51 protein-coding genes, 2 tRNA genes and 1 riboswitch (2 of these 54 only partly in view) are annotated in these 55,571 nt (G+C 72.3%); of the genes, 30 read left to right on the plus strand and 23 right to left on the minus strand.

Going from position 1 to position 55,571, the window contains the following annotated elements; translation table 11 throughout:
* The 4 genes from ACSU6Z_RS19560 to ACSU6Z_RS19575 all read left to right on the plus strand — a co-directional run.
* Positions 1 to 535, plus strand: partial view of an SDR family oxidoreductase gene (locus ACSU6Z_RS19560; protein WP_437047360.1) — the end only. The gene continues 587 nt to the left of window position 1, outside the view; the window shows 535 of its 1,122 coding nt (coding positions 588-1,122); its start codon lies off the left edge, out of view; it ends in the stop codon at positions 533 to 535.
* Positions 536 to 734: 199 nt separating this feature from the next.
* Complete coding sequence (locus ACSU6Z_RS19565) at positions 735 to 1,196, plus strand: molybdenum cofactor biosynthesis protein MoaE (protein WP_437047362.1); 462 nt, start codon at positions 735 to 737, stop codon at positions 1,194 to 1,196.
* A 216-nt stretch (positions 1,197 to 1,412) separates the two neighbouring features.
* Positions 1,413 to 1,544 carry a hypothetical protein gene (locus ACSU6Z_RS19570; protein ID WP_437050535.1) on the plus strand — a complete coding sequence of 44 codons (132 nt, stop codon included), beginning with the start codon at positions 1,413 to 1,415 and terminating at the stop codon, positions 1,542 to 1,544.
* Positions 1,545 to 1,594: 50 nt separating this feature from the next.
* Complete coding sequence (locus tag ACSU6Z_RS19575) at positions 1,595 to 2,689, plus strand: YlbL family protein (RefSeq protein ID WP_437047364.1); 1,095 nt, start codon at positions 1,595 to 1,597, stop codon at positions 2,687 to 2,689.
* 9 nt (positions 2,690 to 2,698) lie between these two features.
* Here the strand turns inward: ACSU6Z_RS19575 and ACSU6Z_RS19580 are convergent, their stop codons facing one another.
* Positions 2,699 to 3,259, minus strand: coding sequence for a PPA1309 family protein (locus ACSU6Z_RS19580; RefSeq protein WP_437047366.1), 561 nt, complete (start codon positions 3,257 to 3,259; stop codon positions 2,699 to 2,701).
* 164 nt (positions 3,260 to 3,423) lie between these two features.
* On the opposite strand from ACSU6Z_RS19580, the gene ACSU6Z_RS19585 reads away from it, so the two are divergent.
* The 4 genes from ACSU6Z_RS19585 to ACSU6Z_RS19600 all read left to right on the plus strand — a co-directional run bounded on the left by ACSU6Z_RS19585 (position 3,424) and on the right by ACSU6Z_RS19600 (position 8,707).
* A complete protein-coding gene (locus tag ACSU6Z_RS19585; protein ID WP_437050393.1) occupies positions 3,424 to 6,384 on the plus strand; it encodes a UPF0182 family membrane protein in 2,961 nt (986 codons plus the stop codon).
* A gap of 50 nt (positions 6,385 to 6,434) precedes the next feature.
* Positions 6,435 to 6,508: transfer RNA gene (locus ACSU6Z_RS19590), tRNA-Met, on the plus strand.
* A gap of 240 nt (positions 6,509 to 6,748) precedes the next feature.
* A complete protein-coding gene (locus ACSU6Z_RS19595; RefSeq protein WP_437047368.1) occupies positions 6,749 to 8,557 on the plus strand; it encodes a tetratricopeptide repeat protein in 1,809 nt (602 codons plus the stop codon).
* Between the two features lie 76 nt (positions 8,558 to 8,633).
* Positions 8,634 to 8,707: transfer RNA gene (locus tag ACSU6Z_RS19600), tRNA-Met, on the plus strand.
* Positions 8,708 to 8,863: 156 nt separating this feature from the next.
* Here the strand turns inward: ACSU6Z_RS19600 and ACSU6Z_RS19605 are convergent.
* Positions 8,864 to 9,280, minus strand: coding sequence for a Fur family transcriptional regulator (locus ACSU6Z_RS19605; protein WP_437047369.1), 417 nt, complete (start codon positions 9,278 to 9,280; stop codon positions 8,864 to 8,866).
* 143 nt (positions 9,281 to 9,423) lie between these two features.
* Here ACSU6Z_RS19605 and ACSU6Z_RS19610 point away from each other — a divergent pair, with 143 nt between their 5' ends.
* Positions 9,424 to 10,875, plus strand: a complete 1,452-nt coding sequence (locus ACSU6Z_RS19610; protein WP_437047370.1) for a catalase — start codon at positions 9,424 to 9,426, stop codon at positions 10,873 to 10,875.
* Positions 10,876 to 11,225: 350 nt separating this feature from the next.
* Here ACSU6Z_RS19610 and hisN read toward each other — a convergent pair whose 3' ends face one another.
* From hisN to ACSU6Z_RS19635, 5 genes are all read right to left on the minus strand, one after another.
* Positions 11,226 to 12,026, minus strand: coding sequence for a histidinol-phosphatase (gene hisN, locus ACSU6Z_RS19615; RefSeq protein ID WP_437047372.1), 801 nt, complete (start codon positions 12,024 to 12,026; stop codon positions 11,226 to 11,228).
* Positions 12,027 to 12,371: 345 nt separating this feature from the next.
* Positions 12,372 to 12,695: a DMT family transporter gene (locus tag ACSU6Z_RS19620; RefSeq protein ID WP_437047374.1), complete on the minus strand. Its 324-nt coding sequence runs from the start codon at positions 12,693 to 12,695 to the stop codon at positions 12,372 to 12,374.
* A gap of 157 nt (positions 12,696 to 12,852) precedes the next feature.
* Positions 12,853 to 13,863: a ribosome small subunit-dependent GTPase A gene (gene rsgA / locus ACSU6Z_RS19625; RefSeq protein ID WP_437047376.1), complete on the minus strand. Its 1,011-nt coding sequence runs from the start codon at positions 13,861 to 13,863 to the stop codon at positions 12,853 to 12,855.
* 11 nt (positions 13,864 to 13,874) lie between these two features.
* A complete protein-coding gene (gene aroA / locus ACSU6Z_RS19630; protein ID WP_437047378.1) occupies positions 13,875 to 15,200 on the minus strand; it encodes a 3-phosphoshikimate 1-carboxyvinyltransferase in 1,326 nt (441 codons plus the stop codon).
* A 147-nt stretch (positions 15,201 to 15,347) separates the two neighbouring features.
* Positions 15,348 to 16,070 carry a M50 family metallopeptidase gene (locus ACSU6Z_RS19635; protein WP_437047380.1) on the minus strand — a complete coding sequence of 241 codons (723 nt, stop codon included), beginning with the start codon at positions 16,068 to 16,070 and terminating at the stop codon, positions 15,348 to 15,350.
* 688 nt (positions 16,071 to 16,758) lie between these two features.
* Here ACSU6Z_RS19635 and ACSU6Z_RS19640 point away from each other — a divergent pair.
* From ACSU6Z_RS19640 to ACSU6Z_RS19685, 10 genes are all read left to right on the plus strand, one after another.
* Positions 16,759 to 17,625, plus strand: a complete 867-nt coding sequence (locus ACSU6Z_RS19640) for an SOS response-associated peptidase (RefSeq protein WP_437047382.1) — start codon at positions 16,759 to 16,761, stop codon at positions 17,623 to 17,625.
* Between the two features lies 1 nt (position 17,626).
* A complete protein-coding gene (locus ACSU6Z_RS19645; RefSeq protein ID WP_437047384.1) occupies positions 17,627 to 18,274 on the plus strand; it encodes an alpha/beta hydrolase family protein in 648 nt (215 codons plus the stop codon).
* Between the two features lie 278 nt (positions 18,275 to 18,552).
* On the plus strand, positions 18,553 to 19,239 hold the full coding sequence (gene sigR / locus ACSU6Z_RS19650) for an RNA polymerase sigma factor SigR (protein WP_437047385.1): 687 nt from the start codon (positions 18,553 to 18,555) through the stop codon (positions 19,237 to 19,239).
* On the plus strand, positions 19,236 to 19,547 hold the full coding sequence (gene rsrA / locus ACSU6Z_RS19655) for a mycothiol system anti-sigma-R factor (RefSeq protein ID WP_437047387.1): 312 nt from the start codon (positions 19,236 to 19,238) through the stop codon (positions 19,545 to 19,547). Before sigR ends, rsrA begins: the two co-directional genes overlap by 4 nt.
* Before the next feature lie 142 nt (positions 19,548 to 19,689).
* Positions 19,690 to 21,009, plus strand: coding sequence for an HD-GYP domain-containing protein (locus ACSU6Z_RS19660; protein WP_437047388.1), 1,320 nt, complete (start codon positions 19,690 to 19,692; stop codon positions 21,007 to 21,009).
* 103 nt (positions 21,010 to 21,112) lie between these two features.
* Positions 21,113 to 22,423 carry an HD domain-containing protein gene (locus ACSU6Z_RS19665; protein WP_437047390.1) on the plus strand — a complete coding sequence of 437 codons (1,311 nt, stop codon included), beginning with the start codon at positions 21,113 to 21,115 and terminating at the stop codon, positions 22,421 to 22,423.
* A 114-nt stretch (positions 22,424 to 22,537) separates the two neighbouring features.
* Entirely contained in the window at positions 22,538 to 23,518 is a 981-nt protein-coding gene (locus tag ACSU6Z_RS19670; RefSeq protein WP_437047392.1) for a tetratricopeptide repeat protein, read from the plus strand.
* A gap of 102 nt (positions 23,519 to 23,620) precedes the next feature.
* Complete coding sequence (gene def, locus ACSU6Z_RS19675) at positions 23,621 to 24,271, plus strand: peptide deformylase (protein WP_437016446.1); 651 nt, start codon at positions 23,621 to 23,623, stop codon at positions 24,269 to 24,271.
* Positions 24,272 to 24,597: 326 nt separating this feature from the next.
* The gene (cyc1, locus tag ACSU6Z_RS19680; protein ID WP_437047394.1) at positions 24,598 to 25,686 is read left to right on the plus strand and encodes an epi-isozizaene synthase; all 1,089 of its coding nucleotides are present in this window, start codon (positions 24,598 to 24,600) and stop codon (positions 25,684 to 25,686) included.
* Positions 25,683 to 27,092, plus strand: a complete 1,410-nt coding sequence (locus ACSU6Z_RS19685; protein WP_437047395.1) for a bifunctional albaflavenone monooxygenase/terpene synthase — start codon at positions 25,683 to 25,685, stop codon at positions 27,090 to 27,092. The genes cyc1 and ACSU6Z_RS19685 overlap by 4 nt, the downstream gene beginning before the upstream one ends.
* Before the next feature lie 34 nt (positions 27,093 to 27,126).
* Here ACSU6Z_RS19685 and ACSU6Z_RS19690 read toward each other — a convergent pair whose 3' ends face one another.
* Entirely contained in the window at positions 27,127 to 28,092 is a 966-nt protein-coding gene (locus tag ACSU6Z_RS19690; RefSeq protein WP_437047396.1) for a GlxA family transcriptional regulator, read from the minus strand.
* 92 nt (positions 28,093 to 28,184) lie between these two features.
* Between ACSU6Z_RS19690 and ACSU6Z_RS19695 the strand changes: the two genes are divergently transcribed.
* Positions 28,185 to 28,484: a hypothetical protein gene (locus ACSU6Z_RS19695; protein ID WP_437047398.1), complete on the plus strand. Its 300-nt coding sequence runs from the start codon at positions 28,185 to 28,187 to the stop codon at positions 28,482 to 28,484.
* Here ACSU6Z_RS19695 and ACSU6Z_RS19700 read toward each other — a convergent pair.
* The 6 genes from ACSU6Z_RS19700 to ACSU6Z_RS19725 all read right to left on the minus strand — a co-directional run bounded on the left by ACSU6Z_RS19700 (position 28,397) and on the right by ACSU6Z_RS19725 (position 35,648).
* Positions 28,397 to 29,407: a ribonucleotide-diphosphate reductase subunit beta gene (locus ACSU6Z_RS19700; protein WP_437047399.1), complete on the minus strand. Its 1,011-nt coding sequence runs from the start codon at positions 29,405 to 29,407 to the stop codon at positions 28,397 to 28,399. The genes ACSU6Z_RS19695 and ACSU6Z_RS19700 overlap by 88 nt on opposite strands.
* Positions 29,407 to 31,764: a ribonucleoside-diphosphate reductase subunit alpha gene (locus ACSU6Z_RS19705; protein WP_437047401.1), complete on the minus strand. Its 2,358-nt coding sequence runs from the start codon at positions 31,762 to 31,764 to the stop codon at positions 29,407 to 29,409. The genes ACSU6Z_RS19700 and ACSU6Z_RS19705 overlap by 1 nt, the downstream gene beginning before the upstream one ends.
* A 122-nt stretch (positions 31,765 to 31,886) precedes the next feature.
* Positions 31,887 to 32,038, minus strand: a riboswitch (cobalamin riboswitch).
* Positions 32,039 to 32,090: 52 nt separating this feature from the next.
* Positions 32,091 to 32,600: a GNAT family N-acetyltransferase gene (locus tag ACSU6Z_RS19710; RefSeq protein WP_437047403.1), complete on the minus strand. Its 510-nt coding sequence runs from the start codon at positions 32,598 to 32,600 to the stop codon at positions 32,091 to 32,093.
* 81 nt (positions 32,601 to 32,681) lie between these two features.
* A complete protein-coding gene (mctP, locus tag ACSU6Z_RS19715; protein WP_437047404.1) occupies positions 32,682 to 34,292 on the minus strand; it encodes a monocarboxylate uptake permease MctP in 1,611 nt (536 codons plus the stop codon).
* Entirely contained in the window at positions 34,289 to 34,546 is a 258-nt protein-coding gene (locus ACSU6Z_RS19720; protein WP_437047405.1) for a DUF3311 domain-containing protein, read from the minus strand. Before ACSU6Z_RS19720 ends, mctP begins: the two co-directional genes overlap by 4 nt.
* 337 nt (positions 34,547 to 34,883) lie before the next feature.
* Positions 34,884 to 35,648, minus strand: a complete 765-nt coding sequence (locus ACSU6Z_RS19725) for a GntR family transcriptional regulator (RefSeq protein ID WP_437047407.1) — start codon at positions 35,646 to 35,648, stop codon at positions 34,884 to 34,886.
* A 432-nt stretch (positions 35,649 to 36,080) separates the two neighbouring features.
* On the opposite strand from ACSU6Z_RS19725, the gene ACSU6Z_RS19730 reads away from it, so the two are divergent.
* The 4 genes from ACSU6Z_RS19730 to ACSU6Z_RS19745 all read left to right on the plus strand — a co-directional run bounded on the left by ACSU6Z_RS19730 (position 36,081) and on the right by ACSU6Z_RS19745 (position 40,768).
* On the plus strand, positions 36,081 to 37,340 hold the full coding sequence (locus tag ACSU6Z_RS19730; protein ID WP_437047409.1) for an extracellular solute-binding protein: 1,260 nt from the start codon (positions 36,081 to 36,083) through the stop codon (positions 37,338 to 37,340).
* Between the two features lie 102 nt (positions 37,341 to 37,442).
* Positions 37,443 to 38,441, plus strand: a complete 999-nt coding sequence (locus tag ACSU6Z_RS19735; RefSeq protein WP_437047410.1) for a carbohydrate ABC transporter permease — start codon at positions 37,443 to 37,445, stop codon at positions 38,439 to 38,441.
* Positions 38,438 to 39,268, plus strand: a complete 831-nt coding sequence (locus ACSU6Z_RS19740) for a carbohydrate ABC transporter permease (RefSeq protein ID WP_437047412.1) — start codon at positions 38,438 to 38,440, stop codon at positions 39,266 to 39,268. Before ACSU6Z_RS19735 ends, ACSU6Z_RS19740 begins: the two co-directional genes overlap by 4 nt.
* A gap of 9 nt (positions 39,269 to 39,277) precedes the next feature.
* On the plus strand, positions 39,278 to 40,768 hold the full coding sequence (locus tag ACSU6Z_RS19745) for a glycoside hydrolase family 3 protein (RefSeq protein WP_437047414.1): 1,491 nt from the start codon (positions 39,278 to 39,280) through the stop codon (positions 40,766 to 40,768).
* A gap of 100 nt (positions 40,769 to 40,868) precedes the next feature.
* Here ACSU6Z_RS19745 and nagB read toward each other — a convergent pair whose 3' ends face one another.
* Entirely contained in the window at positions 40,869 to 41,654 is a 786-nt protein-coding gene (nagB, locus tag ACSU6Z_RS19750; RefSeq protein WP_437047416.1) for a glucosamine-6-phosphate deaminase, read from the minus strand.
* A 235-nt stretch (positions 41,655 to 41,889) separates the two neighbouring features.
* Here nagB and ACSU6Z_RS19755 point away from each other — a divergent pair, with 235 nt between their 5' ends.
* Positions 41,890 to 42,960, plus strand: a complete 1,071-nt coding sequence (locus tag ACSU6Z_RS19755; protein ID WP_437047417.1) for an SIS domain-containing protein — start codon at positions 41,890 to 41,892, stop codon at positions 42,958 to 42,960.
* Positions 42,961 to 42,993: 33 nt separating this feature from the next.
* Here the strand turns inward: ACSU6Z_RS19755 and ACSU6Z_RS19760 are convergent, their stop codons facing one another.
* Positions 42,994 to 43,746 carry an SDR family oxidoreductase gene (locus ACSU6Z_RS19760; RefSeq protein ID WP_437047419.1) on the minus strand — a complete coding sequence of 251 codons (753 nt, stop codon included), beginning with the start codon at positions 43,744 to 43,746 and terminating at the stop codon, positions 42,994 to 42,996.
* A 95-nt stretch (positions 43,747 to 43,841) separates the two neighbouring features.
* Here ACSU6Z_RS19760 and ACSU6Z_RS19765 point away from each other — a divergent pair, with 95 nt between their 5' ends.
* Both ACSU6Z_RS19765 and ACSU6Z_RS19770 read left to right on the plus strand, forming a co-directional pair.
* Complete coding sequence (locus ACSU6Z_RS19765) at positions 43,842 to 44,522, plus strand: TetR/AcrR family transcriptional regulator (RefSeq protein WP_437047420.1); 681 nt, start codon at positions 43,842 to 43,844, stop codon at positions 44,520 to 44,522.
* 387 nt (positions 44,523 to 44,909) lie between these two features.
* On the plus strand, positions 44,910 to 46,376 hold the full coding sequence (locus ACSU6Z_RS19770; protein WP_437050394.1) for a sensor histidine kinase: 1,467 nt from the start codon (positions 44,910 to 44,912) through the stop codon (positions 46,374 to 46,376).
* Between the two features lie 261 nt (positions 46,377 to 46,637).
* Here ACSU6Z_RS19770 and ACSU6Z_RS19775 read toward each other — a convergent pair whose 3' ends face one another.
* Entirely contained in the window at positions 46,638 to 46,895 is a 258-nt protein-coding gene (locus ACSU6Z_RS19775; RefSeq protein ID WP_029383210.1) for a WhiB family transcriptional regulator, read from the minus strand.
* Positions 46,896 to 47,213: 318 nt separating this feature from the next.
* Positions 47,214 to 48,182 carry a diacylglycerol/lipid kinase family protein gene (locus ACSU6Z_RS19780; protein WP_437047422.1) on the minus strand — a complete coding sequence of 323 codons (969 nt, stop codon included), beginning with the start codon at positions 48,180 to 48,182 and terminating at the stop codon, positions 47,214 to 47,216.
* Between the two features lie 134 nt (positions 48,183 to 48,316).
* On the opposite strand from ACSU6Z_RS19780, the gene ACSU6Z_RS19785 reads away from it, so the two are divergent.
* Positions 48,317 to 48,772 carry a hypothetical protein gene (locus ACSU6Z_RS19785; RefSeq protein ID WP_437047424.1) on the plus strand — a complete coding sequence of 152 codons (456 nt, stop codon included), beginning with the start codon at positions 48,317 to 48,319 and terminating at the stop codon, positions 48,770 to 48,772.
* A gap of 72 nt (positions 48,773 to 48,844) precedes the next feature.
* Here ACSU6Z_RS19785 and ACSU6Z_RS19790 read toward each other — a convergent pair whose 3' ends face one another.
* The 3 genes from ACSU6Z_RS19790 to ACSU6Z_RS19800 form a co-directional block, all read right to left on the minus strand.
* Positions 48,845 to 49,972 (minus strand): RNA polymerase sigma factor SigF, encoded by a 1,128-nt coding sequence (locus tag ACSU6Z_RS19790; RefSeq protein WP_437047426.1) that lies wholly within the window; start codon positions 49,970 to 49,972, stop codon positions 48,845 to 48,847.
* Entirely contained in the window at positions 49,969 to 50,382 is a 414-nt protein-coding gene (locus tag ACSU6Z_RS19795; RefSeq protein WP_437047427.1) for an anti-sigma regulatory factor, read from the minus strand. Before ACSU6Z_RS19795 ends, ACSU6Z_RS19790 begins: the two co-directional genes overlap by 4 nt.
* Before the next feature lie 250 nt (positions 50,383 to 50,632).
* Positions 50,633 to 50,893, minus strand: coding sequence for a UBP-type zinc finger domain-containing protein (locus tag ACSU6Z_RS19800; RefSeq protein WP_437047429.1), 261 nt, complete (start codon positions 50,891 to 50,893; stop codon positions 50,633 to 50,635).
* Between the two features lie 61 nt (positions 50,894 to 50,954).
* Between ACSU6Z_RS19800 and ACSU6Z_RS19805 the strand changes: the two genes are divergently transcribed.
* Positions 50,955 to 52,553 (plus strand): Na+/H+ antiporter, encoded by a 1,599-nt coding sequence (locus ACSU6Z_RS19805; RefSeq protein WP_437047431.1) that lies wholly within the window; start codon positions 50,955 to 50,957, stop codon positions 52,551 to 52,553.
* A gap of 16 nt (positions 52,554 to 52,569) precedes the next feature.
* Here ACSU6Z_RS19805 and ACSU6Z_RS19810 read toward each other — a convergent pair whose 3' ends face one another.
* Complete coding sequence (locus ACSU6Z_RS19810) at positions 52,570 to 53,493, minus strand: 1-aminocyclopropane-1-carboxylate deaminase/D-cysteine desulfhydrase (protein WP_437047432.1); 924 nt, start codon at positions 53,491 to 53,493, stop codon at positions 52,570 to 52,572.
* 4 nt (positions 53,494 to 53,497) lie between these two features.
* A complete protein-coding gene (locus tag ACSU6Z_RS19815) occupies positions 53,498 to 54,076 on the minus strand; it encodes an N-acetylmuramoyl-L-alanine amidase (RefSeq protein ID WP_437050396.1) in 579 nt (192 codons plus the stop codon).
* A 335-nt stretch (positions 54,077 to 54,411) separates the two neighbouring features.
* Between ACSU6Z_RS19815 and ACSU6Z_RS19820 the strand changes: the two genes are divergently transcribed.
* A protein-coding gene (locus tag ACSU6Z_RS19820) for a family 2B encapsulin nanocompartment shell protein (protein WP_437047434.1) crosses the window boundary here: on the plus strand, positions 54,412 to 55,571 show its 5' portion. The gene runs 247 nt beyond the window's last position; only the first 1,160 of its 1,407 coding nucleotides appear in the window; the start codon lies at positions 54,412 to 54,414; its stop codon lies beyond the right edge, outside the window.

Here is a 55,571-nt window from a genome sequence, read left to right on the forward strand (position 1 = left end):
GGACACCGCGCTGACCAGGTACTTCGAGTCGCCCCGGCTGCTGGTCGTGGCCGGATCGCGGCCCGCGTGGCAGTTCTGCCACGTCGAGGACCTGTGCAGCGCCCTGGAGTACGCCGTGCTGGAGAAGGTCGAGGGGGAGCTGGCCGTCGGCTGCGACGGCTGGCTGGAGCAGGAGGAGGTCGAGGAGCTCAGCGGCATCCGGCGCATGGAGCTGCCGTCGGCGGTCGCCCTGGGGGCGGCGGCCCGGCTGCACCGGATCGGGCTCACGCCCTCCCCGGCCGGGGACCTGGCGTACACGATGTACCCCTGGGTGGTGAGCGGGAGCCGGCTGCACGACGCCGGGTGGCGGCCCGGGTACACCAACGAGCAGGTGCTCGCCGAGCTGCTGGAGGAGGTCTCCGGACGGCACACGGTGGCCGGGCGGCGCCTGGGCCGCAAGGACGCCACGGCGGCGGGCGCCGCGGGCGCGACGGTGGCGCTGCTGGGCGCGGCGGCGGTGGTGCGGCGGGCGCGGAAGGCGCGGCGGCGCATCTGAGGCGGGGCGCCGCCCTGCCGGGCGCACGGAGGCCCGCCCGGCCGGCGGCGCGCTTTCCCTCCCCCTGCCCGGCCCGGCGTGCTCCCGCAGGCCGCGAAGGCTCCGCGGGAGGTCCTGCGGAAGGCTCCGGCCACGCACGCGCGCATACCGGGCGGCAGCGCTGTTCCGCGTTCCCGCCGCCGTGGGGCACGATGGCCCCATGGCATCCACGAACGACCTCCCCGGCGAGCCGGCCGCGCAGGACCCCGTCAAGCTGATCGGCATCCGCGAGACACCCCTGTCCGTGGACGAGGTCCTCCGGGCCGTCGGGGACGACGCGGCCGGCGGGACCGCGCTGTTCGTGGGCACCGTGCGCAACCACGACGGGGGCGCCGGCGTCGACGCGCTCGGCTACTCCTGCCACCCCAGCGCGGAGGCCGAGATGCGGCGGATCGCCGAGAAGGTCGCCGCCGAGTACCCCGTGCGGGCGCTGGCCGCCGTGCACCGCGTGGGAGAGCTCGGGGTCGGGGACCTCGCCGTCGTCGTCGCCGTCTCCTGCCCCCACCGCGGCGAGGCCTTCGAGGCCTGCCGCAGGCTGATCGACGACCTGAAGCACGAGGTGCCGATCTGGAAGCACCAGAAGTTCTCCGACGGCACCGAGGAGTGGGTGGGCGCCTGCTGATCCGCCCGCGCGGGTCCCCGTCGTACGCCCCTCCCCGCCGGCCCCCGGCGCCACGGATGCCGCGGGGGCCCTTCCCCGGCCCTCCGGTTGCGTAACCGCACCCCGGACGTGAGCGTTGTCACTGCGGATGGTTAATCTGCTGATCAGTCAGTAGCGGATGCTCTTCGGGGTTGGGAGGCCGGCATGGGGGCACTTGCCTGGTTGCTGATTCCGCTTGTGGCTGCGATCGGCGCGGGTCTGTGGGGCAGCTGGGCCAACCGGACCCGGAGGGTACGCGGCGACGGCCCCGAGCTCGACGGGTACGCCCGGTTCTGCGCGGCGATGGAGAAGCCCCGCTCCCGCACCTGAGCGGACCGCCCTGACGGTGCGCCGACAGGAGCGTCCCTTAGTGTCGAGGCATGCCACGCCGCACCGCGACGATGCTCGCCTCCACCCTGATGCTGATCGCGCTCCTGTGCGCGGGAGTGTTCATCCCCGTGCCGTACGCGGAGATGTCACCGGGGCCGACGGTGAACACGCTCGGGGAGCACGACGGCGAGCCGGTGCTGCAGATCTCGGGACGCAGGACCTACCCGGCCGACGGCCACCTCAACATGACCACCGTCAGGGTCACCAGCGCCGACTACCGGATGAACCTCGTCGAGGCCGTCTACGGCTGGCTCGCGCACGACAACAAGGTCGTGCCGCACGACACGCTCTACCCGGACGGCAAGACCGAGGAGGAGTCCTCCCAGGAGAACGCCGAGGAGTTCAGCCAGTCCCAGGAGAGCGCCAAGGTCGCCGCCCTGAAGCAGCTCGACATCCCGGTGAGGACCTGGGTGGTCGTCTCCACCGTCGTCAAGGGGTCCCCGGCGGAGGGCAGGCTGCACGCCGGAGACGTGATCAAGGCCGTCGACGGCACGACGGTGAAGCGGCCCGCGGACGTGGCGAAGCTGGTGACCAGGCACCGGCCCGGTCAGGACGTCGTCTTCACGATCGTGCCCGCCGAGGAGCAGGCCGCCGCCGAGAAGGGCCGCCGCACGGCGACGAGGACCGAGAAGGTCACGATCACCACCGAGGCCTCCGACGACGGCGGCGAGAAGCGCGCCGTCGTCGGCATCTCCGCCGGGACCGACCACACCTTCCCGTTCACCGTCGACATCAAGCTCGCCGACGTCGGCGGCCCGAGCGCCGGCCTGATGTTCGCGCTCGGGATCTACGACAAGCTCACCCCGGGCAGCCTGACCGGCGGCGCATTCGTCGCAGGCACCGGCACCATCGACGACGACGGCAAGGTCGGGCCGATCGGCGGCATCGAGATGAAGATCGTCGGCGCGCGCGGCAAGGGCGCCCGGTACTTCCTGACGCCCGCCGACAACTGCGGGGCCGCCGCGAGCGACACTCCGAAGGGGCTCACCCTCGTCAAGGTGAGCACCATCGACGACGCCCTCGACGCGCTCGCGGACATCCGCACGGGGAAGACCGCCGACCTGCCGCGCTGCACGGCCGGGTAGCGGCAGGCGCTACTCCTCGAAGGTCGCCGCCAGCGCCTGGGCCAGCCCCGGCACCAGGTCGGAGCCGGTGAGGACCTCGGTGGGGGAGTCCTTCTCCCGCAGCCGCAGCGCCGACTCACGGGCGCCGTCGCGCAGCACCGCGACCGTCATGCGGACCTCCTGGCGCTCGGGGTGCTCGGCCACCCACCGCGCCAGCCCCGCCTCGTCCAGGTCCTGGGGGACCTGGGCCTCGGCGGACGGCGGCAGCATCAGGCGCTCCACGGTGAGCGCGCAGCCGGTCACCGCGTCCGGCCAGGCGATGGTGGCGAGGAACTCGTCCAGCGGCCGGTCCGCCGGGATCTCCTCCTGTTCGATCGGGGTGAGGGCCGGGGCGAGACCGGGAGCGGTCTCCTGCTCGTCCCCGGTGAGACCGAGGCGGTCCGCGAGCGAGGGCTGCTCGGCGCGCAGCCGCGCGGTGTCGACGAGGGCGAAGAGGCGGGCGGGCTGGTCCCAGCCGAGGCCGGAGACGTACTCGTCGATCTCGAGCACGGCCCGGGTCAGCGGGCTCGCCGCCATGGGGGTGTTGGACATGGTCACAATCCTGCCTCGTTCCGGCCCGGAACCGGGAACCGAGTAAACGGTGAGTAAGTTGCATAGGTGTGGGCCCACGATCAGGAGGGCGCACGGAAGGCCCGCGAACCCGAGGGCCTGACGGATCAACAGCGAACTTCGAGGTGCGCACCTTGGCTTTCCAGATGCCGGACCGCGGCGGAGGCCCGACAGGGCCGCGGATCAGAGTGGGCCGCCCGTCCCGGCGTGCCCGGACCCTGCTCATGACACTGGGTGTCCTCGCCGTCCTCGGCATGGCGTTCACCATGTTCGCGGGCTTCTGGACGGACTGGCTGTGGTACCGGTCGGTCAGGTACTCGTCGGTGTTCACGACGACCCTGTGGACCAAGATCGGTCTCTTCCTCGTCTTCGGCCTGCTGATGGCGCTCGCCGTCGGATTCAACATCTGGCTGGCCCACCGGCTCCGGCCGCCGCTGAGCGCGATGTCGACGGAGCAGCAGAACCTCGACCGCTACCGCATGGGCATCGCCCCCTTCAAGAAGTGGCTGCTGCTCGGCATCACCGCCCTGGTCGGCCTGATCGCCGGCGCCTCCGCCGCCGGCCAGTGGCGGACCTGGCTGATGTGGGTCAACGGCGTCCCCTTCGGGCAGAAGGACCCCCAGTTCAAGCTGGACGTCTCCTTCTTCGCCTTCGACCTGCCCTGGTACCGGTTCCTGCTCGGCTTCGGCTTCGCCGCCGTGATCCTGTCGGTGATCGCCGCCGCGCTCACCCACTACCTGTACGGCGGGCTGCGCCTGACCAGCCCCGGCGGACGCGCCACCGCCGCGGCCACCGGCCACCTGTCGGTGCTCATCGGCGTCTTCGTCGCCTTCAAGGCGGTCGCGTACTGGCTCGACCGGTACGGGCTCGCGGTCAAGTCCAGCGACTTCAAGGCCACCGACAACTGGACGGGCCTGAGGTACGTCGACGCCAACGCCTACCTGCCCGCCAAGACGATCCTGTTCTGCATCGCCGTGATCTGCGCACTGCTGTTCTTCGCCACCATCTGGCGGCGCACCTGGCAGCTGCCCGTGATCGGCCTCGGCCTGATGGTCCTGTCGGCCATCCTCATCGGCGGCCTGTACCCGGCGATCGTGCAGAAGTTCCAGGTCCAGCCCAACGAGCAGGCCAAGGAAGCCCCGTACGTCGAGAAGAACCTCCAGGCGACGCGTGAGGCGTACGGCATCGACGGCACCCAGGTCACCGAGTACCCGGGCCGGAGCCGGACCGAGGACAAGACCGAGCTGCGCGACGACGCCGACGCCGTGGCGAGCATCCGGATCATGGACCCGAACATCGTCTCGCCGACGTTCCAGCAGCTCCAGCAGATGCGGAACTACTACGCGTTCCCGACCAACCTGGACGTCGACCGGTACTCCAAGGACGGCAAGGAGCAGGACACGGTCATCGGCCTGCGCGAGCTGAACCTGGCCGGCATCCCGAAGAAGAACTGGATCAACAACCACTTCCGCTACACCCACGGCTACGGCGTGGTCGCGGCCAGGGGCACCGAGGTCGACTCCGAGGGCCGCCCGGTGTTCACCGAGTCCGACCTGCCGTCCCAGGGCGAGCTCCCGCGGTACGAGCAGCGGATCTACTACGGCGAGAAGACCACCACGTACTCGATCGTCGGCGGTCCCCAGGAGGAGATCGACTACTCCGACGACAGCGGTGAGAAGCCCACCAGGTACAAGGGCGGCGGCGGGGTCGACCTCTCCGGCCCGGTCAACCGGGCCGCGTACGCGGTGGCGTTCAACGAACCGCAGATCCTGTACTCGGGCGCGATCGGCGACGGCTCGCGCATCCTGTACAACCGCACCCCCAAGGAGCGCGTCGAGGCGGTCGCGCCCTGGCTGACCATCGACGGCGACGCCTACCCGGCGGTGGTGGACGGGAAGATCCAGTGGATCGTCGACGCCTACACGACGACCAACGGCTACCCGTACGCCTCCCGTACGACGCTCGGCGACACCACGGCCGACTCGCTGACCGCGACCAACGACAACCGCGCGGTGGTGGCCCAGCAGAACCAGGTCAACTACATCCGCAACTCGGTGAAGGCGACCGTCGACGCGTACACCGGTGACGTCAAGCTCTACCAGTGGGACACCGAGGACCCCGTCCTGAAGACCTGGATGAAGGCCTTCCCGGACACGGTCCAGCCCAGGAGCGAGATCTCCGACGCCCTGATGGCCCACCTGCGTTACCCGCAGGACCTGTTCAAGGTCCAGCGCGAGCTGCTCACCCGCTACCACGTCAAGGACGCCGACACCTTCCTCAGCGGCAGCGAGGTGTGGCAGGTGCCGGACGACCCGACCAACAGGACGGGCGACGCGGTGCCGCCGTACTACCTCAGCATGAGGATGCCCGACCAGAAGGAACAGGCGTTCTCGCTGACGACGACGTTCACGCCCAACGGGCGGGACAACCTCAGCGCGTTCATGGCGGTCGATGCCGAGGCCGGCACGGAGGGCTACGGCAAGATCAGGATCCTGAAGGTGCCGACGAGCACGACCGTCGACGGACCCAAGCAGGTGCAGAGCCAGTTCAACTCCGAACAGGACATCGCCGAGTCCATCAGGCTGCTCAGAGGCGGTGACTCCGAGGTCGAGTACGGCAACCTGCTGACGGTCCCGCTCGACGGAGGACTGCTGTACGTGGAGCCGGTCTACGTACGCGGCGGCGGCCTCAAGTACCCGCTGCTGCGCAAGGTGCTGGTCACCTACGGGGGCAACACCGCCTTCGAGAACACCCTGGAGGAGGCCCTCGACAAGGTCTTCGGGGCGGAGGGCAGGACCACCGAGCCGCCGGACGAGGGCGGGGACGAGGGCACCACGCCGCCGCCGACCGGTGACCCGACGGTCCAGGAGGCGCTGGACGACGCCCAGAAGGCCTTCGAAGCCGGCCAGGAAGCCCTGAGGAAGAACGACTGGGCGGCGTACGGCGAGGCGCAGAAGGACCTTCAGGAGGCGCTGCGCCGGGCCGAGGAGGCCCAGTCCCGGGCCGGCCGGAACTCCGGTGCGCGGAACGACGGCGGCGGGAACGGCGAGTCCGGTTCCGGTGCCCGGCAGAGCGGCAGCCCCGCAGGCGGCTCGGGCGGCGGGTGATCCGACCCGTCGTCCGCCCCCGCGCCGTGGTACGGTTGAAAACACAACGGCGCGGGGTGGAGCAGCTCGGTAGCTCGCTGGGCTCATAACCCAGAGGTCGCAGGTTCAAATCCTGTCCCCGCTACTGGAGTCGGACGCGGTACGCGAACGACCACGAAGGCCCGGATCCCGAAAGGGATCCGGGCCTTCGCCTTATATGCGAACGCGTGTGCGGGTGTCTCCGACGGCCGTGCCGGCGGGGGGAGTTGGGGGATCTGTGTTTGACTTGTCTCTCTGTGGGCATGTCGACAAAACGCTGAAGTGACCTCACTGACTGCGGTGTGCCAGGTGTACCCGGGTTGCAGGTGGTGCGACGATGGACGTTATGGGGGACAAGGCAGATCTGTTCGAGACGGGGCGATTTGTACAGCAGTCCGATCTGGACGAGACCGGGGACGAGGCCGGCGAGGCCGCGGCCGAGGCGGCCGAGGAGGTGCGCCGGCGGCTCGCCGCCGAAGCCGGTGACGTCGAGGCGATGAGCGTCCTCGGGGCCATGCTGCTGCGCCGCGGTGATCTCGACGGAGCCGAGCCCCACCTGCGCGCCGCGACCGCCGCCGGTGACCGCGCCGCCGCCAACAACCTGGGTGTCCTCCTCCACCAGCGGGGGTACGCCGACGAGGCCGCCGGATGGTGGCGCATCGCCGCCGTCGCGGGGTCCGCCCCGGCCGCCCACGCGCTGGGCCGGCACCACCGCGAGCGGGGCGACGAGCCCGCCGCCGAGTACTGGCTGCGCCAGTCCGCCGAGCAGGGCCACGTCCTGGGCGCCTACGCGCTCGCGGACCTGCTGGAGCACCGCGGCGACCCGGGCGCCGAGCGGTGGATGCGGTCCGCGGCGGAACGCGGGCACCGGGAGGCCGCGTACCGGCTGGCGCGGGCACTGGACCGGCGGGCCGCGCGGAGAGCCGGCGGTGACAACGGTGTCAAGGCCGCCGAGGAGGCCGAACAGTGGTACCGGCAGGCCGCCGCGCGCGGCCACCGGCGGGCCGCGCTGCACCTCGGGGCCATCCTGGAGAAGCGGGGCGAGGTGCAGGAGGCCGCCCGCTGGTACCTGATGTCCGCCAAGGACGGGGAGCCGCGGGCCGCCTGCGCGCTGGGATTCCTGCTGCGCGACGCCGGGGACTCCGAGAGCGCCGCCGTGTGGTGGCTGCGCGCCGCGCAGGAGGGCGACGGCAACGCCGCCAACGCGCTGGGGGCGCTGCACGCCGAGCGCGGGCAGACCCAGACCGCCGAGCGCTGGTACCGGGCGGCGCTGGACGCCGGGGACGACAACGGCGCCTACAACCTCGGGCTGCTCTGCGCCGAGCAGGGGCGGACCGCGCAGGCCGAGCAGTGGTACCGGCGCGCGGCCTACGCCGGGCACCGCGAGGCCGCGAACGCGCTCGCCATCCTGCTGCTGCGCGGCGGGGACGAGACCGGCGCCGAGCCCTGGTTCTCCAAGGCTGCGGAGGCCGGGAGCGTCGACGCCGCCTTCAACCTGGGCATCCTGTACGCCGGGCGCGGCGAGGAGGAGGCGGCCCTGCGCTGGTACGAGCGGGCCGCCGCGGCCGGGCACACGGAGGCGGCCCTCCAGGTCGGCATCGCCCGGCTGCGCGAGGGGGACGAGCCGGAGGCCGAGCGGTACCTGCGGTGCGCGGCCGGAGGCGGCAGCGCCGAGGCGGCGTACCGGCTGGCCACCGTGCTCGACGCGCGCCGTCCGCCGGAGCCCGCGCACGGGCTGGGGGAGCCGGTGCACCACAAGACGGAGTGCGAGGAATGGTACGAGCGGGCCGCCTCGCAGGGCCACCGGCGGGCACAGGTCCGGGTCGGGATGCTGGCCGCCGCCCGCGGGGACGTGGCCGAGGCGGCGCGGTGGTACCGCCAGGCGGCGGAGGCCGGTTCCCGCAACGGGGCCTTCAACCTGGGACTGCTGCTGGCCCGGGAGGGCAGCGAGCCCGAGGCCGTCGTGTGGTGGGCCCGGGCGGCCGACGCCGGGCACGGCCGGGCGGCGCTGCGGCTCGCCCTGGTCTACGCGCGTCGGGGCGAACTGGACGAGGGGCAGCAGTGGGCCGGGCGGGCGGTGGAGCTGGGGCCGGCGGAGGTGGCGGAGCGGGCGGCCCGGCTGCGGGACGCGCTGCGGCAGGAGCTGTCGGCGTGAGGCTCCCGCACCCTGATGGCCGACGGGAAGCGATTTGCCTTTGTCCGCGGCGTTGACGTAACGTGGTGTTCACCGACGCGGGGTGGAGCAGCTCGGTAGCTCGCTGGGCTCATAACCCAGAGGTCGCAGGTTCAAATCCTGTCCCCGCTACTGAAAGCCGAGGGCCGGAACCCGAAAGGGTTCCGGCCCTCGGTGCGTTCGGCCCCTTCCGTCCGGTGCCGCCCGGTGTCCTCCGCGGCCCGATGTCCCGCGCGCACGCAGGGAAGAGCCCCGGCACTCGACGAGTGCCGGGGCTCTTCCGAAGACTTAAGCCGACGCGCAGTTCGGGCAGACGCCGCGGTACGTCACCTCGACGTCCGAGACGGTGAAGCCGAAGCGCTCGGAGTCGGGCAGGTCGGCCAGCGGGTTGCCCGTCGGGTGCACGTCGCGGATCGTGCCGCAGCGGGCGCACACCAGGTGGTGGTGGGGCCGGTGGGCGTTCGGGTCGTACCGCTTGGCGCGCTTGTCGGTCGCGACCTCGATCACCTCGCCGAGCGAGACGAGCTCACCCAGCGTGTTGTACACGGTCGCCCGGGAGATCTCGGGCAGCTTGGCGACGGCCCGTGCGTGCACCTCGTCGGCCGTCAGGTGGACGTGTTCGCCGTCGAGGACCTCGGCCACGACGCGCCGCTGCGCGGTCATGCGCCATCCGCGTCCGCGCAGCCGTTCCAGTAGGTCACTCATGCGAACCAGCCTAACAGCAAGGGGACCAAGTCCCGAGCGGATGTGACTTTGGAGGTTTACTTGACTTAGACAATGTCCATTGTAGGATCGGCACCGGCATTAGCCAAGGGACAGGACCAGCAGGAATGGCGCAGGAGGCCCACGTGACTCAGGGACCGCTCACTACGGAAGCCGGTGCTCCGGTAGCCGACAACCAGAACAGTGAGACCGCGGGCGTCGGTGGCCCCGTGCTCGTCCAGGACCAGCTCCTTCTGGAGAAGCTGGCCCACTTCAACCGTGAGCGCATCCCGGAGCGTGTGGTCCACGCCCGCGGTGCCGGTGCCTACGGCACCTTCACGGTCACCGCCGATGTCACCAAGTACACGCGTGCCAAGTTCCTCTCCGAGGTCGGCAAGCAGACGGAGGTCTTCCTCCGCTTCTCGACCGTGGCCGGCAACCTGGGCGCGGCGGACGCCGTCCGCGACCCGCGCGGTTTCGCGGTGAAGTTCTACACCGAGGAGGGCAACTACGACCTCGTCGGCAACAACACCCCGGTGTTCTTCATCAAGGACGCCATCAAGTTCCCGGACTTCATCCACACCCAGAAGCGCGACCCGTACACCGGTTCGCAGGAGCCGGACAACGTCTGGGACTTCTGGAGCCTGTCGCCCGAGTCGACCCACCAGGTGACCTGGCTGTTCGGTGACCGCGGCATCCCGGCGTCGTACCGCCACATGGACGGCTTCGGCTCGCACACCTTCCAGTGGAACAACGAGGCCGGCGAGGTCTTCTGGGTCAAGTACCACTTCAAGACCGACCAGGGCATCAAGTGCCTCACCCAGGAAGAGGCCAACAAGCTCGCCGGTGAGGACCCCGACTCCCACCAGCGCGACCTGCGTCAGGCCATCGAGCGCGGGGAGTACCCGTCCTGGACCGTGGGCGTGCAGATCATGCCGGCGGCCGAGGCGGCGACCTACCGCTTCAACCCGTTCGACCTGACCAAGGTGTGGCCGCACGCGGACTACCCGGTCATCGAGATCGGCAAGCTGGAGCTCAACCGCAACCCGCAGAACATCTTCGCCGAGGTCGAGCAGTCGATCTTCTCCCCGGCGCACTTCGTGCCCGGCATCGGCCCGTCCCCGGACAAGATGCTCCAGGGCCGCCTCTTCGCCTACGGCGACGCCCACCGCTACCGCGTCGGCATCAACGCCGACCACCTGCCGGTGAACCGCCCGCACGCCACCGAGGCGCGCACCCACGGCCGGGACGGCTTCATGTACGACGGCCGCCACGGCGGCGCGAAGAACTACGAGCCGAACAGCTTCGGCGGCCCGTTCCAGACGAACCGCCCGCTGTGGCAGCCGGTTCCGGTCACCGGTGTCACCGGCGACCACGAGGCCCCGGTCCACGCGGAGGACAACGACTTCGTGCAGGCGGGCAACCTCTACCGGCTCATGACGGACGAGGAGAAGGAGCGCCTGATCAACAACCTGGCGGGCTCCATCTCCCAGGTCTCGCGCGAGGACATCGTCGAGCGCGCGATCAACAACTTCCGTCAGGCGGACGCCGACTTCGGCAAGCGGCTGGAGGCCGCGGTCCAGGCCCTGCGCGGCTGACACCTTCCCGTACGGGACCGCTTGTCGTGGCGGGTGGGCCGGATCTCCCTCGTGGGGGTCCGGCCCACCCGTGTTCCAGGCCGGGGCCCGCTGCGGAACCGGCCGCGCCGACCCGCCGGGCGGACATCAGGGCCGCGGCCTGGCGGAGCGGGCGGGGCCGACGGTGAGGACGACCGTGCCCATGGCGTCGCGGACGAGCACGGACGGAGCCGCCTCCTGGCGAAACCACGGGACGATTCGCGGATCCGCAAGCTCACGAGTGGGGAGCTCCCGGAGTCGCGGGCGAAGCGAGGGCCGGCAAGAAGGTGCGCGCGGCCGGCCGGCCGGCCGCGGCGCGTGCCCCGGGTGCCTCAGCGGCGCTGGTTGAGGTACCCCAGCAACTCGTCGTGCAGCAGGCCGTTCGACGCCGCCGCGTTGCCGCTGTGCGGGCCCGGGCGGCCGTCGAGGCCGGTGAAGGTGCCGCCCGCCTCCGTCACGATGATCGCGTTCGCGGCCATGTCCCACAGGGACAGCTCCGGCTCGGCGCACAGGTCGACCGAGCCCTCGGCGACCATCATGTACGGCCAGAAGTCGCCGTACGCGCGCGTGCGCCACACCGCGCGGGCCAGGTCCAGGAAGCCGTCCAGCCGGCCCTGCTCCTCCCAGCCGCCGAGCGAGGAGTACGCGAAGGAGGCGTCGTCCAGCCGGGAGACGCGGGAGACCTGGAGCCGGGAGGCCGAGGTGAGGCTGCGGCCGGAGAAGGCGCCGTGGCCCTTCGCGGCCCACCAGCGGCGGCCGAGGGCGGGGGCGGAGACGACGCCGACGACGGGCCGGTACCCTCCCTCCCCGGCCTCCATCAGGGCGATCAGGGTGGCCCAGACCGGGACGCCGCGGACGTAGTTCTTGGTGCCGTCGATCGGGTCGATCACCCAGCGGCGGGGGCCGGTGCCCTCGACGCCGTACTCCTCGCCCAGGATCGCGTCCCGGGGGCGGGCGCGCTGCAGCTGGCCGCGGATGAGCTCCTCGGCCGCCTTGTCGGCCTCACTCACGGGCGTCATGTCCGGTTTCGTCTCGACCTTCAGGTCCAGAGCCTTGAAGCGGTCCATGGTCGCCGCGTCGGCGGCGTCCGCGAGGACGTGGGCGAGGCGGAGGTCGTCGAGGTAGTCGGGCATGCACCGAACGGTATCCGCCGGGGCGGGTGCGCGGCCAGCGGGGGCGGGGAGGGGTGCGGGCGGCTCCCGCCGCTCCGTCCTCTCCGTGCCGGTGGTGACGCGGCCGGCCGGCCGTTCGCGGCGCCGCCCGGCGGCCCGGGGAGTGCGCCCGGGCCCAGCCCGGAGGCGACCCCGTGCCAGGTCGTGCCGCGGCCCTGGGGTCTTTCGCTCGGATCAGGTCGGATCAGGGAGCGGGACCTGGTGCCGTGCATCGCAAGGCGGAGGAGGGCGCCATGGCAACCGACGACAACGCGGCGAGGCACGGCACCAGGCCCCGCGAGCCCGGCATGATCCGAACGAGAGGCCCTAGTGGGCCGAGCCCGACAGCTGGAGTCCGATCACGCCGATGATCACCAGGCTGATCGAGACGATCTTCAGGGTGGACACCAGGTCGCCGAGGAACACCATCCCGTAGATGGCGGTGCCCGCCGCGCCGATGCCGGTCCACACCGCGTAGGCCGGGCCGACGTCGAGCTTCTTCAGGGAGAGCGTCAGCAGGCCGAAGCTGCCCAGGGCGAAGGCCGCGAAGGCGACCGTCGGCCACAGCCGGGTGAAGCCGTGCGACAGCTTCAGGCACACGGCGAAGCCGGTTTCGAGCAACCCGGCCACGATGACCAGCAGCCACGCCATGGGTCGTCCTCCTGTGTCCACGTGTCGGCGCTCCGACGTCCTGTGACCGTCCGTCAGACTCTGGTCGGGCTAGGGTCCGGCTCGGGCGATTATGCACTTACCTGCCCCCCGCCGGGGCAAACAACGCGAAGGCCGGCCGCCTTCCCGCGGCGCGGGGTCAGTCGCCCTCCGTGCGCTCCCGCGTGGACAGCAGCCGGCGCAGCGAGTACAGCCGCGCCGGGTCGGCGTGGCCGTCGGCCACCCACTGGTCCAGGGCGCAGTCCGGCTCGTCGTGGCTGCACGCGCGGGGGCAGCCCTCCGCACCCGGCTTCAGGTCGGGGAAGGCGTGGATCACGCGGGACGGATCGATGTGGGCGAGCCCGAAGGACCGCACGCCCGGGGTGTCGACGACCCAGCCCCGCGCGCCCGACAGCGGGAGCGCCAGCGCCGACGTCGTCGTGTGGCGGCCGCGGCCCGTCACCGCGTTCACATGACCCGTGACGCGGCGGCGCTCCTGCGGGACGAGCGCGTTGACCAGCGTGGTCTTGCCGACGCCCGAGTGGCCGACGAAGGCCGTGATCCTGCCGTCCAGGTGCTCGCGCACCCGGTCGGCCGCGTCGCCGTTCTCCAGCTCCTCGCGGCTGGTGACCACGTACGGGATGTCCAGCGCGCCGTACAGCTCCAGCAGCTGGTCCGGCGGGGCGAGGTCGGACTTGGTCATGACCAGCAGCGGGGTCAGGCCGCCGTCGTACGCCGCGACCAGGCAGCGGTCGATCAGGCGGGGGCGCGGCTCGGGGTCGGCGAGGGCGGTGACGATGGCCAGCTGGTCGGCGTTGGCGACGACCACGCGCTCGTAGGGGTCGTCGTCGTCCGCCGTGCGGCGCAGGACGGAGGCGCGCTCCTCGATGCGGACGATGCGGGCGAGGGTGTCCTTCTTGCCGGACAGGTCGCCGACCAGGGCGACCCGGTCGCCCACGACGGCCGCCTTGCGGCCCAGTTCGCGGGCCTTCATCGCCAGCACGATCCGGTCGTCCACGAGACAGGTCAGCCGGCCCCGGTCGACGGTGAGGACCATGCCCTCGGCGGCGTCCTCGTGCTTGGGCCGGATGCTGGTGCGCGGCCGGGTGTTCCGCCGTCCCGGGCGGGTGCGGATGTCGTCCTCGTCGGTGTGCTTGCCGTAGCGGCGCATGACGTCGTCCCCTACGCTCCGGCGCTTTCGAGCATCCCGGTCCACAGGCCGGGGAAGTCCGGGAGGGTCTTCGCCGTCGTCGCCACGTTCTCGATCCGCACCCCCTCGACCGCGAGGCCGATGATCGCGCCGGCGGTGGCCATGCGGTGGTCCTCGTAGGTGTGGAAGACGCCGCCGTGCAGGGGGCGCGGACGGATGTGCAGGCCGTCGGCGGTCTCCGTCACGTCGCCGCCGAGCTCGTTGATCTCCTTGGTGAGCGCGGCCAGGCGGTCCGTCTCGTGCAGGCGCAGGTGGGCCACGCCGCGCAGGGTCGAGGGGGAGTCCGCGAGGGCGGCGACGGCCGCGATGCCCGGGGTGAGCTCGCCGACCTCGCCCAGGTCGACGTCGATGCCGTGGACCGAGCCGGAGCCGGTGAAGACCAGCCCCTGGTCGGTCAGTTCGCAGGAGCCGCCCATCTCGGTGAAGATCTCGCGCAACCGGTCACCGGGCTGGGTGGTCCGGGCCGGCCAGTCCGGGATCACGACCCGGCCGCCGGTCACCAGCGCCGCCGCCAGGAACGGCTGGGCGTTGGACAGGTCCGGCTCGACCGTCAGGTCCCGGCCGAGCAGGGCCCCCGGCGTGACCCGCCAGACGCCGGGCTCGCCGCCCGACTCCGGGGTGTCGACCTGGGCGCCGACCGCGCGCAGCATGTCCACCGTCATCCGGATGTGCGGCATCGACGGCAGGGTGGCGCCGGTGTGGCGGACCTCGACGCCCTGGTTGAAGCGCGGGCCGGACAGCAGCAGCGCGGAGACGAACTGCGAGGAGGAGGAGGCGTCGACCGCCACCGGGCCGCCGTCCAGGGCGCCGCCGCCGTGCACGGTCATCGGCAGCGCGCCGCGCCCGTCGTCGTCGATGCGGGCGCCGAGGGCGCGCAGCGCGTCGATGACGCCGTGCAGGGGGCGCTCGTGCGAACGGGGGTCGCCGTCGAAGTGGACCGGGCCGTCGGCGAGGGCGGCGACCGGCGGCAGGAACCGCATCACCGTGCCGGCGTTGCCGACGTCGACCGTGGCCGGGCCGCGCAGACCGGCCGGGATGACGCGCCAGAACTCGCCGGTGCCGTCCGCGCCGACCCCTTCCTCGATCTCGACGCCCATCGCGCGCAGGGCGCCGGCCATCAGCAGGGTGTCGCGGGAGCGCAGCGGCCGGCGCAGCCAGCCCGGCTCGGAGGCGAGGGCGGCCAGCACCAGGGCGCGGTTCGTCACCGATTTGGACCCCGGCACGTGAACCGTCGCGTCGACGGCTCCGCTCGCGTGCGGGGCGGGCCAGAGGGCGGTGTCTGCGGGGTTCACGGTCATGGGCCCCACTTTAGTGGCTGGCACCGACCGGAGATCTTGATCGAATGCGGCGAAACCGGAGCGGAACACCGGCAGGGAGAGTGCCGCGCATATGGGTGGGGACCTGCCGTCCGCCCCCGCGGGCGCCGGTCGCCGCGCCCCGTACGCTCACAGCCCCAGCAGCCAGCGCCCCCCGCCCAGCAGCGAGCACAGCGACACCGCGTGGAACAGGAACAGCCACAGCCCCGCCGGGGCGTGCGTCAGCCGGGCCAACTGGTCCGCGTCGGAGTCGCCGACGGCCCCCCGGGCCCGCCCGGCCTGGAGCTCGAACGCCGGACGCACCCCGCCGAGCAGCAGGAACCACACCACCGCGTACGCGAACGCCGCCTGCACCTGCGGCCCGGTCAGCCAGGACACCAGGAGGAAGAGGGCACCCGTGAGGACCACGGTGAGCACCCCGTAGGCGTTGCGGATCATCACCAGCATCGCGGCGAGCAGCGCCGTCGTCAGCCACAGCAGCAGGGTGGTCCGCCCGGTCCCCAGCAGGGCGGCGCCGCCCAGGCCGAGCAGCGGGGGAGCGGTGTAGCCGGCCGCGGCGGTGAGGATCATGCCGAGGCCGTACGGCTTGCCGCGGCTGACGGTCAGGCCGCTGGTGTCGGAGTGCAGGCGGATCCCGGTCAGCGTGCGGCCGGTGAGCAGGGCCACCAGGCCGTGCCCGCCCTCGTGCGCGATGGTGACGGCGTTGCGCGCCACTCGCCACGGGCGGTGCGGTACGACGACGGCGAGCACGGCGAGGAGCGTCGCGATCACCACCCACGGATCGGGACCGGGCTGGGTGCCGGTGAGCTCGTCCCAGAGGGAGGCGAGCGACGCCGATGCGGTGCTGTCCATCTGTGGTGCGGGCCCCTCCCGTAGTGCGCGGTCCGGCGGTGTCACGTGTATGCGCGGACACCAGGGAAGACGCCGACGCGGCAGCGATCGTTCCCGGGGAGCCGGAGGCCGCGTCCACACCGCGTTCGACGGTCCGTGCCCATCGGACCGCGTCCGGCGGACCGGGATCGTCACCGGCCGTGCGCGGGATTTCCGGCCGGTCGGGGACGCCACGCCCGCCCCGCCGGGCCGGCGCCGACGGCGAGGTCCGCCTCGACGCGCCCGGCCGCGGCGACCGGGCGGCCCGGGAGGTGCGGGGCGGGCCGGTCCGGGGGGGGGCGGCCTGCGGCCGCGCGGAGGGGGCGCCCGCACCTGTGCCGGCGGGGTGCCGGGCACCGCGTGCGGGCGGGCCGTGCCCCGATGCCCGCGGTGTCCGTGCCGCGACCGCCCTCCACGAGGGCTTCGAGCCGGAGGGGGACGGGATGGCGGGGGAAGGGCGCCGGACAGCGGGCGTCCCCTGATGTCCCCCTGGGGGCGGTCTGCCACTCTTGGACGTGTCAAGCGGTTCGGACACACGAGCATCGAGGAAACGGCGGACGCGTACGGGCACCTCGCCCGGGCCCGGCGGGCCGGGCGGCGGAGGTGACGGTCCTGGCGCTGGCCGAAGCGGCATGATCCAGCGTTTCCGCGGCCGGAAGGGAGGTTTCGGATGTGCGGACGGTATGCGGCGAGCCGCAGCCCGGAGGAGCTCGCGGGGATCTTCGGGATAGAGGTGGGGGTCCCCCCGGCCCGGGAGGAGTCGGCGGGCCGGGGGCGGGAACCCGCGGAGACCCTGGTGGAGCCCGGCGGCCCCGACTACAACGTCGCGCCGACCAAGGAGGTCTTCGCCGTCCTGGACCGCCCCCTGAAGGACGTGCCCGACCCGCGGCCGGTCCGCCAGCTGCGCAGGCTGAGGTGGGGGCTCGTCCCCTCCTGGTCCAAGACGCCCGAGGGCGCCGCCCGCATGATCAACGCCCGTGCCGAGACCGTCCACGAGAAGCCCTCGTACCGCCGCGCCTTCGCCACCCGGCGCTGCATCCTGCCCGCCGACGGCTACTACGAGTGGGTCACCGGCAGGCAGGAGCGGGAGCTGGAGGCCGAGGGGAAGCGGAAGCGGCCCCGCAAGCAGCCGTACTTCGTCACGCCGGCCGACGGGTCGGTGTTCGCCATGGCGGGTCTGTACGAGTTCTGGCGCGACCGGACGCTGCCGGACGACCATCCGCAGGCCTGGTGGGCGACGTGCTCGGTGATCACCACCGAGGCGGAGACCACGCCGCTGGCCGTCGCCCCGGCCGAGGGTCCCGCCTCGCTCGCCGACATCCATCCCCGGATGCCGCTGATGCTCACCCCGGACCGCTGGGACGCCTGGCTGGACCCGGCCCGCACCGACCCGGACGACGTGCGGCCGCTGCTGGCGCCCCCGCCCCCCGGACTGATGCGCGCCTACCCCGTCTCCACGGCCGTCAGCAACGTCCGCAACAACGGGCCCCAGCTGCTGGAGGAACTGGCGGCACCCGAGGAGGGCACACTTTTCTGACGTGACCCCTGAGATCAGCGTGACCACCGAGACCGTCGAGACCGGCGCCGGGACCGCCCGCGTCACCTGGCACCCCGCCCCCGAAGCCCGGCTCGTCCTCGCCGTGGGCCACGGCGCCGGCGGCGGCATCGAGGCCCGCGACCTGCGGGCGCTGGCCGCCGTGCTGCCCGGCCACGGCGTCACCGTCGCCCTCGTCGAGCAGCCCTGGCGGGTGGCCGGGAAGAAGGTGGCCCCGGCGCCGAAGACGCTGGACGCCGGCTGGCGCGGCCTGTGGCCCGCGCTCGCCGCGCCCGGCCTGCCCGTGATCTCCGGCGGGCGCAGCGCCGGCGCCCGCGTCGCCTGCCGCACCGCCGCCGAGCTCGGCGCCCGCGCCGTCCTCGCCCTCGCCTTCCCGCTCCACCCGCCGGGCAGGCCGGAGAAGTCCCGCGCCGCCGAACTGCTCGGCACCGGCGTGCCCACCCTCGTCGTCCAGGGCGGCAGCGACCCGTTCGGCAGGCCCGGGGAGTTCCCCGGCGGGGCGTACGAGCTGGCCGAGGTGGCGCACGGCGATCACGGCTTCGCCGTGCCGAAGAGGGCGGCCACCACGCAGGAGGAGGCCCTCGAGGCCCTCACCGGAGCCGTCACCGCGTGGATCGCGTCACTCGGGTGAGGGCCCGGGAATGACCGGCCGGCGGCGGCTGTTGTGACGGACGTGTGTGCCGGGACACCGGCACCGGCGTCGTAGGAGAGGAAGTCCGCCGCATGGGTTCCACCTTCTGCCCCAGCCGCAGCAGTCACGCCGACCTGGAATGGACGGTGCTGACAGCGGCGAGGACCGCCCCCGCCCGGGCGGTGGGCGGATCGGATCGGCGAGCACCGTCGGCCGCGGGTCGTCTATCCTCCGAAACGGGTGGGACCGGACTCGGTCCCGCGACGGCTTCGGAGGAGGTGGGTCCGGTCACTGGGACCGACGCAGGGACCGACAACAACGGCCAGGCGGAGCAGCCCGAGGGCCGGGGCACGGGCGCGGAGACGACCGTTGAGCGCAGCGCGCGCTTCGAGCGGGACGCCCTCGAATTCCTCGACCAGATGTACTCGGCCGCCCTGCGCATGACGCGCAACCCGGCCGACGCCGAGGACCTGGTGCAGGAGACGTACGCCAAGGCGTACGCGTCCTTCCACCAGTTCCGCGAGGGCACCAACCTCAAGGCGTGGCTGTACCGCATCCTCACCAACACCTTCATCAACTCGTACCGCAAGAAGCAGCGCGAACCCCAGCGCAGCGCGGCCGAGGAGATCGAGGACTGGCAGCTCGCCCGTGCCGAGTCGCACATGTCGACGGGGCTGCGCTCCGCGGAGTCGCAGGCGCTCGACCACCTGCCCGACTCGGACGTGAAGCAGGCGCTCCAGGCGATCCCCGAGGAGTTCCGCATCGCCGTGTACCTCGCGGACGTCGAGGGCTTTGCCTACAAGGAGATCGCCGACATCATGGGGACACCCATCGGGACGGTGATGTCCCGGCTGCACCGGGGACGGCGTCAGTTGCGCGGCATGCTCGAGGACTACGCCCGCGAGCGCGGGCTCGTCCCGGCCGGTGCCGGAGAGACGAACGAAGCGAAAGGCTCGGGGTCATGAGCTGCGGAGAGCCGCACGAGACGGATTGCAGCGAGATCCTCGATCATCTCTACGAGTTCCTCGACCGTGAGATGCCGGATGTGGAGTGCTCGAAGTTCGAGCACCACTTCCAGGAGTGCTCGCCCTGCCTGGAGAAGTACGGGCTGGAGCAGGCCGTGAAGAAGCTGGTCAAGCGGTGCTGCGGCCATGACGACGTGCCGGGCGACCTGCGGGCCAAGGTCATGGGGCGGATCGAGCTGATCCGCTCCGGCCAGGCGGTGCCCGAGCACGACGTCACGGAGGCGCCGCCCGCCTCGCGGGAGTCCTGACCCCCGCCGCACGGCGGGCCGCCACCCCGTCCCGCACGGCGGGCGTCACCCGTACGTGCTAATGCGGGCCGCCGGCCCGCGTCGCCCCCTCCGGCGGTCCTAGGCTCCGATGCCTGACGGATCCGGCCGGGGGGAGGGACTCATGGAGGCGATACCGGCACGGGCGCACGCCTACGTCTGCTGTGCCGCCCTCGCCGCCCTGGCCTGCCTGCTCGGTCCGCGGCCGCTGCCCGCGGTCCCGGCCTCTTGGTGGGCGGTGGCCCTGCTCGCCGTGCTGTACGCCGGCTGTGAGTACGCCGCCCGGTCCCGCTTGGCCGGGTCCGGTCACCCGGTGCTGCTCGCCGCGGCCTTCCTGCTGCCGCCGCCCGCCGCCGCCCTCGTCGCCCTGCCCGGGGCACTGCTGTCCCCCGTCGACCGGGGCCCCGCCGCCCCGCGCCGCGCCTGGCGGGCCGCCCGGCAGGCGCTCGCGGTGTGGGCGGCGGCCCTGGCGCACCGGGAGCTCGGCGGACGGGACGCGGTCGCCGGGCCCGACTTCCCGTACGCGCTCGTTCCGGCCGGGGCCGCGGTCCTCGTCTTCTGCCTGGTGCTGACGCTGCTGGACGGCGGCCTCCTCGCGGCGGCCGAGCGGGTACCGGCGCGCAGGGCCTGGCGGGGACTGTTCCTCCGGTCGCTGGCGCCCCTGGCCGTGCACGGACTGGCCGGGCTGATGATGGCCGTGCTGTGGCGCAGCCCCTACGGGCCCGTCGCCGCGTTGCCGGTGCTGCTGCCGATGGGCGTCTCGTGGTGGGCGTTCGCCCAGTACCACCGGGAGCGGGCCGCGCACCGGGCCACCGTCCGCGCGCTCGTGCAGGCCGTCGACATCAAGGACGGGTACACGCGCGGGCACAGCGAGCGGGTCGGGCAGGCGTCCATGATGATCGCCCGCGAGCTCGGCCTGGACGACGAGCGCGTGGAGGTGCTCCGCTTCGCGGGCATCCTGCACGACGTGGGCAAGCTCGGCGTGCCGACCCGGCTGCTCACCAAGGACGGCCCGCTCACCCCCGAGGAACGCCGGGTGATCGAGCTGCACCCCGAGTACGGTCACGAGATGGTGCGCGGGATCGGCTTCCTCGGTGAGGCGCTGGCCGCCGTACTGCACCACCACGAACGGCTGGACGGCAGCGGTTACCCCTACGGGCTCGCCGGCGGCCAGATCCCGGAGAGCGCGCGGGTGGTGGCCGTCGCCGACGCCTTCGACGCGATGACGTCCACCCGCTCCTACCGCAGGGCCCGGCCGGTCGCCGCCGCGCTGGCGGAGCTGGAGCGGTGCGCGGGGTCCCAGTTCGACCCGCGGATGGTCGCCGCGCTGGCGCGGGCGCTGGAGCGCTGCGGGTGGCGCCCGGCGGTGACCGCGGACGAGTCCGGCGCCACCCCGGCCGTGCCCGCCCCCTCCGTCCCGGGCCGGCCGGGAGCCCGCCCGTGAGGCCGCCGGCGCGCCGGTCCTTCCGGCCCTCCGCGTTCCGGCCGGCCTGCCGTGGCTGCGCCCGTCCGGTCGCGGGGGCCGCCGGGCCCGTGCCGGGCCGGCCGTGAAGCCGGCCGCGAACCGGTCCTTCCGGCCCTGCCCGCTCCGGCCGGTCGTCCGGGGCGGTGCCGCTCTGGTCGCAGTGCTCTGTCTCGGCGCCACCTTGGCCGACGGGGTGGCGGAACGGTCCGTCGCACTGGCGTTCGGTGCGCTGGTCGCGTGCGGGGAGCTCGCCCGGCGGCCCGCGGCCGGGGTCCGGGAGCCCGCGCCGCTCGGTGCCGCCGGGGCGCTGTCCTACGCGCTGCTCGGGGACGTCGCCGGGCAGCCCACCCACCACGGAGTCGCCCAGACCGTCACCGCCGTGCTCGCCGGCACGCTGCTCGGCAGCGTGCCCCACGTCGCCCGCGGCGACGGGATCACCCTCGACCACCTGGCACGGCGCGTGCTCACCGTCGCCTTCGCCGCCGTCTGCTTCCAGCCGCTGTTCAACCGGGGTGCCTTCGACGGCTGGGGCGGCCCCGCCTACGTGCCGCTGCTGCTCGCGCTGCTCACCCTGACCGCCCTGTGCGACGCCGTGCTCACCGCGGCGTCCGCGCACGCGCGCACCGGGTGGCCCTTCGGGCGGCTGCTGCGGGAGGAGGTGCGCGGCATGGCCGGCATCACCTCCGCGGTGTGCGCGACGGGCGCGGTGATGGCGCTGGCGGTCGCCGTCGCGGGGCTGTGGGCGCTGCCCGTCTTCTCCGTGCCGCTGCTGCTCGCCCAGCTCTCCTTCCGGCGCTACGCCGCCGTCCGGGCCACCTACCGGCAGACGATCGCCTCCCTGGCGCGGGCCACCGAGATCGCCGGATACACCCCGGCCGGGCACGCCCGGCGCGTCGCCGCGCTCGCGGTGGCCGTCGGCCGCGACCTGGGGCTGGCCGGCCCCGACCTGACGGTGCTGGAGTACGCGGCCCTCATGCACGACATCGGCCAGCTCAGTCTGGTCGATCCGGTCCCGGCCGGGGCCACCGCCGCTCTGCCAGCCGCCGAGCAGCGGCGGATCGCGCTGCTCGGCGGCGCCGTGGTCCGCCGCACCGGCGTCGATCCCGCGGTCGCCGTGGTCGTCGAGCGGCAGGCCGACCCCTGGCGGGAGCAGCCGCTCGCCGCCCGGATCGTGCGGGCCGTGAACGCCTATGAGGAGAAGGCGCGGGACGCCGGCCCGGGCGGCTCCTGGACGGCCCTGGAGGAGCTGCGGCTGGCGCCCGCCGGCGACTACGCTCCCGAGGTCGTCGAGTCCCTGGCCCGGGTGGTCCGCCGGCAGCGGCCCGGCAGACGGAACGGCCGGGGGCCGCGGCGGCGGGCACGCGGGCTGTCTGACCCGGCCGGGGCTGGGTAACCCATGGGTAATGAGCGGCCCCGCATCCGTACGTGGTTGGATGCGAAGGAGAGGGTGTACGGGGGCGCAGAAGGGCACAGCCGGCCCACTCCACGAAACTGGCAGGCGGGAATCGTGAGGATCTTCGGCAAGGGACGGTACCGGCCCTCCGCCTCCTGGCGGCAGGCCACCGACCGCGCGTTCACGCTGATCGGCGACGGCCGGTACGAGGACGCGGGCGCGCTGCTGACGCGCGCCGCCGACCTGGAACCCTGGCGGTCGGAGTCCTGGTTCAACCTCGCCCTGCTGCACAAGTTCCGGCACGACTGGGAGCAGGCCAGGGCGGCGGGCCTGCGGGCCGTGGCCCTGCTGGAGCGGGACACCGGGGCACCGGACTGGTGGAACGTGGGCATCGCCGCGACCGCCCTGCAGGACTGGCCGCTGGCCCGCCGCGCCTGGCAGGCCTACGGGCTGCGGGTGCCGGGGGAGGCGACCGGCTCCGGCGAGCCGCTCGGCATGGACCTGGGCAGCGCGGCCGTACGGCTCTCCCCCGAGGGGGAGGCCGAGGTGGTGTGGGGGCGGCGGCTGGACCCGGCCCGGATGGAGGTGCTGTCCATCCCGCTGCCGTCGTCCGGCCGGCGCTGGGGCGAGGTCGTCCTGCACGACGGTGTGCCGCACGGGGAGCGGACCACCTCCGCCGGGCACACCTACCCGGTCTTCGACGAGATCGAGCTGTGGGCGCCCTCGCCCGTCCCCACCTGGGTGGTCCTGCTGGAGGCGGCCACGGAGGCCGACCGGGACGCCCTGGAGCAGCTCGCCGCCGACGCCGGTTTCGCCGCCGAGGACTGGTCGTCCTCGGTGCGGCTGCTGTGCCGGATGTGCTCGGAGTCCCGGATGCCGTCCGACGAGGGCGACGGAGAGCACCTCGACCCGCACGACCACAGCGAGCCGGGGCACCCGGGACCGCTCGGCCACCGCACCGACGGGCAGCTGTGGGTGCCGGAGCGGGAGTGCGGGGTGGCCGCGCCGGCCGCGCTGGTGCGGGGCCTGCTGGACGGATGGGTCGCGGACAGCCCCGATTCCCGGGACTGGCGGGATCTCGAAGAGGTCTGCTGAAGGTCTGCCGGGGGACCCCGGGCGACGGCGGGGGACGGCCGGACGGACGCCGTACCCTGTATCAGCATCACCCCCTGTTTCCTAGGAAGGCGTACGTCGGTCATGGCTCAGCAGGACACCGATCAGCAGCGCGCGGGCGTGCTCCCCGTGGACGACGAGGGATACGTCATCGACACGGAGGACTGCGAGGAGCGGGAGACGGCCTGGCGCGAGCGCGGCACCTCCCGTCCGATCACCGTGGTCGGCAACCCGGTGCTGCACAAGGAGTGCCGGGACGTCACCGACTTCGGCGAGGAGCTCCAGCAGCTGGTCGCGGACATGTTCGCCAGCCAGCGCACCGCCGAGGGCGTGGGCCTGGCCGCCAACCAGATCGGCGTCGACCTGAAGGTGTTCGTCTACGACTGCCCCGACGACGAGGGCGTCCGGCATGTCGGCGTGGTCTGCAACCCCGAGCTCGTGGAGCTGCCCGCCGACAGGCGCCGCCTCGACGACAGCAACGAGGGCTGCCTGTCGGTGCCGACGGCGTACATGCCGCTCGCCCGGCCCGACTACGCCGAGGTGACCGGGCAGGACGAGAAGGGCAACCCGATCAAGGTGCGCGGCACCGGCTACTTCGCGCGGTGCCTCCAGCACGAGACGGACCACCTGTACGGCTACCTCTACATCGACCGGCTCTCCAAGCGCGAACGCAAGGACGCGCTGCGGCAGATGGCAGAGAACGAGCCCCGCTACCCCGTGGTCGCCAACGACTGAGACCGCGGGTCCGCCCCGTCGGATCCGTCAACTCCCCTCCCTGCGGCGCCCGTTCAGGATTCCCTTCCTGGCCGGGCGCCGTTCGCGTGCGCCCGCGCGTTCGGCCCCGTTGGCCGCGCGTCACACGTTCGACCCTTCCCGCTCCCCCGGCGATCCATAACCTGTCACACAAGGGGAGAATTCCGGCACTTCAAGACGGTGAATTAAGCAAATCCGGTCCCACGCCGGTCAGTCGTGGTGCTGAATGGAAGGACGGGGATACGCGACGGCGCACGCCCCGCACGGCGGGAGGGGTGCGCCGACCGGCGGCTGAGAGGGGTTTGTTCGTGCCTGCTTTCCCACACGGCTCCACATCGACACCGACGGCGATCACGGTTCCACCCTCGCTCGCCCTCCCGGTGATCGAGGCGGCATTTCCCCGGCGACTGCATCCGTATTGGCCCACGCTTCAGCGGAGGACCCGCGGCTGGCTGCTCGAAAAACGGCTCATGCCGGCGGACAAGGTCGCGGAATATGCCGATGGCCTGTGCTACACCGACCTGATGGCCGGGTACTACCTCGGCGCGCCCGACGAGGTCCTCCAGGCGATAGCGGACTACAGCGCGTGGTTCTTCGTCTGGGACGACCGGCACGACCGCGACATCGTGCACGGCCGCCCCGGCGCCTGGCGGCGGCTGAAGGACCGGCTGCACACGGCTCTGGACTCCCCCGGCGGCCACCTGCACCACGAGGACGCACTGGTCGCCGGGTTCGCCGACAGCGTGCTGCGGCTGTACTCGTTCCTGCCGGCGACGTGGAACGCCCGGTTCGCCCGGCACTTCCACGCGGTGATCGAGGCGTACGACCGGGAGTTCCACAACCGCACCCACGGCGTCGTCCCCGGTGTCCAGGAGTACCTCGAACTGCGCCGGCTCACTTTCGCGCACCGGATCTGGACCGACCTGCTGGAGCCCAGCGCGGGCCTCGAACTGCCGGACTCCGTGCGGAGGCACCCGGCATTCCGGCGGGCGGCACTGCTCAGTCAGGAATTCGCCGCCTGGTACAACGACCTCTGCTCGCTGCCGAAGGAGATAGCGGGCGACGAGGTGCACAATCTCGGAATCAGCCTCATCACCCATGAGGGGCTGACGCTCGAAGAGGCGATCGTGGAAATACGGCGGCGTGTCGAGGAATGCGTCGATGAATTCGTCCTCGCCGAACGGGACGCCTTACGTCTCGCCGACGCATTGGCCGAGGACGGAACGGCGCGCGGAAAGGAAATCGGTGCCGCCGTGCACGCCTGCGTCGGCAACATGCGGAACTGGTTCAGCTCCGTCTACTGGTTCCACCACGAGTCCGGCCGGTACAGGGTCGACAGCTGGGACGACCGCTCCACACCCCCGTACGTCAACAACGAAGCGGCAGGTGAGAAATGACCGTCGGATCCTCTCCCAAGTCCTCGGCCCCCCTCGGCCGGGGGGCGTCCCCGTCCCCCGGCACCCGGTCCCGGGCGGAGCTGCGCGAGCCGCCCGTGGCGGGCGGCACCGTGCCGCTCCTCGGCCACGGCCTGAAGCTGGTCCGCGATCCGCTGGCCCTCTTCACCCGGCTGCGCGACCACGGGGACGTCGTCCGCCTCAGGCTCGGCCCGAAGACCGTGTACGCGGTCACCACGCCCGCCCTCACCGGCGAGGTGGCGCTCAGCCCCGACTACATCATCGCCGGGCCGCTGTGGGAGTCCCTGGAGAGCCTGCTCGGCAAGGAGGGCGTGGCCACCGCCAACGGCTCCCTGCACCGGCGCCAGCGGCGCACCATCCAGCCGGCCTTCCGGCTCGACGCCATCCCCGCCCACGGGCCGATCATGGCCGAGGAGGCGCAGGCGCTGGTGGAGCGGTGGCGCTCCGGGAAGGTCCTCGACATCACCTCGGAGTCCTTCCGGGTGGCCGTCCGCGTCTCCGCCCGCTGCCTGATGCGCGGCAGCTACATGGACGACCGGGCCGACCGCATCTGCAGCGCGCTCGCCACGCTGTTCAGCGGCATGTACCAGCGCATGGTCCTGCCGCTCGGGCCCCTGTACCGCATTCCCGTTCCGGCGAACCTGGAATTCAACCGGGCCCTGGCCGATCTGCACCGCCTGGTCGACGAGATCGTCGCCGACCGCCGGGCAAGCGGTCGAAGGCCGGACGATTTGCTGACGGCTCTGCTGGAGGCGAAGGACGAGAATGGCGAGCCCATCGGGGAGCAGGAGATCCACGATCAGGTCATCGCCATCCTCACCCCCGGCAGCGAAACCGTCGGCTCCATGCTCATGTCGCTGCTGCTGGTCCTCACCGAGCACCCGGAACTGGGGGACAAGATACGCGACGAGGTGAAAAGCGTCGTGGGCGACCGGCCCGTCGCATTCGAGGACGCCCGGAAGCTGACGTACACCGCGAATGTCATCGTGGAGACTATGCGCCTGTATCCTGCCGTATGGATATTGACGCGCCGCGCGGTGAGCGACACCGAGCTCGGCGGGTATCGCATTCCGGCCGGGGCGGACCTCGTCTACAGCCCGTACGCGATCCAGCGCGATCCGCTGTCCTACGAGCGGCACGAGGAGTTCGACCCCGACCGCTGGCTCCCGGAGCGGTCCAAGGACGTGCCCAAGTACGCGATGAGCCCGTTCAGCGTCGGCAACCGCAAGTGCCCGAGCGACCACTTCTCGATGGCCGAGCTCACGCTGATCACCGCGGCGATCGCGTCCGCCTACCGCTTCGAGCAGGCGCCCGGCTCCGACCCGAGGCCCCGCATCGGCATCACCTTGCGCCCGCGCCGCCTGCTGGTGCGGGCGCTGCCCCGATGAGCGGCTGACGGGCCGACGGGCCCCCGGCGCACGGTCAGGCGGCCTGCGGGCCCCGGAACGCGCGCCGGTAGGCGTTCGGGGTGGTTCCCAGGGCCCGGGTGAACTGGTGGCGCAGCGCCGCCGCCGTACCGAACCCGGTGCGCCGGGCGATCGTGTCCATCGTCTCGTCCGTCGCCTCCAGCAGGTGCTGGGCCAGCAGCACCCGCTGGCGCAGGAGCCAGCGGTAGGGGGTGGTGCCCGTCTCCTGCTGGAAGCGGCGGGCGAAGGTGCGGGGGGCCATGTGGGCGCGGGCGGCGAGCTGCTCGACGGTGACCTCCCGGTCGAGGTGCTGCTCCATCCAGGTCAGCACCTCGCCCATGGTGTCGCAGGCCGCGCGCGGCAGCGGACGCTCGATGTACTGCGCCTGCCCGCCGTCCCGGTGCGGGGGGACCACCATCCGCCGGGCGATCTTGTTGGCGACCTCCGACCCCTGCTCCTTGCGGACCAGGTACAGGCAGGCGTCGATCCCGGCGGCCGTGCCGGCGGAGGTGATCACCGGGTCCTCGTCGACGTAGAGCACGTCCGGCTCGACGACCGCCCGCGGGTACCGGTCGGCCAGCTCCCGGGCGTGGTGCCAGTGCGCCGCGCAGCGCCGTCCGTCCAGCAGCCCGGCGGCGCCCAGCACGAAGACCCCGGAGCACACGCTCAGCACCCGCGTGCCCCGGTCCGCGGCCCGCCGCAGGGCGTCCAGCAGCGGCGGCGGGTACTCCCGGCGGGGGAAGTCGTTCCCGGCCGGCACGGCGATCAGATCGGCCTCCTCCAGCCGGTCCAGCCCGTACGGCGTGGAGACGGTCAGGCCGCCGACGTGGGTGCCCAGCGCCGGGCCCTCCGCGGAGACCACGGCGAAGTCGTACACCGGCAGGCCGTCATCGCTGCGGTCGATGCCGAAGACCTCGCAGACGACGCCGAGTTCGAAGGGGTGCGCGCCGTCGAGCAGGACGGCCGCCACGTTCCGCAGCATGCCGCCAGTGTGCCGCACGGTTGGCAGGAAATCGAGGTCTTACGGCAGTCCTGCCACTGCCGGTCGGGGACGACCGGCGCGACAGTGATGTCATGACCGCGGAACAGACACAAGCCCTGATCGCATTGACCGTGACCTTCGGCCTCCTGGCCCTCATGATCCTCCCCTCGGTGCTCGGCATCGTGCGCGAACGGCGCATCGACCGGCAGCTCGGGGAGGCCCGGGAGGCCCGGGAGGCCCAGGAGGCCCGGGAGGCCCGGGAGGCCCGGCAGGACCGGGAGGACGAGGAGGTGCGGGAGGAGGCTCAGAAGTCCTCGTCCAGGTCGACGGTGCCCTCCACCGCGACCTGGTACGCCGACGGACGCCGCTCGAAGAAGTTGGTCAGTTCCTGAACGCCCTGGAGCTCCATGAAGGAGAAGGGGTTCTCGGAGCCGTACACCGGGGCGAAGCCGAGGCGTGTCAGACGCTGGTCGGCGACGCACTCCAGGTACTGCCGCATCGAGTCGGTGTTCATGCCCGGGAGGCCGTCCCCGCACAGGTCGCGCGCGAACTGCAGCTCGGCCTCGACGGCCTCCCGCAGCATGCCGGTGACCTCTTCCCGCAGCCGGTCGTCGAAGAGGTCCGGCTCCTCCTCGCGGACGGTGTCGACCACGTCGAAGGCGAAGGACATGTGCATCGTCTCGTCGCGGAAGACCCAGTTGGTGCCGGTCGCCAGGCCGTGCAGCAGGCCCCGGCTGCGGAACCAGTAGACGTAGGCGAAGGCGCCGTAGAAGAACAGGCCCTCGATGCACGCGGCGAAGCAGATGAGGTTGAGGAGGAAACGGCGGCGGTCGGCCCTGGTCTCCAGCCGGTCGATCTCCTCCACCGAGTCCATCCACCGGAAGCAGAACTCGGCCTTCTCGCGGATGGACGGGATGTTCTCCACCGCGGCGAAGGCGGCGGCCCGGTCCTCCGGATCGGGCAGGTAGGTGTCCAGCAGGGTCAGGTAGAACTGGACGTGGACGGCCTCCTCGAAGAGCTGGCGCGACAGGTACAGGCGCGCCTCGGGGGAGTTGATGTGCTTGTACAGCGTCAGCACCAGGTTGTTCGCGACGATCGAGTCGCCCGTCGCGAAGAAGGCCACGAGCCGGCCGATGAGGTGCTGCTCGCCGGGGGACAGCTTCGCGAGGTCGGCCACGTCCGAGTGGAGGTCGACCTCCTCCACGGTCCAGGTGTTCTTGACGGCGTCCCGGTAGCGCTCGTAGAAGTCCGGGTAGCGCATGGGGCGGAGCGTCAGCTCGAAGCCGGGGTCGAGCAGGTTGCGGTTGCCGGACATCACTGGCAGGCCTCACAGGATTCGGGGTTCTCAAGGGAGCAGGCGACGGCCTCTTCGGGAGCGGCCTGCCGGGCGGGGGCGGTGGCCCGGGCCGCGCGGGCGATCCTCGTCGCCGGGCGCGAGCGCAGGTAGTACGTCGTCTTCAGCCCGGACTTCCAGGCGTAGGCGTACATCGAGGAGAGCTTGCCGATGGTCGGCGTCTCCAGGAACAGGTTCAGCGACTGGGACTGGTCGAGGAACGGGGTGCGGGCGGCGGCCATGTCGATCAGGCCGCGCTGCGGGATCTCCCACGCCGTGCGGTACAGCCGCCGTACGTCCTCGGGGATCCAGGAGAAGCCCTGCACCGAGCCGTTGGCCTCGCGCAGCGCCTCCCAGGTGCGGGCGTCCCACACGCCGAGCCGCTTCAGGTCGTCGACCAGGTAGGAGTTGACCTGGAGGAACTCACCCGAGAGCGTCTCGCGCTTGAACAGGTTGGACACCTGCGGCTCGACGCACTCGTAGACGCCCGCGATGGAGGCGATGGTCGCGGTCGGGGCGATCGCCAGGAGCAGGGAGTTGCGCAGGCCGACGGTGGCGATCCGCTTGCGCAGGTCCGCCCAGAGCTCGGGCCAGGCCGGCTCGGTGTCGTAGTGGTCGGGGTGCAGGACACCCCGGGCGGTACGGGTCTTCTCCCAGGCCGGGAGCGGGCCGTTGCGCTCGGCGAGGTCGGCGGAGGCTCCGTAGGCGGCGAGCATGACGCGCTCGGCGATGCGCGTGGACAGCCGCCCGGCCTCGGGCGAGTCGAAGGGCAGGCGCAGCTTGAAGAAGACGTCCTGCAGGCCCATCACGCCCAGGCCGACCGGGCGCCAGCGGGCGTTGGAGCGGCCCGCCTGCTCGGTCGGGTAGAAGTTGATGTCCACGACCCGGTCGAGGAAGGTGACGGCCGTGCGGACGGCGGCGTCCAGCCGCTCCCAGTCGACGTCGCGGGCGGCCGGGTCGACGAAGGCGCCGAGGTTGACCGATCCCAGGTTGCAGACGGCCGTCTCGCCGTCGTCGGTGACCTCCAGGATCTCCGTGCAGAGGTTGGAGGAGTGGATGACGTGGCCCGGCTCGGCGGTCTGGTTGGCGGTGCGGTTGGCGGCGTCCTTGAAGGTCATCCAGCCGTTGCCGGTCTGGGCGAGGGTGCGCATCATCCGGCCGTACAGCTCGCGGGCGGGGAGCGTCTTGCGCGCCAGCCCCGCGGCCTCCGCCTTCCGGTAGGCCGCGTCGAACTCCTCGCCCCACAGGTCGGTCAGCCCGGGCACGTCGGAGGGGGAGAACAGCGACCACGGCCCGTCGGCGTCCACACGGCGCATGAACTCGTCCGGCACCCAGTGCGCGAGGTTCAGGTTGTGGGTGCGGCGCGCGTCCTCGCCGGTGTTGTCGCGCAGCTCCAGGAACTCCTCGATGTCCGCGTGCCAGGTCTCCAGGTAGACCGCCGCCGCGCCCTTGCGCCGGCCGCCCTGGTTCACGGCCGCCACGGAGGCGTCGAGGGTCTTCAGGAACGGGACGATGCCGTTGGAGTGCCCGTTGGTGCCGCGGATCAGCGAACCCCGGGAGCGGACGCGGGAGTAGGCGATGCCGATGCCGCCGGCGTGCTTGGACAGGCGGGCGACCTGGTGGTAGCGCTCGTAGAGGGAGTCCAGCTCGTCCCTGGGGGAGTCCAGGAGGTAGCAGGACGACATCTGGGGGTGCCGGGTGCCGGAGTTGAACAGGGTGGGGGAGGAGGGCAGGTAGTCCAGACGGCTCATCAGCCCGTAGAGCGCGGCCACCTCCTCCAGCGCGCGGGCGCTGTCGTCCTCGGCGAGGCCGGCGGCGACGCGCAGCAGGAAGTGCTGGGGCGTCTCGATCACCTTGCGGGTGATCGGGTGGCGCAGCAGGTAGCGGCTGTGCAGGGTGCGCAGTCCGAAGTAGCCGAAGCGGTCGTCGGCGCGCGGGTCGGCCAGCGCGTCCAGGCGGTCCGCGTGGAGGCGGACGAACGCGGCGGTGCGGTCGGCGATCAGGCCCTCGCGGTGGCCGGCGGCGACGGACCCGGTGAAGGTGGTGACGCCCTGGGAGGCGGCCTCGGCGCGGATGCCGCGGGCCAGCAGCCGGGCGGCCAGCTTCGAGTAGGCGGGGTCCTCGGCGATCAGGCCGGCCGCCGCCTCCGTGGCCAGCTCGCGCAGCTCCGTCTCGTCCGCCCGCGCGGACCGGCCGCGCAGCGCGGCGGCGGCGACCCGGCCGGGGTCGGCGTCGGGGAGGTCGGCGGTCAGCTCGGTCAGGGTCCGCAGCAGCGCGGCACCGGGACCGTCGTGCTCCTGCCGGATCGCTGAGGCCGGGTCCGCTGGCGCGGTGGTCACGTGAGGCACTCCCTCGCTCGGCACGGGCCTTGCGGAGGGCAGGGGGCAGCTCACGAGCGCGCGCGGCGTCGCGTCCACCGGCCCATTCCACGAGGCCCGGACGTCATGGCACACGGGCCGGACGGCCCGGTGCACTGTCGGCAGGTCCTCGGACTGACGCTCGACGCCCGGATGCGGGTCTGCGGATGTGCAGGCATACGGGCATGAGTACACCGTTGCGGGACAGTTCCGGATTCGCACCGGATTCCCCTGCGGCGACAGCGAGCACGAGCATACATCTTGTGTCGGTGCCCGGGAGCACCCCCAGATGTTGTGTCGCCGCTGGGTCAGCGTAGGGCCAGCGCGTAGGTGAGGAGAGTGATGCCGTCCACCTCCGGCAGCGGGTTCCAGTCCCGCTCGGGGGTGCGGACGAAGCCCAGGCGCTCGTAGAGGCGGTGGGCGGTGCGCATGGCGGGCTGGGTCGACAGGACGACCCGTACGCAGCCCTCGACGGCCCGGGCCCGCTCCACGCAGGCGCGGACGAGGGCCTCGCCGGCGCCCCGGCCGCGGGCCGCGTGCGCGACCGCCGGCATCCGGATCTCGGCCTCGCCGGGCCGGGCTATGTCGGCCATGGGGCCGCCGGACGGCACGAACGTCACACCGCCGACGACGCGTTCGCCCTCGACGGCCGCCAGCACCTCGGCCGCGGCGGCCCGCCCCGCCACGTCCCGCAGCGCGGCGAGGTAGGCGTCCGACTCCCCGAAGTCGAGGAGCCCGTCCCGGAGATAGGCGCGCGCGGTGATCTCCCCGAGGGGCGCGTAGTCAGCCGGTGCGGCTTTCCTGATCACGATGTCCACGCGGACGAGTGTGCCCGGTGGGTACGACAACGGGCCGCCGGTTCCTCCTGCGGCGGCCCGCGGTCGGATGCGGCGACGGCGTCAGTGCGCCGTGCCGGCGGTGGCCGGCGGCAGCTCCACCCGCACGCCGGGGTCGCCGGCGTCGGCCGTGTAGTCCTCCGGCCTGGTCTCGTCGACGCCGTCCGGTGCCCCGGACGCCCTGAGGACCACGGTCAGGACGACGGTGACCAGGACGTTCAGCACGAACGCGGTCAGGCCGATGTAGCCGACCTCGCCGATGCCGGGGATCTCCCCGGAGGAGCCGGCGAAGTGCTTCTGCGCCGGCGTGGAGACGCCGTACGCGGCGAGCGTGCCGTACACCATGCCGACCGCCCAGCCGGCGAGCAGCGCCCAGCGGTGGAACCAGCGCGTGAACAGGCCGCCCACCAGGGCCGGGAAGGTCTGCAGGATCCAGATGCCGCCCAGCAGCTGGAAGTTGATGGCGACCGTCTTGTCCATGGTCAGGACGAAGACCAGCGCGCCCACCTTCACCAGCAGCGAGACCAGCTTGGAGACCTTGGTCTCCTGCTCGGCCGTCGCGTCCGGCTTGATGAAGTCCTTGTAGATGTTGCGGGTGAACAGGTTCGCGGCCGCGATCGACATGATCGCCGCGGGGACGAGGGCGCCGATGCCGATGGCCGCGAACGCCACGCCCGCGAACCAGTCCGGGAACATGTTCTCGAACAGCTGCGGGATGGCGAGCTGGCCGTTCTCCACCTTGATGCCGGCCGCGATCGCCATGAAGCCCAGCAGCGCGAGCAGGCCCAGCATGAGGGAGTACAGCGGCAGGATCGTGGTGTTGCGGCGGATCACCTCACGGCTGCGCGAGGAGAGCGTCGCGGTGATCGAGTGCGGGTACATGAACAGCGCCAGCGCCGAGCCCAGCGCCAGGGTGGCGTACGTCCACTGGCCGGTGTCCGGCGGGACCAGACCGCCCGCCCCGGTGGACTCGAACTTCTCGCCCGCCTCGGCGAAGACGTCGTCGAACCCGCCCAGCTTGATCGGGATGTAGACGATCGCCACCGCGATCACGATGTAGATCAGCGCGTCCTTCACGAACGCGATCAGCGCGGGCGCCCGCAGCCCCGACGAGTAGGTGTACGCCGCGAGCACGCCGAAGGCGATGAGCAGCGGCAGGTCCTTGACGAACCAGTTGGTGTCCTCGCCGCCGCCGACGCCCATCACGTCCAGCACCGCCTGGATGCCGACGAGCTGGAGCGCGATGTACGGCATCGTCGCCAGGATGCCGGTCAGCGCCACGGCCAGCGACAGGCCCTTGGAACCGAACCGGCCGCGCACGAAGTCCGAGGTCGTCACGTAGCCGTGCTTGTGGGAGACCGACCACAGCCGCGGCAGGAACGTGAAGATCAGCGGGTAGACCAGGATCGTGTACGGCACCGCGAAGAAGCCGGAGGCGCCCGCCGCGTAGATCGCCGCGGGCACGGCGACGAAGGTGTACGCCGTGTAGAGGTCGCCGCCCAGCAGGAACCACGTGATCCAGGTGCCGAACGACCGTCCGCCCAGGCCCCACTCGTCCAGGCTCTGCTCGTTCTCGGCCTTGCGCCAGCGCGCCGCCAGGAAGCCCATGACGGTGACGAGCAGGAAGAAGAAGATGAAGACGGCGAGTGCGACGCCGTTCACGCCGTCCTTCACGAGCCGGCACCTTTCCGGCGGGCGCGCTGGTCACGCTGCCACAGCTTGTAGGCGATCATGGTCAACGCGGTGGAGATCAGCACCCATGCCATCTGGTACCAGTAGAAGAACGGGATGCCGATGAACGTCGGCTCCACCTCGGCGTACGAACCGACCCACAGCATCGCCACGAAGGGCGCGACGAGGCAGAGGGCGATGACGACGCGCACGGGCGTCACCACCGGCCCTCCGCTCACTTCCGGGGCTTGTGACATCTGGCGGCTCCGTCCCTCGATGGTCACCTGGGGCAATGCGCAGGAAATCTAGGTGACGCCGACACGACAGCGGAAGCCCCCGTCCGCATATCGGTTGCCCGGCCGGGGCGTGCGTGCCCGGCGGCCGGGAAAGCCCCGTCGCGGGTCCCGCCCCCGCCGCCCGGCGCGCGTCCGCTCGAACCCCCGGCCGGCGCCACCGGGGTCCGGGCGACGACGGTCCGGACGCGCGCGGTACGCACCGGGCAGCTCCCCCGCCCGTGCGGCGACGGGAGGACGGCGGAGGAGGAGCGGCCGTTCCGCCGTACCGCGCGCACGGGCGGGGAAGCCCCTGGGGAAATCAGTCCCGGGGCCGCTTGAGGCGGGCGACGAACTTGTACCGGTCACCCCGGTACACCGACCGCACCCACTCCACCGGCTGCCCGTCCCGGTCCAGCGAGTGCCGGGAGAGCATCAGCATCGGCAGACCCACGTCGGTGCCGAGCAGGCCCGCCTCGCGCGGGGTGGCCAGCGAGGTCTCGATGGTCTCCTCGGCCTCGGCGAGACGGACGTCGTACACCTCGGCGAGGGCGGTGTAGAGGGAGGTGTACTTCGCCAGGCTGCGGCGCAGCGCCGGGAAGCGCTTGGCGGACAGGTGGGTGGTCTCGATGGCCATCGGCTCGCCGTTGGCCATGCGCAGGCGCTCGATGCGCAGCACCCGTCCGCCGGCGGTGATGTCGAGGAGTCCGGCGAGGCGGTCGTCGGCGGTGATGTAGCCGATGTCCAGCAACTGCGAGGTGGGCTCCAGGCCCTGGGCGCGCATGTCCTCGGTGTAGGAGGTCAGTTGCAGCGCCTGGGACACCTTCGGCTTGGCGACGAAGGTGCCCTTGCCCTGGATGCGCTCCAGCCGGCCCTCGACGACCAGCTCCTGCAGGGCCTGGCGGACGGTGGTGCGCGAGGTGTCGAACTCCGCGGCCAGGGTGCGCTCGGGCGGCACGGGCGTGCCCGGCGGCAGCGTGCGGGTCATGTCGAGCAGGTGGCGCTTCAAGCGGTAGTACTTGGGCACGCGCGCCGTACGGACACCGGTCCCGTTGTCGTTCTCCGCACTGCTGACGTCGGTGCTCATGCTCTGCCTTCCCGGCTCCGAGTGCCGAAGCGGCCGACGTGCTCATCGGCCACGGCTCACATCGTGGCACGGCTTCGCGCAGCGGGGATCCGCCCACACGCTCCGTGATCTCCCCTGTATACCGTCGTGCCCCCTGTTGGTCTAGTCCACAGCGCCGCCGACGCCGCGCGGTCCACCGCCCGTCGCACCGCCCGCCGTGCCGCTCGCCGTGCCGCTCGCGGGGCGCCCCGCGCAATGAAGGGTCCCTGCATATCGCGGTCCCGTAACGGACGGCTGGAGCGGACTTGAGCACCCTTGACAGCCCTATTGGTCTGGGCCAAGCTCCCCGTACTGGTCTACACCACTGGTCCAGTCCCGGCCCCATGGGCGGTAACGCGTCGTCGAGCGACCGCGGGGAGGCAGGGGGTTTGTGGCATCCCTGAGGAGGGTGGCGTGAAGCGCAGGCTGACGGCCGCGATCGGTATCGCGGGCATGATCTTCTCCATCGCGGCGTGCGGGGGCGGCGACGGCGGCAGCGAGACCGAGGGGACCCGGACGCTCAAGGTCTGGATGATGGACGGCTCCACCCCGGACCAGTGGCAGAAGGACCTGGCGGCCGAGTTCGAGGCGAAGACCGGGGCCGAGGTCGAGTTCGAGACCCAGACGTGGAACGGCATCCAGCAGAAGCTGACCACCGCCCTGTCCGAGGAGAACCCCCCGGACGTCTTCGAGATCGGCAACACCCAGACCCCGGCCTACGCCAAGACCGGCGGCCTGGCCGACCTCACCGCCCTCAAGAGCGAGATCGGCGCCGACTGGACCGCCTCCCTCAACAAGTCGGCCGTCTACGAGGGCAAGCAGTACGCGGCGCCGTGGTTCGTCGTCAACCGCGTCGTCATCTACAACAAGAAGGTCTGGGCGGACGCCGGCATCGAGACCACCCCCAAGACCCGTGACGAGTTCTACGCCGCGCTGAAGAAGATCGGCGAGAGGACCGACGCCGAACCGATCTACCTGCCGGGCCAGAACTGGTACCACTTCGTCGGCCTGGTGATCGGCGAGGGCGGCGAACTGGTCAAGAAGGACGGCGACAAGTACGTCTCCAACCTCGCCGACCCGAAGGTCGCCGCCGCCGCGGAGACCTACAAGAAGTTCCAGGCGCTCTCCAAGGCGCCCAAGGACAAGGACGAGGCCACTCCGCAGCAGGGCGAGATATTCGCCAAGGGAAACGTCGGCGCGATCATCGGCATGGGCTGGGAGGCCGCCACCGCGATCAAGGCCAACCCGGCCATCGAGAAGGAGATCGGCTACTTCACCATCCCCGGTGAGACGGCCGCCAGGCCCGAGGGCGTCTTCCTCGGCGGCTCCAACCTCGCCGTGGCCGCGGGCAGCAAGAAGCAGGACCTCGCCGAGGAGTTCCTGAAGCTCGCCCTGTCGGACAAGTACGAGGGCCGGCTGGCCGAGCTCAACGGCGTCATCCCCAACAAGCAGTCGCTGCAGTCCAACCTGAAGGGCAACGCCGCCGCCGAGGCCGCCGCGCCGGCCGTCGCGGGCGGCGACACCACGCCGCTGATCCCGGAGTGGGCCGCGGTCGAGAACGACCCCAACCCGATCAAGACCTACCTGACCGCCGTGCTGAACGGGAAGTCCCCGGCCGAGGCCGCGAAGCAGGTCGAGGGCGAGTTCGACAAGCGCCTGGCGCAGCAGCAGTAAGGACGCGGCAGCACCGGGAGCAGCACGCACGCCGGGCGGGGAGCCGACGGGCACACGGCCCCCGCCCCGGCGCGGCGCAGGTCGAGAAGAGAGATGGCGAGCATGACCGTGCAGACCGAACGGCCGCCCTCCGGCCCGGCGGAAGGCCCGTCGGACGTCCGCGAGCCCGGCGGCGGGGGACCCGGCCGGACCACCCCGCGAGCCGCGTCGCGCGCCGGCGCCCTCGCCCCGTACCTGTTGCTGCTGCCGGCCTGCGCGGCCACCGTGCTGCTGCTGGGCCGGCCGCTGCTGGAGGACGTCCTGCTGTCCTTCCAGAACCTCAACATGGCGCAGCTGATCCAGCACGCCACCGAGTGGAACGGCGTCGACAACTACAAGGAGGTCCTCACCGGCGAGGACTTCTGGCGGGTCACGCTGCGGTCGATCCTGTTCACGGCGGCCAACGTCGCCCTGATCATGGCCCTCGGCACCCTGGTCGGCCTGCTCCTCGCCCGCCTCGGCAAGCGGATGCGGGTGGCGCTGCTGATCGGCCTGGTGCTGGCCTGGGCGATGCCGGTGGTCGCCGCCACCACCGTCTACCAGTGGCTGTTCGCCCAGCGCTTCGGCGTCGTCAACTGGGTCCTGGACAGGCTCGGCTGGCACTCCATGGCCGACTACAGCTGGACCGGCAGCCAGATGTCGACCTTCTTCGTCGTCACCGTGCTGATCGTCTGGCAGTCCGTCCCGTTCGTCGCGATCAACCTCTACGCGGCGACCACCACCATCCCCGGCGAGCTGTACGAGGCCGCCGCCCTGGACGGCGCCGGCGCCTGGCGCGGCTTCACCACCGTGACCCTGCCCTTCCTGCGGCCGTTCCTGTACGCGACGACGTTCCTGGAGATCATCTGGGTCTTCAAGGCGTTCGTGCAGGTCTTCACCATCAACGGCGGCGGCCCCGACCGGCTCACCGAGATCCTGCCCGTCTACGCCTACGTCGAGGGCGTCGGCAACCAGCACTACGGCATGGGCGCGGCCATCGCCGTCCTGACCATCCTGATCCTGCTCGGCCTGACCGCCTACTACCTCAGGATCGTGCTCAAGCAAGAGGAGGACGAGGCGTGAAGCGCTCGCTCTTCGGCCGGCTGTGGCCCAACCTCACGGCCGCCGTCCTGTTCGTCGGCTTCGTCTTCCCCGTCTACTGGATGTTCGCCACGGCCCTGAAGCCGACCGGCGACATCATCACCGAGGACCCGGTCTGGTTCCCGGCCGACATCACCTTCGAGCACTTCGGGACGGCGACCGGCGTCGACCACTTCTGGACGTACGTCACCAACTCGCTGATCGTCACCGTCCTCGCGGTCGTCCTCTCCCTGATCATCGCGCTGGCCGGCTCCTTCGCCCTGGCCCGGATGCGGTTCAGGGGGCGGCGCGCCTTCGTCGTCGGCTTCATGCTGGCCCAGATGGCGCCCTGGGAGGTCATGGTGATCGCGATGTACATGATCGTCCGGGACGCCTCGATGCTGAACAGCCTCGTGCCGCTGACCGCCTTCTACATGATGATGATCCTGCCCTTCACCATCCTGACGCTGCGCGGCTTCGTCGCCGCCGTGCCCAGGGAGCTGGAGGAGGCGGCGATGGTCGACGGCTGCACCCGCCCGGCCGCCTTCCGCCGGATCATCCTGCCGCTGCTCGCGCCCGGCCTGATGTCCACCTCCCTGTTCGGCTTCATCACCGCCTGGAACGAGTACGCCCTCGTCCTGGTGCTCAACAAGGAGGCCGAGGCCAAGACGCTGCCGCTGTGGCTGTCCGGCTTCCAGACCGCCTTCGGCGACGACTGGGGCGCCACCATGGCCGCCGCCTCCCTCTTCGCCCTCCCCGTCCTGATCCTCTTCGTCTTCCTCCAGCGCCGGGCCGTCAACGGCCTGACCGCGGGCGCCGTGAAGGGATAACGCCACCCGATGACGACATTCGCCAGCGGCACCGACACCGTCACGCGCGACGCGCTGACGGTCCTCCAGCCCGGCTTCACCGGCACCACCGCCCCCGACTGGCTGCTGCGCCGCCTGGGCGAGGGCCTGGCCACCGTCGGCCTGTTCGGCCGCAACATCACCTCGCCCGAGCAACTGGCCGACCTGACCGCCCAGTTGCGCGCCGAACGCGACGACGTCCTCGTCGCCATCGACGAAGAGGGCGGCGACGTCACCCGCCTGGAGGCGCGCACCGGCTCCTCCTTCCCCGGCAACCACGCCCTGGGCGCGGTGGACGACGTGGAGCTGACCCACGAGGTGGCCGCGGAACTGGGCCGCCGGCTCGCCGCCTGCGGCGTCAACTTCAACTGGGCGCCCTCCGCCGACGTCAACTCCGACCCGGACAACCCGGTGATCGGCGTACGGTCCTTCGGCGCCGATCCCGCCCTGGTGGCCCGGCACACCGCCGCCTATGTCACCGGCCTGCAGTCGGCGGGCGTGGCGGCCTGCACCAAGCACTTCCCCGGCCACGGCGACACGGCCGTCGACTCCCACCTCGCCCTGCCGCGCGTCGACGTGGACCCCGACGTGCTGGCCGAGCGCGAACTGGCCCCGTTCCGCGCCGCCATCGCCGCCGGTACGCGAGCGGTGATGAGCGCCCACATCCTCGTCCCTGCCCTGGACCCGGACCACCCGGCGACCCTCTCCCGCCGCATCCTGACCGGCCTGCTGCGCGACGAACTCGGCTACGACGGCCTGATCGTCACCGACGGCATGGAGATGCGGGCCGTCTCCGCCACGTACGGCATCGAACGCGGCAGCGTCCTGGCGCTCGCCGCCGGCGCCGACGCCATCTGCGTGGGCGGCGGACTCGCCGACGAGGAGACGGTACGGCGGCTGCGCGACGCCCTGGTCGCGGCGGTCCGCGCGGGCGACCTGTCCGAGGAACGCCTGGCGGAGGCGGCGGAGCGGATCCGCGCCCTGGCCCGCGCCACGGCGGCCGCCCTGCCGCGGGCCGCCGCGGCCGCGTCCGGTGACCGGACGGTGGGCCTGCGCGCCGCCCGCCGCGCCCTGAAGGCCACCGGCGCCGAGGGCTTCACCCCCCTCACCGAGGCGCCCTACGTCGCCGCCCTCACCCCCGTCGCGAACATCGCCGTCGGCGACGAGACCCCCTGGGGCGTCGCGGCCGAACTCGCCCGCCTGCTCCCCGGCACCGGGACCGGCGGCTTCAGCGGTGCGGACGCCGGTCAGGCGGTGCTGGAGGCGGCCGGCCGGCGCCGCGTCGTGGCCGTCGTCCGCGACGAGCACCGCCATCCCTGGATGGCCGCCGCCCTCGACACCCTGCTGGCGGCCCGCCCCGACACCGTCGTGGTCGAGATGGGCGTCCCCCAGGCCGCACCCCGCGGCGCCCTGCACCTGGCCACCCACGGCGCGGCCCGCGTCTGCGGCCGGGCGGCGGCGGAGGTGATCGCGGGGGTGTGACCCGAGCGGCGGCCCCATAGGGCGAAAGGCGCCGGCCCCCTCCGCCGAGGAGGACCGGCGCCTTTCGCCGTCCCGGAGCGCCCTCGGGGACCGGAGGGGGTCAGATCCCCTGCCAGGCGGGCTTGCCGGCGTAGGTGTGCCGGAAGTAGTCGGCGAGCTTCAGCTTGGACGCGGCGGCCTCGTCGACGACGACCGTGGCGTGCGGGTGCAGCTGGAGCGCGGAGGCCGGGCACACGGCAGCGACGGGCCCCTCGACGGCCGCGGCGACCGCGTCCGCCTTGCCCTCCCCGGTGGCGAGCAGCACCAGGTGCCGCGCCTCCAGGATCGTGCCGATGCCCTGCGTGATCACGTGGCGCGGCACCTGCTCGATGTCACCGTCGAAGAAGCGCGCGTTGTCGATCCGGGTCCGCTCGGTCAGCGTCTTGATCCGGGTCCGCGAGGCCAGCGACGAGCAGGGCTCGTTGAACCCGATGTGGCCGTCGGTGCCGATCCCCAGCAGCTGGAGGTCCACCCCGCCGGCCTCGGCCAGCGCCCGGTCGTACGCCTCGCAGGCCCCTTGCACGTCCTCGGCCGTCCCGTCGGGGCCCAGGAACGCGTCCATGCCGATCCCGAGCGGCTCCAGCACCTCCCGCCGCAGCACCGAGCGGTAGGACTCCGGATGCTCCGCGGGCAGCCCCACGTACTCGTCGAGCTGGGCGATCCGGGCGCGCGAGGTGTCCACGGCGCCCGAGCGCACCCGGGCCGCGAGCGCCTCGTACACGGGCAACGGCGTCGAACCGGTGGCGACCCCGAGCAGGGCGTCGGGCTTGCGCCGGAGCAGCTGCGCCATGGCCTCGGCGACGAGCTCGCCGCCCGCCCTGGCGTCGGGAACGATGACAACTTCCACGCTGGCCTGCCGTTTCGAAAAGGGGGACTCGAGAACACTCGAAGGGCTATGTGGTTTAGACCAATCTAACAGAGCGGGGTGCCTCCTCCCAGGGCTCCCGGACCCACCGGGAGCCCTCCTCCCGGGACGCCGCCCGTCCGGCCGCCCGGTCGCCGCCCAGCGCGGGCGTTCCCGGCGCGAAGGGGGTGCAATGGACGGCACAGGCACCGCGTCCCCGCGCCCCGGGAGGAACCGCATGACCGCCACCGCGCCGGACGACCACCGCGAGCTCCCCGGCCGGATCATGGCCCGGGAGATGGCCGAGCAACCCGCCGTCCTGCGCCGGATCCTCGCCGAGGGCGCCCCCGCCGTCCGCCGGGTGGCCGGGGAGATCGCCGCCCGCTCCCCCCGCTTCGTGCTGCTGACCGCCCGCGGCACCTCCGACAACGCCGCCCTGTACGCCAAGTACCTGCTGGAGATCCGCCTCGGCCTGCCCTGCGGCCTGACCTCCATGTCGACCATCACGGCCTACGGCGCCCGCCCCGACCTCACCGACGTCCTCGCCGTCACCGTCAGCCAGTCGGGCGGCTCCCCGGACCTGGTGGCCTCCACCCGCGCCGCGCGCGAGGCGGGCGCGATCACGCTGGCGGTCACCAACAACCCCGACTCCCCCCTGGCCGGTGTCTCCGAGTACCACGTCGACATCATGGCCGGACCGGAGAAGGCCCTCCCCGCGACCAAGACCTACACCGCCTCCCTCCTCGCGCTCTACCTCTTCGCCGAGGGCCTGCGCGGCGGCGACGGGGCCCCCGCGCGGGTCCTGCCCGACCTCGCCGCACAGCTCCTCGGCCGGCACGACGAGGTCCGCGCCCTCGCCGCCCGCTACCGCTTCGCGGAGCGGATGGTGATCACCTCCCGCGGCTACGGTTACCCCACCGCCAAGGAAGCCGCCCTGAAGCTGATGGAGACCAGCTACATCCCTGCCCTGTCCTACTCGGGAGCGGATCTGCTCCACGGCCCGCTCGCCATGGTCGACAACGTGTCGCCGGTGATCGCGGTCGTCACCGACGGCAAGGGCGGCGAGGCCCTCCGGCCCGTCCTCGACCGTCTGCGCGGCCGGGGCGCCGACCTGATGGTGGTCGGCCCCCGGCACCACGTCGAGAAGGCGTCGGCCGGGTTCGTCCTGCCCACCGAGGGGGTCCCCGAGGAACTCCAGGTCGTCCTGGAGATCATCCCCCTCCAGCTCCTGGCCCACGAGATCGCCATCGCCCGCGGCCAGGACCCGGACGCCCCCCGCGCCCTGGCGAAGGTGACCGAGACGCACTGACGCCGGCGGCCCCCTCCGGCCGCCCCGCACCGCCTACGTCAGCGAACCCCCCGTCACGTCCACCCAGCCCCCCGTCATCCACCTGCCACCGTCCGACACCAGGAACGCCACCACGTCGGCGACGTCGGCCGGGCTGCCCACCCCGCCCAGCGCGGCGATCGCCGCCGCCTTCGCCCAGCCGTCGGGACTCCCGTGCAGCAGCTCGGCCGTGTTGTCCGTCTCGATGATCCCGGGCGCCAGCGAGTTCACCGTGATCCTCCGCGACCCCAGGATCTTGGACAGGTCCCGGGAGAACACGTCCAGCGCGCCCTTCGTCATCGCGTACGCCATGTTGTCCGGCATCACCGCCGTGCGGGCGAGCCCCGACGAGATGTTGACGACCCGGCCGCCGTCCCGCAGCCGCGTCAGGCCGTGCTTGAGGATGAAGAACGGCGCCTTCACGTTCACCGCGAAGACCCGGTCGAACTCCTCCTCCGTTATCTCCCCGATCGGCCGCGCGTTGCCGATCCCGGCGTTGTTCACCAGGATGTCCAGTCCGTCCGCGTGCCGGTCGAACTCCTCCCACAACGCCTCGGCGTCCCCGGGAACCCCCAGTTCCACCCCGATCGCGAACGCCGAGCCGCCCGCCGCCTCGATGGCGGCGACCGTCTCCTTCGCCGCCCCCTCGTTGCTGCCGTAGTGCACCGCGACCCGTGCGCCGTCACGCCCCAGCCGCTCGGCGATCCCGCGCCCGATCCCCCTGCTCGCCCCCGTGACGAGAGCCGTCCTGCCCGTGAGCATGCCCATAGCGGCGCCCCTCCTCATTTATCTAGTGGTCGCTACAGAAAGACCGTACAGCGGCCCACCGACATTTATCTAGTGCCCGCTATAAAATGCATCCCATGGTGAGCAGCGAACGACGGGAAGGCGGCCCGGGCGCCGGGCGGGCCGGGACGGGGACGAAGCGGACCGCGCCGGAGGCGGAGCGCGCGCCCCGCCCCCGCGGCCGCCCCCGCTCCTTCGACCGCGCCACGGCCCTGGAGAAGGCGCTGATGGCCTTCTGGGAACGCGGCTACGAGGCCACGTCCGTCTCCGACCTGACCGGCGCGATGGACATCGGCGCGCCGAGCCTCTACGCGGCCTTCGGCGACAAGAGGTCCCTGTTCGAGGAAGCCGTGCGGGTCTACGGCGAGCGGTACGGCTCCTTCGGCGACCGCGCCCTGGCCGAGGAGCCCACCGCCCGCGCGGCCGTGGAGCGCGTCCTGCGCGAGGCCGCCGCCCAGTACACGGCCCCCGGCCGCCCGCACGGCTGCATGGTGATCCACGCCGCGGCCAACTGCTCCACGCCGGGGGTCGAGGAGTCCCTGCGCCGCCGGCGCAACGCGAACATCGCCGCGTTCGAGAGCCGCATCCGGGCCGACGTCGACGCCGGGCGGCTGCCGCCGGACACCGATGCCGCCGCCCTCGCCCGGCACGTCGGCGCGATGATCCAGGGCATGTCCCAGCAGGCCCGCGACGGCGCGACCCGCGAGGAACTGGAGGCGCTCGCCGAAATCGCCATGGCCGTCTGGCCCCGCACGTGAGCCGACGGAGTTAGGCTTCATCCCGGTGCTCGGACGTCCGGGCGCCGATGGGCGAGCGTGGCGAACACCGTCCGCCGCATGGACATGGACAGTGGTCTAGTCCACAATGGCGACCGCGTCGCCTCGCACGAGGCGGACACCGGACTTCCGCCCTCCCCGCACAGGGGGGCGGACCGAGGAACCGGAGCTCTCTGCCCTGACTGCCCCGGGTCCTCACCCTTCGGCCGACCGGGACCGCACACCCACGGCCGATGTTGCTCCGGGCTGCGGTGCCGGGAGGGTTGAGGGTCCCTCCCAGGCGCCGCGGCCCGCGGGTGCGTCCGGGCCCGCGGCGGCCGGTTTCGGGCGATGCCCAAACGTGCGGGTACGCTCACACACGTGCCCTCCATGAACGAACTCGTACGCCAGCACACCGCTCTCGACGCCTCCGATCTCGAGTGGCTGCACCTGCTGGTATCGGAGTGGCAGCTCCTCTCCGACCTCTCCTTCGCCGATCTGGTCCTGTGGGTCCCCACCAGCGACGGCACCCGGTACGTCTCGGTCGCGCAGATGCGCCCCAACACCGGCCCGACCTCGTACCAGGACGACATGGTCGGCCATCTCGTCCCGCGCGGGCGGCGCCCCATGCTGGACGTCGCCCTCGACGAGGGGCGGATCGTCCGCGAGGGCGACCCGGAATGGCGCGAGGAGGTCCCGGTCCGCGTCGAGTCGATTCCCGTGCGGCGTCAGGGCCGCGTCCTCGGCGTCATCGCGCGCAACACCAACCTGCTCACCGTGCGCACCCCGAGCCGGCTGGAGCTCACGTACCTCCAAAGCGCCTCCGACCTCGCGCAGATGATCGCGGCCGGCGCCTTCCCGTTCGAGAACCAGCAGGTCGACATGGACGCCTCGCCCCGGGTCGGCGACGGCCTGATCCGGCTGGACGCGGACGGCATCGTCCAGTACGCCTCCCCGAACGCCCTGTCCGCCTACCACCGCCTCGGCCTCGCCGCCGACCTGGTCGGCCACCACCTCGGCAGGACCACCGCCGAACTCGCCCCGTCCCGCGGCCCGGTGGACGAGGCGCTCGCCAAGGTCGCCAGCGGCTGGGCGCCGCGCGAGTTCGAGATCGAGGCCCACGACGGCGTGATCCAGTTCCGCGCGATCCCGCTCAAGCCCAAGGGCACGCGCATCGGTTCGCTGGTGCTGCTGCGCGATGTGACCGAACTGCGCCGCCGCGAACGCGAATTGATCACAAAGGACGCCACCATCCGGGAGATCCACCACCGGGTGAAGAACAACCTCCAGACGGTGGCCGCCCTACTCCGCCTCCAGGCCCGGCGCATAGGGTCCGACCGCGGACGCGAGGCCCTCGAAGAGGCCGTGCGCCGGGTCGGCTCCATCGCGATCGTGCACGAGACGCTGTCGCAGAACCTCGACGAGCGCGTGGAGTTCGACGACATCGCCGACCGCGTGCTGGCGATGGTCGCCGAGATCTCCCCGGGCAAGGTCACCGGCCGGCGCACCGGCCGCTTCGGCATCCTGGACGCCGAGGTCGCCACGCCGCTGTCGATGGTGCTGACCGAGATCCTCCAGAACGCCCTGGAGCACGGGTTCCGCGAGGGCGACACCGGGACGGTCGAGGTCTCCGCGGTCCGTGGCGGTACGGTGAAGGAGGCCCGCCTGCTGGTCACCGTCCAGGACGACGGCGTGGGCCTGCCGGAGGGCTTCGACCCGCACCGCTCCGGCAACCTCGGGCTGCAGATCGTCCGCACCCTGGTGGAGGGCGAGCTCGGCGGCACCTTCGACATGGTCCCGGCTCCCGAGCGCGGCACGCGGGTGATCCTGGACATCCCGGTCCGGGTACAGAAGTAGCGGGTTGCCGCCGAAGGCGGCGCCCCGCCCGGCTCCCCTGGGATGTGGGGGAGTCGTGACGCGGGAGGACGGGCGGCAAAAAGCCCCGGACCACCAGGGGCGGTCCGGGGCCAGTGCTCGTGCGATGGCGGTCCCCCCGGTTCGAGCGGAGTCGAGAAGCGGGGGAGCATCGGGGGGTACTGCGCGCTGCGGCTCGGGGGCGGGGGTTGCGTACGCGCTGTACGCGCCGCCAAGCTCAGGCTGTCAGCAGGGGGTGGCCGGTCAGGCGGAGGCCTGACGGGCCCGGTTGCGGGCGGCGCGGCGCTTCATCGCGCGGCGCTCGTCCTCGCTGAGACCACCCCAGACGCCGGAGTCCTGGCCGGACTCGAGCGCCCACTGCAGACACTGCTCGATCACCGGGCAGCGACGGCAGACGGCCTTGGCTTCCTCGATCTGCAGCAGCGCAGGACCGGTGTTGCCGATGGGGAAGAAGAGCTCGGGGTCTTCCTCGCGGCAAACGGCGCGGTGACGCCAGTCCATGGCTGCTACCTCTCCTTGGTATTACGTGCAGGTTGCTTGTGAATGTGAACGCTTTCACGAATCCCTCAACAAGTGAAGGGCCTACCACCGGTTCCCCGGCATGGGTCCTTGGTTTGAAGAGGGGTTCTGGCGATCTGTAGAGGCCGGTGTTGCGGGCCGTCCCGATCGCCTTCTAGAGACTCGCAAACCTCAGCGGCGGATACAACCCCTTCCGGAAAGTTTTTTTTGATTCTTCGGTGTCGACTAGGTCACAGCCGTACTTCCATGGGGTGGATCCTGGCCTAAACGTTCGACTGAAAGGACTTTCGCCCCTTCTGCTCACACAATCACACGCAGTGCACGGCGTACGCCTGTGAACGTCACGCTCGTCCGCAGCCCCAGATGGTCACCGTCCATCTGAAGGGGCAGCGGCACCTTCGATTGCAAGGTGAACTCGGTCAGATCGTGCAGCGAGACGGCGTGCCTGCCGTGGGGTCCGCGCTCGGGGGACGAAGTGAGCAACTGGGTGCCATACCGGGCAACCGCGGCCGTGGACAGGCGGCTGAGACCGAAGACGTCGAGCCCGGTATCGAACGAGGCCTTAGGTGACGCGTAGATCGGGCGATTGCCGAGAAACGTCCACGGCGAGGTGTTCGAGACTATGGACAGCACCAGATCGGTGACCGGTTCCTCACCGGCCCGCTCCAGGCTGATCGTCCCGCTGCGGCGGTGCGGGTCCCCGAGGAGCTGGCGCACCACCTGCCGTACGTACAGCGCGTGCGTCGACTTCTTGCCGCGTTCGCGGTGCTGCTCGACCCGGCCGACCACGCCGGCGTCGAACCCCAGGCCGGCGTTGAAGGTGAACCAGCGGGCCGGCACCGCCTCGTCCTCCGAACCCGGCGTGCCGGAGGCCAGGCCCAGTCCGACGGTGCGCTCGCCGCCCTGGCGCAGTGCGTCCAGCAGGGCGCCGGTGGCCTCCACTGCGTGGTTGGGCAGGCCGAGGGCGCGGGCGAAGACGTTGGTGGAGCCGCCGGGGACCACGGCGAGGCCGGGCAGGCGTTCCGGGTCGGGCCCGGCGTGCAGCAGCCCGTTGACGACCTCGTTGACCGTGCCGTCGCCGCCGAGGGCCACCACCAGGTCGATGTCCTCGCTCTCGGCCGCCTGCCGGCCGAGGTCGCGGGCGTGGCCGCGGTACTCCGTGGTGACGGCCTCCAGCTTCACCTCACTGGCGAGCGCGTGGATCAATACGTCGCGCGTACGCGCACTCGTGGTGGTAGCCGCCGGATTGACCACGAGAAGAGCACGCATGGGTTGCAGGGTACCTACCGGGCGGTACCGGGCCCAGACCGAGGTGGCGATCGGAAGGGGATCGGCAGGCGGCCGGGGAGCGCCCCCGCGGGCCTGTACGCGGGCGTCCGCACCGTGCGGGCTACCCTTCAGGGGTGAGCAGTGAGCAGACTCCCGCCCCCGAAGCCGCCGAGTCCGCCGCGGAGGCGGATGCCCGCCCGGGACGGCTGACCGCCGCGGCCGGGCTCAACGCCCTGGAGGGGCTGGCACTCGTCGTCGGCGGCGCCTGGATGCTGGTGGCGGGGCTCACGGGACACCCCGACGACCGGACCTCGGCCGTCACCGGCGGTGTCACCCTGATCGTCCTCGCCCTGCTGCCGTTGCTCGCCGCCCGCGGACTGCTCGGCCGGCGCGGCTGGAGCCGGGGCCCCGCCGTCATCACGCAGATCATGGCGCTGCCCGTGGCCTACAACCTGCTGCAGGCCGACAGCATCGCCATCCCGGCGGGAATCGCGCTCGCGGTGGTGGCCCTGGCGGCGCTCGTCCTGATCGTGAACCCCGAGACGACCCGGGCCCTCGGGATCCGGGGGCCCGGCGACGCGCCGAAGTGACCCACCGGGGAGCCGGGTCCCACCCCCGGGCCGCTCCCGGCCTCCTCGCCGGCCGCTTGCGGACGTCTCCCGCTACTCCTCGACGAGGAGCTTCTCCCGCAGCTGCGCCAGCGTGCGCGCCAGCAGCCGGGAGACGTGCATCTGGGAGATGCCGACCTCCTGCGCGATCTGCGACTGGGTCATGTTGCCGAAGAAGCGCAGCAGCAGGATCCGCTTCTCGCGCGGCGGCAGGTCCTCCAGCAGCGGCTTGAGCGACTCCCGGTACTCCACGCCCTCCAGCGCCTCGTCCTCGGCGCCGAGGGTGTCCGCGACCGCCGGGGACTCGTCGTCGGTGTCGGGCACGTCCAGCGACAGCGTGGAGTACGCGTTCGCGGACTCCAGGCCCTCCAGGACCTCCTCCTCCGAGATCGACAGCTTCTCGGCGAGCTCGTGGACCGTGGGGGAGCGGCCGTGCAGCTGGGAGAGCTCGGCCGTCGCCGTCGTCAGGGACAGGCGCAGCTCCTGCAGCCGGCGCGGCACCCGCACCGCCCAGCCCTTGTCGCGGAAGTGCCGCTTGATCTCGCCGACCACCGTCGGGGTCGCGTACGTCGAGAACTCCACCCCGCGGTCCGGGTCGAAGCGGTCGACGGACTTGATCAGACCGATGGTGGCGACCTGGGTCAGGTCGTCCAGCGGCTCGCCGCGGTTGCGGAAGCGGCGCGCGAGGTGCTCGACGAGCGGCAGGTGCATGCGGACCAGCCGGTTGCGCAGCTCCGCGTACTCGGCGCTGTCCTTCTCCAGCGCGCGCAATTCGGTGAACAGGGCGCGCGCCCCGCTGCGGTCCTGCGGATCGTGCGTGCCCTGGGCGCCGCGCGCGGCCGGCGCCTCGTCCTCGGAGTGTCGCTCGTGCTCGCTCATCGTCCCGCCCGTCGCCCTTTCCCGAGCCCGCGCCCGAGCCCGGACCGGCCGGACGGGGGTGCCCCCGGCCCGCCCGTCCGCGGGCGCGCTCCGCACGGCACCGTCCTCGCCCCCGGCCCGCTGCCCGTCCGTCGGGAGGCCGGCCCCCACGGGGGCGTCCTCCGGGTGCGGCCGGGCCTGCTCGGGAATGCCGTCGATGCCGTCCGCCGTGCGCGGGGCCTCGTTCGGAGAACGTGCGCCCTCGGCCGGCAGCTCCCGTGTGCCGCGCTCTTCGTCCCGCACCGGCCCGTCCCCGTTCCTCACGCCGGCCCGGGTCCCGCGCCGCGCTGTTTGTAGAGGCTGATCGAAACGGTTTTGTCCTCGTCCACGGCGGAGGAGACCTTGCCCGCGAGAGCGGACAGGACGGTCCAGGCGAAGGTGTCCCGCGAGGGGGCGTGACCGTCGGTGGTCGGCGCCGAGACGGTGACCTCGAGCGAGTCGTCGACGAGACGGAAGACGCAGCTGAGCACCGATCCGGGCACGGCCTGCTGGAGCAGGATCGCGCAGGCTTCGTCCACCGCGATGCGCAGGTCCTCGATCTCGTCGAGGGTGAAGTCCAAACGGGCCGCGAGACCGGCCGTGGCCGTCCGCAGCACCGACAGGTAGGCACCCGCGGCCGGCAGCCGGACTTCGACGAAGTCCTGGGACACGGGCTCGCCTGCGATCTGGGACACCCTCACCTCCAAGGTGGTACAAGTGTTTCAGGGCCGAGGGTCGCCCCCCGGGGTAACGCGATACGTGGTTCAGCGGTGACGTTATCGCGCTCCGAACATTCCTGTCCCCGAGACCCCAACCCCTCGCTGTCACTCATAGTAAACACGTGAATACGCACAGTGGCTAGGGGTTGGGCGGGCCCAAATCGGCGGAGCGCGCGCCGGATTGACGTACCCGGACGTCAGGCGGTCGAACCGTCCCGGGCCGGGGTCACACGAGGACGTGATCGACGAAGCACCAGCGCCAGTCCTCCCCGGGTTCGAAGGTCCGCATCACCGGATGGCCGGTCGCCTTGTGGTGCTCCGTCGCGTGCCGCCCGGGCGAGGAGTCGCAGCAGCCGACGTGACCGCAGGTGAGGCAGAGCCGCAACTGCACCGGGTCCGTGCCCTCGGCCAGGCATTCGGGGCAGGTCCCGCTCAGCGGCTCGGGTGCCGGGTGCGGCAGCGCGTCGGCGTGCGTGCACTGTTTCATGAGTGCCAGATTACGACGGGTGTGCGGGCGACCGCGCGGGAGAAGAGGCGGGCGAGGGCGCATGGACGTGATGCCGCTGCTGTTGCTGGTGGCGGGAAGCGCGGCGGTCGCCGCGGCGGCCCGGCGCACCCCGGTACCGGGGCCGCTGCTGCTGGTCGCCGCCGGACTGGCGGTGTCGTACCTGCCCGGTGTGCCCACCTACACCCTCGACCCGCACGTCGTCCTGCCGCTGCTGCTGCCCCCGCTGCTGTACACGGCGGCCGGCGACAGTTCCTACCTGGACCTGCGCGCGCAGCTGCGGCCGGTGGCGCTGCTGTCGGTCGGGTACGTCCTCTTCGCCACCTTCGCCGTCGGCTGGGCCGCCTACCTGATCGTGCCGGACCTGCCGCTGACCGCGGCACTGGTGCTCGGCGCGGTGGTGGCGCCGCCGGACGCCGTCGCGGCCACGGCGGTCGCGCGCCGGGTGGGGCTGCCGTCCCGGGTCACGACGATCCTCCAGGGCGAGTCCCTGGTGAACGACGCCACCGCGATCACCGCCTACAAGGTGGCGCTGGCGGCGGCGGTCGGCGAGGGTGCCACCTGGGCGGGCGGCATCGGGGAGTTCCTGCTCGCCGCGGCCGGCGGCATCGGCGTCGGGCTGGTGCTGATGGTGCCGATCCAGTGGCTGCGCACCCGTGTGCGGGAGGCGCTGCTGCAGAACACGCTCTCCCTGCTGATCCCGTTCGCCGCCTACGCTGCGGCCGAGCAGGTGCACGCCTCCGGCGTCCTGGCGGTGGTCGTCGTCGCGCTCCACCTCGGCCATCGCGCGGGAGAGGTCGATTTCGCCACCCGTCTCCAGGAGGACGCGGTGTGGAAGATGGTGGCGTTCGTCCTGGAGTCGTCCGTGTTCGCGCTGATCGGACTGCAGCTGCCCGTGGTCCTCGACGGCCTGGGCGAGTACGCGGGCGCGGACGCCGCCCGGTACGCGATCGCCCTCTTCCTGGTCGTCGTCGCGGCCCGGTTCGCGTGGGTGTACCCGGCGACCTTCCTGCCCCGGATGCTGTCGGCGCGCGTTCGCGCGCGTGAGGAGGAGCCCACCTGGAAGGTGCCGTTCGTCATCGGCTGGGCGGGCATGCGCGGCGTGGTCTCGCTCGCGATCGCCTTCTCCGTCCCCCACACCGTGCACGGCGGCGAGCCCTTCCCCGGGCGCGACCTCATCCTGTTCCTGACCTTCACCACGGTCATCGGCACGCTGGTCGTGCAGGGCGTGACACTGCCACCGCTGATCCGCCTGCTGCGGTTCCCCGGACGGGACGTGCGGGCCGAGACGCTCGTGGAGGCCAACGCCCAGGCGCAGGCCTCACGGGCCGCCGAGCAGCGCCTGGACGAACTGCTGTCGGACGAGCGCAACGCGCTCCCGGGGCCGCTCGCCGACCGTCTGCGCGCGGTCCTGGAACGCCGCCGCAACGCCGTGTGGGAGCGGCTCGGCCGGTCCAACCCGGTCACCGGCGAGAGCGTCGACGACACCTACCGGCGGCTGTCCCGGGAGATGATCGGAGCCGAGCGCGAGGTGTTCGTCAGGCTGCGCGACGGCCGCCACATCGACGACGAGATGCTCCGGACGCTGCTGCGCCGGCTGGACCTGGAGGAGGCGGCGGCGTACCGGGAGACCGCCCCGTGAACGGGGCCGGGGAGGATCACGCACCCGGATCGGGGAAGGGGCGGCCGGTGACGACCGCCGCGACCGTGCTCCCGCGCGCGAAGGCGCCCTCCTCGGCCAGCGCGGTCAGGGCGTACAGCATCTTGGCCACGTAGAGGCGCTCCACGGGCAGGCCGTGGCGCTGCTCGAAGTCCGCCGCGAAGGCGTCGAGCTCGGGCGGCACGCGCGCGTAGCCGCCGAAATGGAAGCGCTCCTCCAACCACCAGTGGCCGCGCGGGCCGCCGAACGCACGCTCCTGGAACCGGCGTACGTCACCGGCCAGGAAGCCGCCCTTGAGGACGGGTACGCCGAGCGCCCGCCGGCCGGGGGAGAGGCCGGCGGCCAGTCCGGCCAGCGTGCCCCCGGTGCCGCACGCCACGGCGACGACGTCGGCCAGGTCCCGCAGCTCTTCCCCGAGCGCCCGGCAGCCGCGCACCGCGGCGGCGTTGCTGCCGCCCTCGGGAACGACGTGGGCGTCCTCGGCGCCGCACGCGCGCAGGATCCCCGCCAGCGTCGCGGGCTCGGTCTTGCGGCGGTAGGCCGCCCGGTCGACGAAGTGCAGCCGCATGCCGTCGGCCGCGCAGCGCGCCAGGGACGGGTTGAGCGGCCGGTGGGCCAGTTCCTGGCCGCGGACCACGCCGATGGTGGGCACGCCGAGGAGGCGGCCCGCGGCGGCGGTGGCGCGCAGATGGTTGGAGTAGGCACCGCCGAAGGTGACGATCGGCCGGCCGGCCGCCGCCGCGAGGTTGGGGACGAGTTTGCGCCACTTGTTGCCGACCAGCTCCGGATGGATCAGGTCGTCGCGCTTGAGCAGCAGGCGGACGCCGTGCCGGGCGAAGCGGTCGTCCGTCACCTCCCGCAAGGGGGAAGGGAGGCGGGGATGGAGGGCGTCCGGGCCGGTCACGGCACCATTGTCGGTCATCCGCTCACTTCAGCCGGTCCCGGATCCGCCCCCGCATCGACGCCATCGTGAAACCGCGCGGGTCCACCTTGCCCGGCTGCCACTCCAGGTGCCCGATGACGGACCGCTCGTTCCACCCGTGGTGGCGGCAGACCGCCGCGGCGGCCCTCTCGACGGCCTCCAGTTGGACGGCGGGCCAGGGGTCCTCGCCGTCGCCGAGGTTCTCGCACTCGAAGCCGTAGAAGTGCCGGTTGCCGTCGGTGTTGGCCTCGTTGTCCGGCGGCAGCCCCTTCTCCGCGATCACCGCGCGCAGCACCTCGTCGTCGCCGAACCCGGCGTGGTTGGCGCGGCCGTAGCCCACGAGGTGCACTCTGCCGTCCTTGGTGATCACGCCGTGGCACAGCGGCCCGGGGAGGCCCTCGTAGCCCTTGCGGCAGATCTCGACGGTGCGCGCGCTGCCCCTGGTCACGGTGTGGTGGATCATGACGCCGTGGACGGGGCCCCACGGTCCCTTGTGATTGCGGTTGTGGTGCCGCCAGTCGCCGACTTCGACGACGGTGAGGCCCTCGGCTCTCAGCGCCTTCAGGAAACTGCTCGCGGACATGGGTTTCGCCATGGTCCGGCTCCTTCGTCCGGGGCGACGGCCGCCCGGCGCGGCCCGCTCGTACCGGTGCCTATACCGAAAGTGAGCGATCGTTACTACCTGTTCGCATCGTTCGTGTTCGTGTGCGAGCCGATCCGGACAGTGCGAAACCCCGCTCACCGGCGGTCGGCGGGCGCGGTGGCCGGGCGGACCCCTGTGCCTGCCCTCACGGACAGTGATCCATTCCCGCTCTTTCGGGTAATAGCACGATCGCGGAACGTCATGAAGGCTTGGGCCCTGCAGATCGATGTCCGGGCGCGGACGCGCGCCGGGCATGACCGGGAGGGCAATTCCTTATGTCGGTAGGCGATGAGGTCCGCACCGAGCAGGCCAGGCCGCAGCAGAGCCTCGGTACGGCGGCCGCGCGGAACCTGGCCACCACGACCAAGTCCGCGCCCCAGATGCAGGAGATCAGCTCGCGCTGGTTGCTACGCATGCTGCCCTGGGTCGACGTGAAGGGCGGGACGTACCGGGTGAACCGCCGGTTGTCCTTCGCGGTGGGCGACGGCCGCGTGACGTTCGTGAAGACCGGAAACCGCGTCGAGGTCGTCCCCGCGGAACTGGGCGAGCTGCCGGCGCTGCGGTCCTACGAGGACGAGGAGGTGCTCTACACCCTCGCCCAGCGCTGCGAGCAGCGGGAGTTCGCACCGGGTGACGTGATCGCCTCCTTCGGCAGCCAGGCCGACGCCGTGTACCTGCTGGCGCACGGCAGGGTCGAGAAGGTCGGCACCGGCCCGTACGGGGAGGACGAGTCCCTCGGCATCCTCGCCGACGGCGCCTACTTCGGCGACCAGGCGCTGCTCGACGCGGACGCCATCTGGGAGTACACCGCCCGCGCGGTGACCGCCTGCACGGTCCTGGTACTGCCCCGGCAGGAGGTGGAGCGGGCCGCGGAGCGGGCCGACTCCCTGGCCGAGCACCTGCGGCAGCGGCGCTCGATCCCGCGGCAGCGCACCAACAAGTACGGCGAGAAGGAGATCGACCTCGCCGCCGGCCACACCGGCGAGCCGGACATCCCGCACACCTTCGTCGACTACGAGGCCCGGCCCCGCGAGTACGAACTCAGCGTCGCCCAGACGGTCCTGCGCATCCACACGCGCGTGGCCGACCTCTACAACCAGCCGATGAACCAGACCGAGCAGCAGCTCCGGCTCACCGTGGAGGCCCTGAAGGAACGGCAGGAGCACGAACTCGTCAACAACCACGAGTTCGGCCTGCTCCACAACTGCGAGTACGACCAGCGGATCCAGCCGCACGACGGCGTGCCGGGCCCGGACGACATGGACGAGCTGCTCAGCAGGCGGCGCGGCACCAAGCTGTTCCTCGCCCACCCGCGCGCGATCGCCGCGTTCGGCCGCGAGCTGAACAAGCGCGGTCTCGTGCCGGAGACGATCGACGTCGGCGGCAACCGCATCCCCACCTGGCGCGGTGTGCCGATCTACCCGTGCAACAAGAT

Origin of the sequence: Streptomyces sp. enrichment culture (assembly GCF_964273145.1) — a bacterium.
In the GTDB taxonomy this organism is placed as follows: domain Bacteria; phylum Actinomycetota; class Actinomycetes; order Streptomycetales; family Streptomycetaceae; genus Streptomyces.

What these genes read in the sequence shown, in the direction of transcription:
- ACSU6Z_RS19660 (WP_437047388.1), top strand. Translation starts at nt 19,690, where the DNA reads ATGGAGGCGATACCGGCACGGGCGCACGCCTACGTCTGCTGTGCCGCC.
- ACSU6Z_RS19595 (WP_437047368.1), top strand. Translation starts at nt 6,749, where the DNA reads ATGGGGGACAAGGCAGATCTGTTCGAGACGGGGCGATTTGTACAGCAG.
- ACSU6Z_RS19755 (WP_437047417.1), top strand. Translation starts at nt 41,890, where the DNA reads ATGACCGCCACCGCGCCGGACGACCACCGCGAGCTCCCCGGCCGGATC.
- ACSU6Z_RS19760 (WP_437047419.1), bottom strand. Translation starts at nt 43,746, where the DNA reads ATGGGCATGCTCACGGGCAGGACGGCTCTCGTCACGGGGGCGAGCAGG.
- ACSU6Z_RS19605 (WP_437047369.1), bottom strand. Translation starts at nt 9,280, where the DNA reads ATGAGTGACCTACTGGAACGGCTGCGCGGACGCGGATGGCGCATGACC.
- ACSU6Z_RS19720 (WP_437047405.1), bottom strand. Translation starts at nt 34,546, where the DNA reads ATGTCACAAGCCCCGGAAGTGAGCGGAGGGCCGGTGGTGACGCCCGTG.
- ACSU6Z_RS19580 (WP_437047366.1), bottom strand. Translation starts at nt 3,259, where the DNA reads ATGTCCAACACCCCCATGGCGGCGAGCCCGCTGACCCGGGCCGTGCTC.
- ACSU6Z_RS19815 (WP_437050396.1), bottom strand. Translation starts at nt 54,076, where the DNA reads ATGTCCGCGAGCAGTTTCCTGAAGGCGCTGAGAGCCGAGGGCCTCACC.
- ACSU6Z_RS19725 (WP_437047407.1), bottom strand. Translation starts at nt 35,648, where the DNA reads ATGAGCACCGACGTCAGCAGTGCGGAGAACGACAACGGGACCGGTGTC.
- ACSU6Z_RS19805 (WP_437047431.1), top strand. Translation starts at nt 50,955, where the DNA reads ATGGACGTGATGCCGCTGCTGTTGCTGGTGGCGGGAAGCGCGGCGGTC.
- ACSU6Z_RS19800 (WP_437047429.1), bottom strand. Translation starts at nt 50,893, where the DNA reads ATGAAACAGTGCACGCACGCCGACGCGCTGCCGCACCCGGCACCCGAG.
- ACSU6Z_RS19810 (WP_437047432.1), bottom strand. Translation starts at nt 53,493, where the DNA reads ATGACCGACAATGGTGCCGTGACCGGCCCGGACGCCCTCCATCCCCGC.
- ACSU6Z_RS19575 (WP_437047364.1), top strand. Translation starts at nt 1,595, where the DNA reads ATGCCACGCCGCACCGCGACGATGCTCGCCTCCACCCTGATGCTGATC.
- hisN (WP_437047372.1), bottom strand. Translation starts at nt 12,026, where the DNA reads ATGCCCGACTACCTCGACGACCTCCGCCTCGCCCACGTCCTCGCGGAC.
- aroA (WP_437047378.1), bottom strand. Translation starts at nt 15,200, where the DNA reads ATGACCGTGAACCCCGCAGACACCGCCCTCTGGCCCGCCCCGCACGCG.
- ACSU6Z_RS19565 (WP_437047362.1), top strand. Translation starts at nt 735, where the DNA reads ATGGCATCCACGAACGACCTCCCCGGCGAGCCGGCCGCGCAGGACCCC.
- rsrA (WP_437047387.1), top strand. Translation starts at nt 19,236, where the DNA reads ATGAGCTGCGGAGAGCCGCACGAGACGGATTGCAGCGAGATCCTCGAT.
- ACSU6Z_RS19745 (WP_437047414.1), top strand. Translation starts at nt 39,278, where the DNA reads ATGACGACATTCGCCAGCGGCACCGACACCGTCACGCGCGACGCGCTG.
- ACSU6Z_RS19775 (WP_029383210.1), bottom strand. Translation starts at nt 46,895, where the DNA reads ATGGACTGGCGTCACCGCGCCGTTTGCCGCGAGGAAGACCCCGAGCTC.
- def (WP_437016446.1), top strand. Translation starts at nt 23,621, where the DNA reads ATGGCTCAGCAGGACACCGATCAGCAGCGCGCGGGCGTGCTCCCCGTG.
- ACSU6Z_RS19700 (WP_437047399.1), bottom strand. Translation starts at nt 29,407, where the DNA reads ATGTCCGGCAACCGCAACCTGCTCGACCCCGGCTTCGAGCTGACGCTC.
- ACSU6Z_RS19770 (WP_437050394.1), top strand. Translation starts at nt 44,910, where the DNA reads ATGAACGAACTCGTACGCCAGCACACCGCTCTCGACGCCTCCGATCTC.
- ACSU6Z_RS19685 (WP_437047395.1), top strand. Translation starts at nt 25,683, where the DNA reads ATGACCGTCGGATCCTCTCCCAAGTCCTCGGCCCCCCTCGGCCGGGGG.
- ACSU6Z_RS19585 (WP_437050393.1), top strand. Translation starts at nt 3,424, where the DNA reads ATGCCGGACCGCGGCGGAGGCCCGACAGGGCCGCGGATCAGAGTGGGC.
- ACSU6Z_RS19640 (WP_437047382.1), top strand. Translation starts at nt 16,759, where the DNA reads ATGTGCGGACGGTATGCGGCGAGCCGCAGCCCGGAGGAGCTCGCGGGG.
- rsgA (WP_437047376.1), bottom strand. Translation starts at nt 13,863, where the DNA reads ATGCGCCGCTACGGCAAGCACACCGACGAGGACGACATCCGCACCCGC.
- ACSU6Z_RS19690 (WP_437047396.1), bottom strand. Translation starts at nt 28,092, where the DNA reads ATGCTGCGGAACGTGGCGGCCGTCCTGCTCGACGGCGCGCACCCCTTC.
- ACSU6Z_RS19735 (WP_437047410.1), top strand. Translation starts at nt 37,443, where the DNA reads ATGACCGTGCAGACCGAACGGCCGCCCTCCGGCCCGGCGGAAGGCCCG.
- ACSU6Z_RS19780 (WP_437047422.1), bottom strand. Translation starts at nt 48,182, where the DNA reads ATGCGTGCTCTTCTCGTGGTCAATCCGGCGGCTACCACCACGAGTGCG.
- ACSU6Z_RS19635 (WP_437047380.1), bottom strand. Translation starts at nt 16,070, where the DNA reads ATGGACAGCACCGCATCGGCGTCGCTCGCCTCCCTCTGGGACGAGCTC.
- ACSU6Z_RS19620 (WP_437047374.1), bottom strand. Translation starts at nt 12,695, where the DNA reads ATGGCGTGGCTGCTGGTCATCGTGGCCGGGTTGCTCGAAACCGGCTTC.
- ACSU6Z_RS19765 (WP_437047420.1), top strand. Translation starts at nt 43,842, where the DNA reads ATGGTGAGCAGCGAACGACGGGAAGGCGGCCCGGGCGCCGGGCGGGCC.
- ACSU6Z_RS19695 (WP_437047398.1), top strand. Translation starts at nt 28,185, where the DNA reads ATGACCGCGGAACAGACACAAGCCCTGATCGCATTGACCGTGACCTTC.